This window comes from uncultured Phocaeicola sp. (genome assembly GCF_948499155.1).
GTDB classification, from domain to species: Bacteria; Bacteroidota; Bacteroidia; order Bacteroidales; family Bacteroidaceae; genus Phocaeicola; species Phocaeicola faecalis.
On the sequence record NZ_CAOOSE010000008.1, the window covers coordinates 57672 to 115342 of the forward strand.

40 protein-coding genes (2 of these 40 cut by a window edge) are annotated in these 57671 nt (G+C 43.2%); 21 read left to right on the forward strand and 19 right to left on the reverse strand.

Going from position 1 to position 57671, the window contains the following annotated elements; all coding sequences use genetic code 11:
- On the reverse strand, positions 1-3019 hold the 5' portion of the coding sequence (gene purL / locus QYT14_RS08095; protein ID WP_288324926.1) for a phosphoribosylformylglycinamidine synthase. The gene continues 683 nt to the left of window position 1, outside the view; only the first 3019 of its 3702 coding nucleotides appear in the window; it begins with the start codon at positions 3017-3019; its stop codon lies beyond the left edge, outside the window.
- 151 nt (positions 3020-3170) lie between these two features.
- On the opposite strand from purL, the gene QYT14_RS08100 reads away from it, so the two are divergent.
- The 4 genes from QYT14_RS08100 (at position 3171) to QYT14_RS08115 (ending at position 6946) form a co-directional block, all read left to right on the forward strand.
- Positions 3171-3830 carry a LysE family transporter gene (locus tag QYT14_RS08100; protein ID WP_237039773.1) on the forward strand — a complete coding sequence of 220 codons (660 nt, stop codon included), beginning with the start codon at positions 3171-3173 and terminating at the stop codon, positions 3828-3830.
- A gap of 71 nt (positions 3831-3901) precedes the next feature.
- Positions 3902-4444 (forward strand): DUF4924 family protein, encoded by a 543-nt coding sequence (locus QYT14_RS08105; RefSeq protein WP_288324927.1) that lies wholly within the window; start codon positions 3902-3904, stop codon positions 4442-4444.
- Between the two features lie 69 nt (positions 4445-4513).
- Positions 4514-5371: a dTDP-4-dehydrorhamnose reductase gene (gene rfbD, locus QYT14_RS08110; RefSeq protein WP_237039771.1), complete on the forward strand. Its 858-nt coding sequence runs from the start codon at positions 4514-4516 to the stop codon at positions 5369-5371.
- A 6-nt stretch (positions 5372-5377) separates the two neighbouring features.
- Positions 5378-6946, forward strand: a complete 1569-nt coding sequence (locus QYT14_RS08115) for a peptide chain release factor 3 (protein ID WP_288324929.1) — start codon at positions 5378-5380, stop codon at positions 6944-6946.
- 626 nt (positions 6947-7572) lie between these two features.
- Here QYT14_RS08115 and QYT14_RS08120 read toward each other — a convergent pair.
- Positions 7573-8697: a 6-bladed beta-propeller gene (locus tag QYT14_RS08120; protein WP_288324930.1), complete on the reverse strand. Its 1125-nt coding sequence runs from the start codon at positions 8695-8697 to the stop codon at positions 7573-7575.
- 464 nt (positions 8698-9161) lie between these two features.
- Here QYT14_RS08120 and QYT14_RS08125 point away from each other — a divergent pair, with 464 nt between their 5' ends.
- From QYT14_RS08125 to QYT14_RS08150, 6 genes are all read left to right on the forward strand, one after another.
- A complete protein-coding gene (locus tag QYT14_RS08125) occupies positions 9162-10976 on the forward strand; it encodes a glycosyl hydrolase (protein ID WP_288324931.1) in 1815 nt (604 codons plus the stop codon).
- A gap of 3 nt (positions 10977-10979) precedes the next feature.
- Positions 10980-11240 (forward strand): glycosylhydrolase-like jelly roll fold domain-containing protein, encoded by a 261-nt coding sequence (locus tag QYT14_RS08130; RefSeq protein ID WP_347280227.1) that lies wholly within the window; start codon positions 10980-10982, stop codon positions 11238-11240.
- Between the two features lie 87 nt (positions 11241-11327).
- Positions 11328-11690, forward strand: a complete 363-nt coding sequence (locus QYT14_RS08135; protein ID WP_288324934.1) for a BlaI/MecI/CopY family transcriptional regulator — start codon at positions 11328-11330, stop codon at positions 11688-11690.
- Between the two features lie 17 nt (positions 11691-11707).
- Entirely contained in the window at positions 11708-13300 is a 1593-nt protein-coding gene (locus tag QYT14_RS08140) for a M56 family metallopeptidase (protein ID WP_288324935.1), read from the forward strand.
- 43 nt (positions 13301-13343) lie between these two features.
- The gene (locus QYT14_RS08145; protein WP_288324936.1) at positions 13344-14693 is read left to right on the forward strand and encodes a tetratricopeptide repeat protein; all 1350 of its coding nucleotides are present in this window, start codon (positions 13344-13346) and stop codon (positions 14691-14693) included.
- Between the two features lie 11 nt (positions 14694-14704).
- Positions 14705-15478 carry a hypothetical protein gene (locus tag QYT14_RS08150; protein WP_288324937.1) on the forward strand — a complete coding sequence of 258 codons (774 nt, stop codon included), beginning with the start codon at positions 14705-14707 and terminating at the stop codon, positions 15476-15478.
- 203 nt (positions 15479-15681) lie between these two features.
- Here QYT14_RS08150 and QYT14_RS08155 read toward each other — a convergent pair whose 3' ends face one another.
- The 17 genes from QYT14_RS08155 to QYT14_RS08235 all read right to left on the reverse strand — a co-directional run bounded on the left by QYT14_RS08155 (position 15682) and on the right by QYT14_RS08235 (position 38355).
- Positions 15682-17733 (reverse strand): alpha-L-fucosidase, encoded by a 2052-nt coding sequence (locus QYT14_RS08155; RefSeq protein ID WP_288324938.1) that lies wholly within the window; start codon positions 17731-17733, stop codon positions 15682-15684.
- Entirely contained in the window at positions 17730-18635 is a 906-nt protein-coding gene (miaA, locus tag QYT14_RS08160; RefSeq protein WP_288324984.1) for a tRNA (adenosine(37)-N6)-dimethylallyltransferase MiaA, read from the reverse strand. Before miaA ends, QYT14_RS08155 begins: the two co-directional genes overlap by 4 nt.
- 48 nt (positions 18636-18683) lie before the next feature.
- Positions 18684-19247, reverse strand: coding sequence for a plasmid pRiA4b ORF-3 family protein (locus QYT14_RS08165; RefSeq protein WP_237039762.1), 564 nt, complete (start codon positions 19245-19247; stop codon positions 18684-18686).
- 47 nt (positions 19248-19294) lie between these two features.
- Positions 19295-20062, reverse strand: a complete 768-nt coding sequence (gene lpxA / locus QYT14_RS08170; protein WP_237039761.1) for an acyl-ACP--UDP-N-acetylglucosamine O-acyltransferase — start codon at positions 20060-20062, stop codon at positions 19295-19297.
- An 8-nt stretch (positions 20063-20070) separates the two neighbouring features.
- Complete coding sequence (locus tag QYT14_RS08175; protein ID WP_288324939.1) at positions 20071-21456, reverse strand: bifunctional UDP-3-O-[3-hydroxymyristoyl] N-acetylglucosamine deacetylase/3-hydroxyacyl-ACP dehydratase; 1386 nt, start codon at positions 21454-21456, stop codon at positions 20071-20073.
- Between the two features lie 4 nt (positions 21457-21460).
- The gene (gene lpxD, locus QYT14_RS08180) at positions 21461-22501 is read right to left on the reverse strand and encodes a UDP-3-O-(3-hydroxymyristoyl)glucosamine N-acyltransferase (protein ID WP_288324940.1); all 1041 of its coding nucleotides are present in this window, start codon (positions 22499-22501) and stop codon (positions 21461-21463) included.
- A gap of 133 nt (positions 22502-22634) precedes the next feature.
- Positions 22635-23870: an HD domain-containing protein gene (locus QYT14_RS08185; protein ID WP_288324941.1), complete on the reverse strand. Its 1236-nt coding sequence runs from the start codon at positions 23868-23870 to the stop codon at positions 22635-22637.
- Entirely contained in the window at positions 23870-24694 is an 825-nt protein-coding gene (gene pyrF, locus QYT14_RS08190; RefSeq protein ID WP_288324942.1) for an orotidine-5'-phosphate decarboxylase, read from the reverse strand. The genes QYT14_RS08185 and pyrF overlap by 1 nt, the downstream gene beginning before the upstream one ends.
- A gap of 25 nt (positions 24695-24719) precedes the next feature.
- Positions 24720-25829, reverse strand: coding sequence for a peptide chain release factor 1 (prfA, locus tag QYT14_RS08195; protein ID WP_237039756.1), 1110 nt, complete (start codon positions 25827-25829; stop codon positions 24720-24722).
- 187 nt (positions 25830-26016) lie between these two features.
- Positions 26017-27183, reverse strand: coding sequence for an AIR synthase-related protein (locus tag QYT14_RS08200; RefSeq protein ID WP_237039754.1), 1167 nt, complete (start codon positions 27181-27183; stop codon positions 26017-26019).
- A 454-nt stretch (positions 27184-27637) separates the two neighbouring features.
- Positions 27638-28639: an AI-2E family transporter gene (locus QYT14_RS08205; protein WP_288324943.1), complete on the reverse strand. Its 1002-nt coding sequence runs from the start codon at positions 28637-28639 to the stop codon at positions 27638-27640.
- A gap of 57 nt (positions 28640-28696) precedes the next feature.
- Positions 28697-29647, reverse strand: a complete 951-nt coding sequence (locus tag QYT14_RS08210) for a tetratricopeptide repeat protein (RefSeq protein ID WP_288324944.1) — start codon at positions 29645-29647, stop codon at positions 28697-28699.
- A 14-nt stretch (positions 29648-29661) separates the two neighbouring features.
- Complete coding sequence (locus QYT14_RS08215) at positions 29662-31875, reverse strand: beta-N-acetylglucosaminidase (RefSeq protein ID WP_288324945.1); 2214 nt, start codon at positions 31873-31875, stop codon at positions 29662-29664.
- 46 nt (positions 31876-31921) lie between these two features.
- Entirely contained in the window at positions 31922-33817 is a 1896-nt protein-coding gene (locus QYT14_RS08220; RefSeq protein WP_288324946.1) for an ATP-dependent DNA helicase RecQ, read from the reverse strand.
- 6 nt (positions 33818-33823) lie between these two features.
- Positions 33824-35545, reverse strand: coding sequence for a single-stranded-DNA-specific exonuclease RecJ (recJ, locus tag QYT14_RS08225; protein WP_288324947.1), 1722 nt, complete (start codon positions 35543-35545; stop codon positions 33824-33826).
- 176 nt (positions 35546-35721) lie between these two features.
- The gene (locus QYT14_RS08230) at positions 35722-36930 is read right to left on the reverse strand and encodes a C1 family peptidase (protein ID WP_237039748.1); all 1209 of its coding nucleotides are present in this window, start codon (positions 36928-36930) and stop codon (positions 35722-35724) included.
- 33 nt (positions 36931-36963) lie between these two features.
- Positions 36964-38355: an aminopeptidase P family protein gene (locus QYT14_RS08235; protein WP_288324948.1), complete on the reverse strand. Its 1392-nt coding sequence runs from the start codon at positions 38353-38355 to the stop codon at positions 36964-36966.
- 295 nt (positions 38356-38650) lie between these two features.
- Between QYT14_RS08235 and QYT14_RS08240 the strand changes: the two genes are divergently transcribed.
- The 11 genes from QYT14_RS08240 to QYT14_RS08290 all read left to right on the forward strand — a co-directional run.
- Positions 38651-40117, forward strand: coding sequence for a sulfatase (locus QYT14_RS08240; protein ID WP_288324985.1), 1467 nt, complete (start codon positions 38651-38653; stop codon positions 40115-40117).
- 90 nt (positions 40118-40207) lie between these two features.
- Positions 40208-41062 carry a patatin family protein gene (locus QYT14_RS08245; protein WP_237039746.1) on the forward strand — a complete coding sequence of 285 codons (855 nt, stop codon included), beginning with the start codon at positions 40208-40210 and terminating at the stop codon, positions 41060-41062.
- A gap of 71 nt (positions 41063-41133) precedes the next feature.
- Entirely contained in the window at positions 41134-42816 is a 1683-nt protein-coding gene (locus tag QYT14_RS08250; RefSeq protein WP_288324950.1) for a DUF6377 domain-containing protein, read from the forward strand.
- 254 nt (positions 42817-43070) lie between these two features.
- Positions 43071-45686 (forward strand): glycoside hydrolase family 2 TIM barrel-domain containing protein, encoded by a 2616-nt coding sequence (locus QYT14_RS08255; protein WP_288324986.1) that lies wholly within the window; start codon positions 43071-43073, stop codon positions 45684-45686.
- Positions 45687-45709: 23 nt separating this feature from the next.
- Positions 45710-47110 (forward strand): alginate lyase family protein, encoded by a 1401-nt coding sequence (locus tag QYT14_RS08260; RefSeq protein ID WP_288324951.1) that lies wholly within the window; start codon positions 45710-45712, stop codon positions 47108-47110.
- Positions 47103-48560: a ThuA domain-containing protein gene (locus QYT14_RS08265; protein WP_288324953.1), complete on the forward strand. Its 1458-nt coding sequence runs from the start codon at positions 47103-47105 to the stop codon at positions 48558-48560. Before QYT14_RS08260 ends, QYT14_RS08265 begins: the two co-directional genes overlap by 8 nt.
- 242 nt (positions 48561-48802) lie before the next feature.
- A complete protein-coding gene (locus tag QYT14_RS08270) occupies positions 48803-51982 on the forward strand; it encodes a TonB-dependent receptor (protein WP_288324954.1) in 3180 nt (1059 codons plus the stop codon).
- 20 nt (positions 51983-52002) lie between these two features.
- Positions 52003-53805 carry a RagB/SusD family nutrient uptake outer membrane protein gene (locus QYT14_RS08275; RefSeq protein WP_288324955.1) on the forward strand — a complete coding sequence of 601 codons (1803 nt, stop codon included), beginning with the start codon at positions 52003-52005 and terminating at the stop codon, positions 53803-53805.
- A gap of 117 nt (positions 53806-53922) precedes the next feature.
- Entirely contained in the window at positions 53923-56166 is a 2244-nt protein-coding gene (gene bglX, locus QYT14_RS08280) for a beta-glucosidase BglX (RefSeq protein ID WP_288324956.1), read from the forward strand.
- Between the two features lie 49 nt (positions 56167-56215).
- Positions 56216-57436: a glycoside hydrolase family 5 protein gene (locus QYT14_RS08285; protein WP_288324987.1), complete on the forward strand. Its 1221-nt coding sequence runs from the start codon at positions 56216-56218 to the stop codon at positions 57434-57436.
- A gap of 122 nt (positions 57437-57558) precedes the next feature.
- Positions 57559-57671 carry the 5' end (the start) of a glycoside hydrolase family 3 C-terminal domain-containing protein gene (locus QYT14_RS08290; RefSeq protein ID WP_288324957.1) on the forward strand. It continues 2122 nt past the right edge of the window, so 113 of the gene's 2235 nt are visible here — the first part of the coding sequence; it begins with the start codon at positions 57559-57561; the stop codon falls past the right edge of the window.

The following is a 57671-nucleotide window of genomic DNA, read 5'->3' on the forward strand; positions in this document are numbered from 1 at the left end:
CCAAGTAGAGCATATATGCCATTTCGCGTTCGCCATTGGTACCTTTTTCACGAATGATGGCGGCCTTGATGCCGGTCGGAGTACGACGCTCTGGAGTGATTCCGTATTGTGAAAGCTTTCCAGTGAATGATTTATCGAATACAAATTCCAACGGTTGTTCTTTGTAATTCTCAAAGCGCTTTTTGGCACAACCATTCATACTTTGTTTGCGGTCAAGTAAATAAGAAGTAGAATACCAAACATCACGCAGATAGTCAATGCCGAATTGGTAGGTAGCATCTCCTTTTGTTACGAGAATATGGCGTTCGTCTGTCGGTGTACCCAACTTCACGTAGCCAATACCGGCATCTTCCAATATCTTCTTAACTTCAGCTTTGTCTTTATCTTTCACTTGAATGACAATACCCGGATTTTCGGCAAACAGAATCTTAATAATATCGTCTTCCTTTATTTTGTCAAGGCTGATTTCCATACCGCCTTCCATGTTTGAGAAGCACATTTCGAGCAGTGTTGTGATGAGACCACCGGCTGAGATATCATGACCTGCCATAATCAAGCCCTTGTTGATAAGTTCTTGTATCGCAAGGAAAGCGTCGCGGAAATATTCGGGATTTTGAACTGTCGGAACATCATCTCCTACTTTATTTAAAGACTGTGCGAAAGCAGAACCGCCCAAACGCAACTTGTCAAAACTGAAGTCGATATGATAAATGGTGCTCTTGGCATCATTTATCAATACAGGAGAAACAACTTTCTTCACATCGGAAACTTCACCGCCGGCTGAAACGATAACAGTTCCCGGGCTGATGATTTTTTCTCCGTTTGGATACTTCTGAGTCATAGACAGGGAGTCCTTGCCGGTCGGTACATTGATTTGCAGTGCGCAGCAGAAATCAGATAATGCCTTGACAGCCGTATAAAGACGCGCGTCTTCACCTTCCTGTGCACGGCACGGCCACATCCAGTTGGCAGACAGCGAAATGCTATCCATCCCTTCTGCCATCGGAGCCCAAACAAGATTGGTTAATGCTTCGGCGACTGATAATACAGAGCCTGCTGCCGGATTAGCCAAAGCTGCTTGCGGAGCATGTCCTAAAGAGGTGGCAATACCTTTTTCTCCTCGATAATCAAGAGCAACGACACCACAGTCGCTCAACGGCAGCTGGATTTCGCCCTGACACTGCTGGCGGGCAATCTTACCTGTTACCGAACGGTCTACTTTGTTGGTTAACCAATCTTTGCAGGCAACTGCTTCCAGCTGAAGTACACGGCGGATATATTCGTTTAATTTTGAAGTTTCGTAAGTTACATTTTCATAATGACGTTCTACGGTCTTGTCAATCATATAAGTTTTCGGAGAAGAACCGAACATTTGATCTACTGCCAAATCAAATGGACGAACACCATCGGCTTGTTCAAAGGCAAAACGGGCATCACCGGTAGTTTCACCTACCGTATACATCGGAGCGCGTTCGCGGTCGGCTATCTTTTGCACGTGTTCGATAGCCGATTCATCAATCAGCAATCCCATACGTTCCTGAGATTCATTGGCTATGATTTCTTTGGCAGATAAGGTCTTGTCACCGATAGGCAGTTTATCCATGTGGATTAGGCCACCGTTTTCTTCTACTAACTCAGACAAACAGTTTACGTGACCTGCCGAACCATGGTCGTGGATAGAAACAATTGGGTTATTTTCTTCTTCACACAATGCACGAACGACGTTATAAGCACGTTTCTGCATTTCTGCATTGGCACGTTGAACTGCATTGAGTTCGATTCCCGATGAGTATCGACCTGTTTCAACAGAGGAAACAGAACCGCCACCCAAACCTATTCGATAGTTGTCACCACCCATAACAACTATTTTGTTTCCTGTCTCGGGATGACCTTTCAGACAGTCGCGTTGAGTACCGTAACCCACACCGCCGGCCAGCATGATAACTTTGTCGTATGCGTACTTTTCACCGTTTTCCTGATGTTCGAAAGTTAATACAGAACCGCAAATCAGCGGTTGACCGAACTTGTTGCCAAAATCGGAAGCACCGTTGGAAGCCTTGATTAAAATCTGTTCGGGGGTTTGATACAACCATTGGCGTACAGGCAGGATGTCTTCCCATTCACGACCTTCTTCTGTACGAGGATAAGAAGTCATATAGACAGCTGTACCTGCAATGGGCCATGAACCTTTACCACCACCCATACGGTCACGGATTTCACCTCCGGTACCGGTTGATGCACCGTTGAATGGTTCTACGGTAGTAGGGAAGTTATGTGTTTCAGCCTTCAGTGAGATAACTGTCTTGATGTCTTTGATAATGAAATAGTCGGAGGTAGAATGGTCGGCCGGAGAGAATTGTTCCACAACCGGACCTTCTGCAAAAGCCACATTATCTTTATAGGCAGAGATAATTTTGTTGGGATTTTCGGCAGTGGTCTTTTTAATCATCTGGAATAAAGACGATTCCATCTCTTCGCCATCAATGACAAATGTTCCGCCGAAGATTTTATGACGGCAATGCTCTGAATTAATCTGTGCAAAACCGAATACTTCAGAGTCGGTCAACTTGCGTTCCAAGTCTTTTTCGACTTTCAGCAAATAGTCCATTTCTTCACGAGACAGTGCAAGGCCTTCTTTCTCATTGTATTCTTCCAGATTCTCGATGTAAACAATCGGCTGGGGGGTGATGTTAACAGTGAAAATGTCCTGGCTCAATCCTTTATACATGCGTTGTAGCATGGGGTCGTATTCAGCATTTTCATCTTTCACAGGGAAATATTCCTCAATGCGTTGTACACCTGTCAAACCCATGTTTTGAGTAATTTCGACAGCATTTGTACTCCAAGGAGTTATCATTTCCCGACGTGGTCCGATGAAGCAACCTTTCAGGTTCTCTTCGCTTTCTACAGTGGCTTCTCCATAAAGCCAACTCAGTTTTTGAATATCTTCAGAAGCCAGTTCATGATTGACTTCTGTTGCTATTACACTTTTAGTGGGTGTTCTGAAAAATAGAATCATAGCACTTTTATAGTTGTTTTGTTAATTGAAAACTAGGTTGTAATATCAAGAGTCTATTAATAAGGTGCAAAGTTACATAAAAGAGCCGGGCTATGAAAGAATTTTGTGTGTAAATATAGGTATTTTCGCAAAAAAATACCATCTTTGCAGCATGAATTGGATAGAACAAGTAACCATACTCGATTTGCTGGTGAAAGGACTTATAGTTGGCGTAGTGGTTTCTGCGCCCTTGGGTCCTGTTGGGGTACTTTGTATTCAGCGCACACTGAACAAAGGACGATGGTATGGATTTGTTACCGGACTGGGGGCAGCCTTGAGTGATATAGGCTATGCTCTGATAACAGGATATGGAATGAGTTTCATGGATGAATTCCTGGCAAAGAACCAAGTGCTTTTACAGATTGTCGGTAGCGTTATGTTATTAATATTCGGTGTTTATACTTTCCGTAGCAATCCTGTCCATTCTATCCGTCCTGTATCTTCTACACCAGGTAGTTATCTGCATAATTTTGTCACGGCATTCTTTGTGACATTCTCTAATCCTTTGATTATTTTCTTATTTATCGGTTTGTTTGCCCGCTTCTCTTTTGTGATGCCCGGTAGTCCGTTGGGACTTCAGTTGGTCGGTTATCTGGCCATTGTGTTAGGGGCACTTTTGTGGTGGTTCGGTATTACGTATTTTGTCAATAAAGTACGTACTCGTTTCAATCTGCGTGGCATTTGGATTTTGAACCGTGTAATCGGTGTTATAGTAATGTTGATGTCTGTGGTCGGCTTCATTTATACTATATTAGGAAAAACGATGTACTGACAGGAAAACATATCTTGCGTGAAGCACGTTGAACCTTATAATTTTCAATTTGTAACTTAAAAAATAAAGAAATGTTTATCTCCAAACAGTTAAAAGAAAATAATATAGCCGAATACCTTATATATATGTGGCAAGTGGAAGATATGATACGTGCCAACGGCTGTGATATAGAGAAGATAAAGAAAAACATTGTGGAAGCTTATCCTCTGACGGAAGAGCAGAAAGTAGAATTGACACAATGGTATATAGACCTGATTGAAATGATGCGTCGTGAAAATGTGATGGAGAAAGATCATTTACAGATAAACAAGAATATTATTACTTGGTTGACTGATTTGCATCTACAGTTGCTTCGTTCTTCCAAGTTCCCTTATTATAGTGCGGCATATTATAAGGCGTTGCCCTATATAGTGGAACTCCGTGCCAAAGGTGCCAATAAGGAGGAACCCGAACTGGAAACCTGTTTTGAGGCACTTTATGGGATATTATTGTTGAAGTTGCAAAAGAAAGAAATCAGTGAAGAAACCAAGAAGGCACAACAGGCTATTTCCGGTTTGCTTGCTATGTTGTCCAACTATTATATAGAGGATAAAAAAGGAGAATTGGAATTCTAGCGCAACTGCTCCTGCTTGTCAGTAGGGTGTTTCCCTTATTAAAGATGTGACAGATTAATTTAAACGAAAATGAAGAATATATTGGTGACCGGTGCTAACGGCCAATTAGGAAACGAAATGCGTGTGCTTTCGCTTGAAAACAAAGAATATAACTACTTTTTTACGGATGTAGCCGAACTGGATATTTGTAATGAAGAAGCTGTAATGGCTTTCGTTAAGGAGAATGCTATCAATGTCATTGTGAATTGTGCTGCTTATACGGCCGTGGACAAGGCGGAAGATAATCAGGAGTTATGTGCCAAACTAAATAGTGAGGCAGTCGGTTATTTAGCAAAGGCAGCAGAGGAGAATCAGGCGGAATTCATTCAAATTTCTACAGATTATGTGTTTGACGGAACCAATCATGTGCCCTATAGAGAAACCGAACCGACTTGCCCTAATTCTGTATATGGCATTACTAAATTGGCCGGTGAAAAGAAGGCTTTGGAATATTGCAGTAGGGCGATGGTTATTCGGACGGCATGGCTATACTCTACATTTGGCAATAATTTTGTGAAAACCATGATTCGTTTAGGTAAGGAAAGGGAGTCATTGGGAGTCATTTTCGACCAAATAGGCACACCGACTTATGCTCGCGACCTGGCGTCTGCTATTTTTGCAGCTATCCGTAAGGGCATCGTTTCCGGCATCTATCATTTCAGTAATGAAGGAGTCTGTTCCTGGTATGATTTTACCAAGTCCATTCACCGTATAGCCGGTATTGGCAATTGCAGGGTAAATCCTTTGCACACAGATGAATACCCGGCAAAAGCTCCCCGGCCTCACTACTCTGTATTGGATAAGACAAAGATAAAACACACGTATGGCATCGAGATACCTCATTGGGAAGAGAGCCTGGAACAGTGTATCAAGGAATTAAATGCATAATGATATATGAACAACGAAATAGAAAGAAGACGAACGTTTGCGATTATCGCACATCCGGATGCCGGTAAAACATCATTAACAGAGAAGTTGTTGCTTTTCGGTGGACAGATTCAAGTGGCCGGAGCCGTAAAGAGCAATAAGATTAAGAAAACTGCAACATCCGACTGGATGGATATTGAAAAACAGCGTGGTATCTCTGTTACCACTTCTGTGATGGAGTTTGATTATCATGATTATAAAATCAATATTCTCGATACTCCGGGACACCAGGATTTTGCCGAAGATACTTATCGTACTCTGACGGCTGTGGATAGTGTAATTATCGTGGTGGACGGTGCGAAAGGTGTGGAAACGCAGACGCGTAAACTGATGGAAGTGTGCCGTATGCGTAATACTCCTGTTATTATATTTGTCAATAAGATGGACCGTGAAGCTAAAGACCCGTTCGATTTGTTGGATGAGTTGGAAGAAGAACTTGCCATTAGTGTTCGTCCTTTGACATGGCCTATTGAAAGCGGTCCTCGTTTTAAAGGCGTATATAATATTTATGAACAAAAACTGAATCTTTTCCAGCCTTCCAAACAAGTTGTTACGGAAAAGGTGGAAGTAGATATTAATACCGAAGAGCTTGACAATCAGATAGGATCCCCTCTGGCAGAGAAACTCCGCAATGAGCTTGAGCTTATCGATGGTGTTTATCCCGAGTTTAAGGTAGAGAGCTATCTAAAAGGAGAGTTGGCTCCGGTGTTCTTTGGTTCGGCATTGAATAACTTTGGTGTGCAGGAGTTGCTTGACTGTTTTGTGGAGATTGCTCCAAGTCCGCGCCCTACCAAAACGGAAGAACGTGAAGTGGAGCCGGATGAATCTAAGTTTTCCGGATTTGTATTCAAAATCACGGCCAATATTGACCCTAATCATCGTTCTTGTATTGCTTTCTGTAAAGTGTGTTCGGGAAAGTTCTCTCGTAATACACCTTATTATCATGTGCGGCATGACAAGACGATGCGCTTTTCTTCGCCGACACAGTTCATGGCACAGCGCAAGACTACTGTCGATGAGGCATGGGCAGGCGATATCATTGGTTTGCCAGACAATGGTACCTTTAAGATTGGCGATACATTGACCGAAGGCGAGAAATTACATTTCCGGGGTATTCCCAGTTTCTCTCCTGAAATGTTCAAATATATCGAGAATGCTGATCCGATGAAACAAAAGCAGTTGGCAAAAGGTATTGATCAATTAATGGACGAAGGTGTGGCTCAGCTGTTTGTCAATCAGTTCAACGGACGTAAGATTATCGGTACGGTAGGGCAGTTGCAGTTTGAAGTAATTCAGTATCGTCTGGAAAATGAATACAATGCAAAATGCCGTTGGGAGCCCATCAGTCTTTATAAAGCATGCTGGATAGAAAGCGATGACGCCGAAGAGTTGGAGGCTTTCAAAAAACGTAAGTATCAGTATATGGCCAAAGATCGTGACGGACGTGATGTCTTTCTTGCCGACAGTAATTATGTTCTTCAGATGGCTCAAATGGATTTTAAGCATATTAAATTCCACTTTTCGAGCGAATTCTAAAAAGAAGAAATATCTTCTATCTTCCATCTTCCATGAGGCAGGCAAACCCCCTTCATGGAAGATTTTTTATTCGGAAGCTCGGTCTATAGAACACTCCAAATATGATGTGCTCCCAAGGGTTCAGTTGTAATTCTTGGGAGTTTAACATTTTCTAATTCCCTTTTACATATACACATTCGGGGCCAGTCATTATTCTTGGGGGGGCTTAAATATCATATCACAAAGGGAAGAGTAAGCCGTTTCATAGGGTCAGCCAAGGCTTTTTGAACGGAAGATTACTACAGACTCCGGCAGTGGACTGTACGGTCCACTGTAGCAGACTGTACGGTCCACTGCAACGGACTATACAGTCCATTGCCGAAGACTGTAGTAATTCGACTGACAGACAGGCATAATCGAAAGGACGAAAACGCTTAGGCTGCCTAATGAAACGACTTAGTGAGTTTAAAACGTATGTAGAGGTTAAATTTCCAAGAACTACAACTGAGCCCTCCCAAGTCTAATGGGGATGTATGAATCTCCTGTCGACCATACTCCCGCTTTGGGGAGTATGGTCGACAAGATGTAAATAACAGTTCAGACGCAGGTGCTCATGTTTTGTTTTTTGCCCGGATATTGAAATTCAGTTATCTGAGCAGATATTTCACAATAACGGGATTGTCGTCTTCTGTGATGCCGTATCGGTTAAGAAACGTTTCGTCCAAACTTTCGGGTGAAATGACACGGAAAATGGATTCCCGATTGTAGCCGTTAGTAAATGGGGCTGCGTCTTTAATGGAGAGAAAGCGATTGCTTACTAAATTGACATGAGGGTATATCCCTTCTTTTTCGGGGTTATACATCGCCATAAAGTCTTTTCTTGATTTTCCGTCATATCGGATGACTGTATAGAACAGGCATATTTTGTCTTTGATATTCTTCAAATCATTCAGTTGGATTTTCAGCACCTGGGGCTTGGGGTTTGTCAATGCGCTTGCGCCGACGTCTTCCCAAGGGATACATCTGTCTCCCAACACAAGTAAATGGTTTGGTACCAGTTGGTTGTCTTTTAATAGGAAAACCATGTCATTGTAATAATGATACATAAACAGACCTGCGTCGGTTTCCGTAAAATAGGTAGAACCTAAAAATGCTTCTCCTATCTCCATCTCTCTGTCATGCTTGGACAACACTTGGCTAGTCCCGCTTTTTATGTCATATTTCAATAAATCCGGAGTGACAGCGTTATTGCTTGATACATAATACACGGCTTGTTCTGTAGGAGACAGGTGGAAATTGGTAAAACTATAGTCTTCCGGGAGGGGAAAGTCGCGGAGAAAATTGCCGTCAAAATCGAATATTTTCATTTTGCGTCCCATATAGTCCATGATATACAGTTCTTGCCGGTCGTTGTCCAGCTCCATCTGCTTTATGTCAATAAACTCTTTCGGCCCTTGGCCGTAACTGCTTATTTTACTGATAAACTTGCCTTTCTTGTCAAATTTCAGCAGGGATTCCTTTTTAGGCGAAAAAATGAAATAATAGTCTTTGGATTCTTGGACGATTCCTACTCCATCAATCAGGCAATCATCCGTTGTTTCTAAAGGAATTACTTCCATATCCGTCACAAGCGAGTCTAACGGATATTCAGCGTCGGGCTTAATGGCAGATATATCTTCCAGACTAAACGAAGGGTAGTCTTTGGGCTGGCCGGTGGTACATGCGGTGAAACATATACCGAGCAGAAAAGCGGATAAGATGTATGTTTTCATTTATTTATACTTTTGATGGGTGTTATTATCTTGGTTTGTCCATGCAAAGATACTGGAATGTTTTTGATTCACAAATTAATCCGTCAGAAAAAGAAGAAAATATAAATGGCTGATAATCATTTGATAATAAATAGCGATTTATTCTTTATGCGACAAATGAGCCTTTAAAATTTAATGATGGAGAGGGAAAATGGCACTCGGCTCTGTTAAGAACATCATGCCTGATGCCTAATAGGGGAGTTACCCCTAAACGATGCCCATTGTTTGGGAAAGTTGTTACCATTGTTTTCATAAACTGTTACTACTGTTTGGGGAAAACCTCTTCTGGCTTTTTGTGCCTTGAAAGTTCACTTTAGTTAAAGTTTATTTCATCTGCCGCCAATCTTTGGCGGGTCGTCTTTATTTTTATATCTTGGATATATATTACTTTTTAAATTGTAATCAAGGATACAATTCACATGGTTATGAAGATAAAATATTTGCTTTTGTTTTCTTTATTGATGCTGGAGTATTCATTAGCTGCCGTTCCCAATGACCGGCAGAGAAGTTTTCTTTCTCCATCTGTGGCAGATTGTCCGTGGGCTGTTTGGAGTTGGGATAATAAAGATATCACTTTTCAGTCGGTGAGAGATAAGTTGGACACGATGCGCAAAGTTGGTTTTGGCGGGTGTTGTATTTTGGCTGTCGACGCTTATCGGGAACCGGGATATTGGCGTGTGCTTAATTTTGCAATGAAGGAGGCCGACCGGCTTGGGTTGGACTTGGGAATGCAGATGAGTGACCATGGTTTGCTGCCGGATGATATACGGATTACTCCTTCGGAAGCTATGCAGAGGTTGGTGTGGAGTGATACAATTGTAGACGGAGGAACTTTGCGCAATCTTTCCTTGCCTCAACCCGATACTTATAAAGGATATTATGAAGATATATCAGCTTATGCATTTCCTGCGGGCTCCGATAATGTCGGCCTCTTATCAGCTTCCGGGGAGGCCATTTCACAAAAAGAAAACTTTGTAGGGCTGGAGCAATCCATACAGTTGCCTGTGTATCAGGGACGTATTACCGCCCGGTTGCCTGAAGGGAAATGGCGTATATTGCGCATGGGGCATACAGCTGTTGCTCCTGCTGATAGTGTTGCCGGACAAGTGCAAGGACTGAAATGTGATAAGCTGAGTGCCGAAACGGTATACAAACTATGGACGGATTGGTTTGCTCACGTATATAGAAAGGCAGATACTGAACTGGCTCGGCGTATATTGAAGTATGTTTATATGAATCATTGGACTGCGGAGAATCAAAACTGGACAAAGAATTTTCCTGCTGAGTTTGAAAAACGGCGTGGCTATGATTTGATTCCCTATCTTCCTGTATTGGCAGGAGTTCCGATGGAAAGTACCGGTCGGGTGGAAAGCATCGTTCGGGATGTGCAATTGACTGTCAATGAATTATTGACTGATGTATTCAGTACGGTTTCCGCTGATTGTTTTCGTCAGTACGATTGTCGGATAATAGGAGAGGGTGTACCTCGTAACAATGGGCTGGTTAAGATTGACGGAACTTGGAAAGAAAGTCCGGCTATGTTGAAACCTTTACTTGACCGCAACTTTGTTGCCGGTGATGATAGGCTTTTCTTTTGTATAGATAATGGTGTGTGTGAAGTAGCTGCGGAAACTTCGTTAAACGCTGAAGCAGAAGGACAGAGTCTTTCTGATACAATTGCAAATGAGAGAATAAATGACGCTTGGATGGACAGTCTCCGTATTGTGTCCAATTATAATCGGAATTGGTGGGAAGAAAGCAAACCATTCCTTGCTTATGCTTCCCGGTGTCGAAGTTTGTTGCAGTATGGACGTCAGGTGAATGGTTCTCTATTATTTATTGACGACACTATTTCCTCTGATATACTTTGGACACATCGTAAGGATGAAGAAACGGACGTTTATTTTTTGGCTAGTCAGGCAGACAGTATGCGTGCGGTTACGGTGTCTTTTCCCATTAGTCACCGTATGCCTGAATTATGGAATGCGGTTACAGGAACGATATTTCGTTCTGCTAATTGGAAAGAGGTGGAAGGTCATACGGAAGTGACTTTGTCTTTACCTGCTTATGGTTCCGTCTTTGTGGTGTTTCCGAAAGAAGATTCCGGGGTTGAGGCTGTGGAGCCAACTTTGACAATGTCGATTGCACTGAAAATAAACGAATGGACGGTCAATCTCTCAGAAATATATAAACGTATTACTCGTCCTGTTCTTTTTGACAGGAATCGGGAGGAGAATTAACAGATAAAGAATTATTTTGGCCGTTCTTTCTATAAAGGACTTTTCATGTGGAGGACTCCTCGGGAAGGACGTATCATGGTCAGATTGGGAAAAGTGAATGATATGGCAACTGTCCGTATCAATAGCATCAATTGTGGTACGGTGTGGACTGCTCCTTATGAAGTGGATATCACTGATGCACTTCGTAATGGAAGCAATGTGATAGAAGTGGAAGTACTTCCTTCGGACTGGGAGGGCCCGATAGAATTTGTACGGGAAGAATAAAAACTACGGCTTTTAGTTTACTTTAACTATGAGTATTAGTTTAGTAACTAAAATTTTTAGTTTATTTGTGGTAAACAAAAGAAGCTTATGAAAACGTTGACTGCAAAAGAAGAGGAAATCATGGGGTATTTCTGGGAGAAAGGCCCTTTGTTTGTAAAGCAATTGCTTGAGTTTTATGATGAACCGCGTCCTCATTTCAATACACTTTCTACGATAGTACGCGGATTGGAGGAAAAAGGTTTTCTGCATCATGAAGTGTTTGGAAATACTTATCAATATTATGCAGTGGTGAGTCGGGATGATTTTAAAAAGAAAACATTGAAAGGAGTAATCAGTAAGTACTTTAACAATTCATATCTGGGAGCCGTATCGTCACTTGTAAAGGAAGAAGACATTTCGGTGGAGGAATTGAAACTGTTGATTCGTGAGGTTGAGAATGTCAATAAATAAATCAACGGACAGTAACTATGGGAGCATTTTTCGTTTATATACTTAAATCATCAGTCTGCCTGGCGGTATTTTATTTATTTTATCGCCTGTTGCTTAGCAAGGAAACGTTCCATCGTTTCAACAGATTTGCATTGCTTGGCATCTTGCTTTTGTCCTGCATGGTGCCGTTCATGAAGATGACAGTGAAGGAGCCGACTGAGATGCATCAACAATTTCTTACCTTGGAAGAATTCTTGTCGACGGTAAGTCCGGTAGAAGAAGTTGGAAATGCAATGTTGGTGCCTGATTTTACATGGAGGGAAATGCTTTTATTGGTTTATTTGTCGGGCATGGTTTTCTTTTTTATCCGTACTCTTTGGGCATTGTTCCGTATGTTGCATTTGATTAGGGACAGCCGGATAGTCAGTCGGGAAAATGGGATTACTATCATTGCCCATCAAAAGAACATAGCTCCTTTTAGTTGGATGAAGTTTGTGGTGCTTTCCGAGACGGATTTATTGGAAAATGGTGCGGAGATTTTAACTCATGAAGTGGCTCATATCCGCAAACATCATTCCGTTGATTTATTGGTGGCGGATATATGTATCTTTTTCCAATGGTTTAATCCGGCTTCTTGGCTATTGAAACAGGAATTACAGAATATTCATGAATATGAAGCAGACGCATGCGTAATCAATCAAGGTATTGATGCGAAAAGATACCAGTTATTATTAATTAAAAAAGCCGTTGGCACAAGGCTCTACTCTATGGCCAACAGCTTTAATCACAGTTCACTTAAAAAACGTATTACTATGATGTTAAAAGAAAAATCAAGTCCATGGGCACGTTTGAAGTATCTTTATGTACTTCCGTTGGCAGCTATTGCAATAACTGCTTTTGCCCGCCCCGAAGTCTCAACAGAATTAGATGAGATTTCTGCCGTCAAAGTTAATGATTTGACTGCAATTGTGAAAGCCGAAGAGGTTAAAAGTGCAGAAATTCTGTCGGAAGACGGAATAAAAGTGAAAGGACGTGTGCTTGAAGGAGTTCATAACCGTGGGATAGCAGGTGCTAATGTGTATATCAAAGGTTCTGCTACCAGCGTTGTTACCGATGGAGACGGTCGTTTTGCCATGACAGTGAAAGCGGGTGATATCTTGCAGGTTTCTTATACCGGCTATAAAACGGTGGAGGTTAAAGTTGCTGCAGATGCCACAGAACAGAATCTTGTATTTGTAATGTCTGAAGGACAATCGTCTACGGGAAAGCAAGTGCTTCAGATTGCAGAAGAGATGCCTTCATTTCCCGGTGGCATAGACGAGTGTATGCGTTACATAGTCCGGCACGTGAAGTATCCGGCAATATCCATAGAGCATGGTGTTCAGGGGATAGTATCTGTGCGGTTCATTATTGAGAAAGACGGAAGTATTTCTAATCCGAAGATTGCCAAAGGGGTAGACGAGTATTTGGATAAAGAAGCTATAAGAGTCATCATGAGCATGCCTAAATGGAAACCGGGTAAACAAGGAGGTGTTCCTGTACGTACCCAGTTCACACTGCCCGTTAAGTTTAGGCTGGTCGTTGATGAAGCTAAGAAGGACAGTACGCCTTTGCAGAATGGGAAAAAGTAAGAATGATATGGGGTGAATAACTATAAAATTAAAGTATAATGCTATGAAAACATTTGTAACACTCATGCTATGTCTATTGCCGGTGACAGTTTTTGCTCAGGCACACGATGAAATTAGTTTGGCTATGGAAGAGTTTGATTATGATAAGGTAATCCATCTGATAGCCCCCGACACAAAGGATTCATTATTGTTATCGACTAGGATACAGGCGTTGAAGGCCATGAATCGTTATCCGGAAGCCATTGTCGGTTTGACTTCTCTTATTGTGAAGGATAGCGCGGATACAAAAGTATTAATAGACCTGGCTGAGTGTTACAAATTAATGGGTAGTCCGCGTCAGGCGGCTAATTATTATCAGAAGGCGGTGAGTTTGCGCCCGGAGAATAAGTTCTTCCGTTTGCAATATATACGTTCCTTATTGAATGCGGAGGATTTTAAAGAGGCGCGTGAGGCTTGTCATGGCTGGCTGGAACAAGATACGGTTTCTGCCACCGGATATAAGTACTTGGGGCAGGCTTATGAGGGAATGCAGGATATATCCAATGCTTTTTTCAGTTATAATATTGCCTATCGTCGAGATTCTCTGGATGCCCAGACCGTTGCTCGCATAGCCAATATATTTAATAATAACCAGCAATTTGCAGATGCCGTTGACGTGACGGAGCGTTATCGGCTGACCGATACGACAAGTGTGGATGTTAACCGCCAGAACGCCAAAGCTTATTGTATGTTGAAAGATTATAAGACGGCTATCGAGCGTTATGAAAGTTTGAAGCGAATGGGCGACCGCAGCTTTCTTACCTCTTATTATTTAGGTATATCTTATTATGGGGACAATTGGTTTTATGGTTCATACGATAATTTGAAGGAAGCGTATGCGAAAAACCCTACTGATATTAATGTATTATATTATTATGCAAAATCCTGTTCGCGCACTTCATGGAAGAAAGAAGGTGTTGAGTTTATGGAAAAGGCTGTAGAGATAGCTTCTCCCAATGACAGCATACTCGAACGTCTCTATAAAGGTTTGGCAGAATGTTATGGTTATGCCGGTGAGATTTATAAGAAGATAGAAGCCATGAATCATTTGTATAAATTGAATAAAGACTATAAGCTGTTCTATAGCATAGCCAGAGCTTATGATTTGAACAAAGATTATGAGAACGCTGTGCATTTTTATGAAAAGTTTATGTCTTTGACTCCTAAGAATCAACGTTTCCCTTATGATGAAGAAGGAAAACTCATTGAATCTGCTACCACTACGTATCAAGTGGCCGAGAAAAGAGTGCAGAAGATAAAGGAAGAAGATTTCTTTAAGAATGGAGCGCCTGATGATTTCTTTTTTGCTCCCAAGAAAATAGATATAAAGAAAGATACGATTGTCGCTAAGTAATAAAAGACTTTATGATGAGACACAACCGGATAGCAAAGTTATTGTTGATACTGATTATTCCTTCCTTGTTGGGATTAATCTTTACTTATATCTTTCGTGGATATACCACCAATTGGATGCAGATACTCTGTTACTCTTTTGCTCCGTTGGTATCTTTTATTGTTGTCGCTGTTCGTTTCAGGGGAAACCGGATGGGGCTATTGCTTTTGTGGACGGTTGTGGCTTCTGTCGCATTCAATGTGCCTTTGCAAAACTGGCTGTTCCATTCTGCCGATGATATAGTCCGTTATGTTTCAATAACAGATTTATATAAGGAAAAGAATAAGCCTCTATATTTTACTTTCGATCGTTTGGAAGTGGATTATAAGAGGAGAAGCACTGTCAGCATTTGGCGTGAACATACCAGACGTATATCACGGCATTCCTATCGGACAGAGAAGAAGCAGTATTGGTATTCGGTATCACCGGCTTTTGAGGATTCATTGCCTACACATAAATATACAGAAAGAGAAGTAAAGGCATGGGTTGCTTCTGTAAAGCATGATAAGCAGGATTCTTTGGTATGCTATGAATGGTGCACTTTCGATGTGGAGGATTATAAAAAGGCAATTGATAAATCGCGTTGTAAAGTGCAGCATTCGGATGCGCCTGTCATTAAACCGCTTTACAAGCAATTTATAACGAAGAGCGAGTGGCGGAATATTTTTTTTAATGTAGGTTTGCTCGTACTCTCCATCCAGGTGTTGATTGGAGTAATTATGAATTATAGGACCGGAAAGTCCTGACAGCTTCGTTTTTCACATGCCATTCAACTTGGTAATGATTTCCTTTCACACGTAACGAGTACTGAAATCTCCTGTTCATGGGGATTCTATGTGAAAGCTGCTTTCTTTGCAATGGGGGGATTTAAGTCGAGCTATAATATAAAGTATCCTTAAATCGGGCTGTTGTATGCCGGATTTAAGGATACTGTTGTCTTAGTATATACCTACTGTTTTATTCTGATAGTGAGATTATGCAATTCCGTATCGGTATGTTGGGTTGGCAGATTATTTTGTTTAACCTGTAACTTGATAGCAGATTGCTTTTTGTCTTTATCGGGCACAGTATATATATAGCGTTGTTTGTAAACGACTTGCTCTTCCGAAGGACGGAGCAGGTATCCTGTTTCCTTTTCAAATCTGTTGTATAAGCGTAAGACAATTTGATTCACCCCTTTTTGTAGATGCAATAATACCTTTTCTTCACGGAATTTGCAACGGTACGGGTTTAAATGCTTCATAACAGAACGGCCGTTTAGATAAACCTCGATGCCGTTTCCGGCGCCTACATCCACTAATACATCTTGTGCAACCGGCGATTCGACTTCTTGCAATACAAAATAAGTCTCAAGGATATTGGCAGGGAACATCATCTTTTCTTCGCTCATTTCTTTCCACTGTCCGTTCCTTATAGGAGCTTTATCGAGACTGACATGGATATTGGAAGGGGCATCGAACAGACTGCTGCCCGGTCCGCAGAGATAGCGCTTTCCCCATTTGGTTTTAGGGTTTACTTTCAGAGGGCTGGCCTTTGCTCCGTTTAGTATTACTCTTTGTTCATTTCCGGTCGGGTTTGTAATGACAAGTTCTTTGCCGACTTCCTGCGGTGTATAAGTCAACTCCAGTTGGGTATTGCGATTGGGGATTTCCCATTCATAGCTTACAGTGCTGCGATAGTTGCTGTAATAATCGAAACAAGAGTAACTGTAATTAGGTACATATTCATGTGTGCTGGCAATAGGTGCTGTCACGTCCATGTCTAAAGAAAGAACTTCTATATCAGTATTGTTATACGCCGTTTGGGGCACAGTGATATGCAGATTCCCTTTCTTTTGGCTGATATGGGTGAAGTTGCCTTTTGCCTCTTTCAGCTTGAAGCCCGGAGTATTCAGGATAATTTCGCCGTGTAGAGGATATTTTCCTGACAAAATCAGATAGAGTTTATTTTCTTTTCGAGTGATAGCTCCCCATTCATACTGTTCACGGAATGGAGAAGCATCTGTGCCATAAATGGCTTCTCCGTGTTTTTCCAGCCAAGCACCGATTCTCTCCAACACTTCTTTTTCGAAAGGAACAACGGAGCCGTCGCCTTTAGGTCCGATATTGAGCAGGAAGTTACCTCCGTGCGAAACGACATTGATAAGGCTGCGTAATTTCTCCATTGCTTTAGTATGCACATCTCCTCTTTCCTGCCATGAACGGTAGCTCCATGTTTCATTGAACATGGAAGCAGCCGACTGCCATGCAGTCTGTAGAGCTCCTTCGGGATAGGCATTGTCAGCCATGACTGCAAAGTCATAACGGTCATTTCCAAGACGTCCGCTTACCATACAGTCTGGTTGCAGTTTGTGAACCAGTTCATAAAGTTCCTGACTTTGTTGGGGGGTATTGGAACCCATATCAAACCAAAGTTCGGAGATAGGTCCATAATTGGTGAGCAGTTCCGTAACCTGTTGTTTCGTAAACTCATGGTGTTGCGGGGTAATAAAGTCACAGTTATGGCTGGAAATGGGATAGGCTTGTGGAAAATGCCAATCAATCAAAGAGAAATACATGCCGAAATTGATGCCTCCGCGTTTGCAGGCTTCTGCCAGTTCTTTTACGAAATCGCGTTTGCCGGGAGTGGCATCGTAAGAGTTATAGTCGGTAGTTGCCGTCTTAAACATACAGAAGCCGTCATGATGTTTGGTTGTGAAGACGATGGAACGCATTCCGGCTTTTTTAGCCAAGGCAACGATGGAGTCAGCATGAAAAAGGGTAGGGTTGAAACGGAGTGCCGTATCTCCATACCAGTCACTGAAGATGCCGGCAAAAGACTGTATCTGTTCACTGTATCCGCGAGTGACAGGCTTGCCTTCCCATACACCGCCCAGTTCGGAATAAAGTCCGAAATGGATAAACATGGAGTATTTATTCTGATGCCAGCATTTTTGCGATTCTTTTCCCGATGCCGGGATGAGCATCATGCACATTAATAATAAGGTAAGCAGTTTTTTCATGATAGTTGTTTTTTAATATGTTCCATTATCTCTTCTTGTTGGTCGGGATGAAACCAGGTGATATCCGTATCCCGTTTAAACCAGGTCATTTGTTTGCGGGAATAGATGCGTGAGTTTTGCTTTATTTTCTCAATGGCAAAGTCGAGCGTCCATTCACCATCCAGATATTTGAATATTTCTTTGTATCCCACTGTATTCAGCGAGTTCAACTCTTTGTAGGGATAGACACTGCGTGCTTCTTCCAGTAATCCCTCTTGCATCATAATATCTACACGATGGTTTATGCGGCTGTATAGCTCTTCACGGTCGCGTGTCAGTCCTATTTTCACAATGTGGAAAGGGCGTTCTTTGCAGTTGCGGGTGCGGAATGAAGTGTAAGTCTTGCCGGTCATGTAGCAGATTTCCAGTGCATGGATTACCCGTTTGGGATTCTTTAAATCTACTATTTTGTAATATTCAGGGTCAAGCAACTTCAGTTCGGCACAGAGCTTGTCCAATCCGTCTTCTTCATAGCGTCGGAGCATCAACTCTCTGGTTTCCTTGTCAACGGTGGGAATATCGTCGATACCTTTGCAAATGGCATCCACATACATCATGGAACCTCCGGTGAGTACAACAGTATCGTGTGTTTGGAATAAGTGTTCCAACTGGTTCAATACATCAGCCTCATATTGTGCGGCACTGTAATAATCAGTCAGTCCCAGAGTGCCGACAAATAAATGAGGCACGCGTGACAATTGCTCGGGAGTAGGGGCGGCAGTGCCTATTTTCAAATCTTTATAGAGTTGGCGGGAATCTGCCGAAATAATAGAGGTTTGGAAATGTTCGGCAATGGAAAGACTTAGTTCTGTCTTTCCTACACCGGTAGGGCCAATGAGGACGATAAGGGTGTGAGACATCAGGCTTAAAAATAAAAGGGGCAACTGCATCAGTCGCCCCTACAATTCAGATTAATAGTTATCTTGCTCGTAAGGGTCGGCAGCAGCACTGCCGCTTCCCATATCAAATCCTTCGGGGTCGAAGTCTTCCATGTCAAAATCCTGGTCGCCATAAAAGTTCTCGTCCAGGTCAAGGTTCCCGCCATTGTTTGCCATCATTTCGTCAAAATCAAGAGTCTGTTTAGGAGCATCTCCCGCTTTGCGTGAGCAAACGGCTTTGTCAAGGTCTTTACCGGTTATGATTTCAGACAACTCAATAAAGAATACGCGTTCAGCCAAGGGATCGAATACATAAAGCAATTTCTGCTTTTCGTCTTCCAACAGGTCGCTTAACTTGGTTTCCTTCATGATGTAACTGTCTTCATCCGAGCTGGTACCCATATCTTCCAGTGTGATTTCCTGTTCTTTTTCCCAGTCGTCATCACAGATGAAGAATGAGGTTAATTGGTCATTCTTATATCCTGCCGCTTTCAGGATGGCTTCGTGGAAGTCATGGAAAGTAGCTTCGGAATCTATCTTTATTTCTCTTATAAAATCATCGACTTCATCAGAGATGAGTGTAAATCTATATACCATATACTATATAACTTGTTTTTCGTGCAGTAAAGTTATAAAAAACTTTGTTATCTGATGATACCTCTTTGAGAATTTTCTATGAAAGAAATAATATATTCTATTTCCGGGCTCATAGGAACTTCTTTTCGCACTTCTGCCAATGCGTCTGTCACGTTCATACCACTTTGATAGATAATGCGATAGGCATTGTGTATGTTCTCAATCAGTTCATTTGAGAATCCGCGGCGGCGTAGCCCTACAATATTAATTCCTGCATAAGCAATCGGTTCGCGTCCGGCAATGATATAAGGAGGAATGTCTTTGCTGAATCGCGATCCTCCCTGAATCATTACATATCCGCCCACACGACAGAACTGGTGCATCAACACGGCAGCGCTGATAATGGCGTTGTCGTCAATGATAATCTCACCTGCCATCTTAGTGGAATTTCCGATGATACAACCGTTTCCCACCCATGCATCGTGTGCCACATGTACACCTTCCATCAGCAGGTTATTGCTGCCCACCACTGTTCTGCCTTTGGCTGCGGTGCCACGGTTGATGGTTACGTTCTCGCGGATAGTGTTGTTGTCACCAATCTCTGCAGTCGTATCTTCACCGCGGAATTTCAAATCTTGGGGTATAGCGCCTATGACTGCTCCCGGAAAGATGGTGTTTCCATTGCCGATGCGTGAACCATACAAGATAGTGGCATTGGGCATGATGGTGTTGTTGTCACCGATTTCCACATTCTTATCGATAAATACGAAGGGACCGATTTCTACGTTTTCACCAATCTTTGCTTCGGGATGTATATATGCTAGTGGACTGATCATTTCTTATCTTATTTGTTTTTTACTATTTGTGCCATGAATTCTGCTTCGCACACTACTTTCTCACCTACGAATACATATCCTTTCATTGTAGAAACGCCGCGGCGGATAGGTGCCAACAGTTCTACACGGAATATCAGGGTATCTCCCGGCACTACTTTCTGACGGAACTTCACACCGTCTATTTTCAGGAAGTAGGTGGAGTATCTTTCCGGTTCGTCTACCGAGTTCAGTACAAGCAGTCCGCCACATTGTGCCATTGCTTCAATCTGAAGTACACCCGGCATAACGGGTTCTTGAGGGAAATGTCCTTGGAAGAACGGTTCGTTGGCAGTGACGTTTTTCACACCTACAATATAGTTGGCACCAATGGCAATCACTTTGTCTACCAGTTGGAACGGATAGCGGTGTGGAAGTAATTCGCGGATGCGGTTGACATCCATGATAGGGGCTTCGTTACAATTATAGCCGGGAGCCTGAATTTCGTGCAATTTAATTTCTTTGCGTATTTGGCGTGCAAACTTATTATTGATGGTGTGTCCCGGACGTGTTGCGATGATGCGTCCCTTGATGGGTTTGCCTATGAGGGCAAGGTCGCCAATGATATCCAGCAATTTATGACGTGCCGGTTCGTTGTCCCATACCAAAGGAATGTGGTTGATATAACCTAATTGAGTGGCATCCATGTGGGGAATACCCATTACGTCAGCCAGTTTGTCATAATTGTCCTGGCTCATTTCTTTTTCGTAGATGACAATGGCATTGTCCAAATCGCCACCTTTAATCAGGCCTGCTCCCAATAGTGGTTCAATCTCGCGCACAAAAACGAATGTACGTGCAGAAGCGACTTCTGTGGGGAATTTGGACATATCCTCCAAAGTGGCAAACTGATTGGACAGGATTTTGGAATCATAAGAAATCAGGGCGTTGACACTGAAGTTTTCATCCGGTAAAACAATGATGGAAGAACCGGAAGTCTCGTCTCTGAATTCTATTTTCGATTTAATGATATAATAATCCTTAACGGCGTTTTGCTCTTCGATGCCCACACGTTGGATGCACTTCACATATTGTTTGGCGCTACCGTCCAATATCGGGAACTCAGGTCCGTTCACCTGGATGAGGCAGTTGTCAATGCCTGCCGCATAAAGTGCCGCCAATGCATGTTCGACAGTACTTACTTTTATGCCGTTCTTTATCAGTACAGTTCCGCGGGTGGTATCACCTACATTTTCTGCCACTGCATCAATTATTGGTTGTCCTTCAAGGTCAATACGTTGAATTTTATACCCGTGGTTGTCCGGTGCAGGATTAAATGTCACCGTCAAGTTTACTCCGGTATGCAGGCCTTTTCCGTTTAGTGAGAAACTGCCTCTTAATGTCTTCTGTTTCAACATGGGGTTATTTATTTAGTTGTTTTTTTAATTCTTCTATTTCTTTCTGCATGCTGTTCTGTGCTGCATACATTTCGGGAAGCTTCTTATAGACGGCCGATGACTTCATAAAGTTCTTGGCATCGATGGCCGGAGTACCCATTACCTTTTCATTGGATTTGATATTACCGGGAACGCCTGCCTGTGCACCGATTCCTACTTTATCACCCACTTTGATATGGCCGGCCAAACCTACTTGTCCGCCGAACATACACCATTCGCCCACTTTGGTAGAGCCGGCGATTCCCACTTGCGAAGCCATCACTGTGTGACTTCCTACTTCTACATTGTGGGCTATTTGGATAAGGTTATCAAGCTTCACGCCTTTGTGTATCACTGTTGCTCCCATTGTAGCACGGTCTACACACGTATTGGCACCGATTTCCACATCATCTTCTATAATTGCTATTCCGATTTGAGGAATCTTTTCATATCCTTCGGATGAAGGGGCAAAGCCGAAACCGTCAGCACCAATCACACAACCGGCGTGCAATGTACAGTTATTGCCGACACGACAGTCATGGTATACAGTTGCATGAGGATATAATGTACAGTTACTGCCCACTTTCGCATGGCTGCCTACAGTAGCATGCGGGTGGAGTGAAGTATTGTCACCAATCTCAGCACCATCGGCTACACAAGCGAATGGGGCGATATATACATCTTTTCCTATTTTGGCGGTAGGGGCAATGTATGCCAGCGGGTCAATGCCGGTTTTTTTAGGTTTGCTCATTTCATAAAGTGTCAGCAGCTTTGCCAGACTCTCGTATGCATTGTCCACTTTGATAAGGGTTGCTTTAACTTCCTGCTCGGGGACGAAGTCTTTGTTAACCAACACAATGGTAGACTGCGTATCATAAATGTAATGAGTATACTTCGGATTTGAAAGAAATGAAAGTGCACCCGGCATTCCTTCTTCTATTTTAGCAAAAGTATGCACAGTTGCGTTTTCGTCACCAACAATAATTCCCTGGATGTATTCCGCAATTTGTTTAGCTGAGAACTCCATAATACTGTTTTAATTCTTTATGTTCTAAATGTTTCTGTTTTATTACTTGCGCGTTACATATCTGTGTAACTGCACTATTAATTATGCAAATTACGCATTTTTTTTTGATATATCCGTACAATTCACTAATTATTTAATGCCCGCCTTCTTCCGGACGCAGGTAACATGCATAATATTTCTTGACTTTCCGAGAGAGTAGAGAGATATTCAGCATATCCGAAGCTTCGGCAATGTCCTTGGTGCTTCCATCGTTGTAGATGATTTCAATGCTGTCATCTTCCTTTTTGTACATGTCATTCTCTATACTGGATATTGATAGAAAATAATTTGCTTCTTTCTTGTTGATACCTAGTTGGTTACATATCATTGAAAGCAGTTCTTCCTTTCTCTCTTTCGAGATGGGGGAAGAGGTGACTTCTACTTTAAAGAGACGGCGGTTGATGAGTCCGCGGCTCAAAGTAGAGAGTATGATATCGCTGTGGCTGCTCCATACTTTCAGTGCAGTCCATATATCATTGTCATCCAATTGAATAAAATATTCTAGACAATTAGAATCATTATAAAATTCTTCTTTGCCAATGGAATGGTATAAAAAGAACTTCAATGCCGGAGAAGCAAAGAGATTAATGCCTTTTGAAGCTAATTCTTTGGCGCGGAGCAAGGTGCTGATGAGCATCTTTTCACTGGCTACAGATGTTTTATGCAGGTAGACTTGCCAATACATCAGGCGGCGGGATGTCAGAAAGTTCTCTATGGAGTAGATTCCTTTCGATTCGACCACCAGATGATCGTCTTTTACGTCCAGCATCTTGATGATACGTGCCGAACCGATATTGCCTTCCGTTACGCCGGTGTAAAAACTGTCACGGCGCAGATAGTCCAACCGGTCCATATCCAGTTGTCCGCTGACTAATTGGTGAAGAAACTTTTTGGGATACTCATCTTTAAAGATTTGGATAGCAAGATTGAGCTGCCCTTTCAGGTCTTTGTTGATGCGCTCCATCAGCATCAGTGAAATTTCTTCATGAGAGACGCCTGTGACCAATGTGTTCTCCAGAACATGCGAGAAAGGCCCGTGTCCGATATCATGAAGCAAAATAGCTGCCTGAACAGCTTCCGCTTCACTGTCAAAAATGAAATTACCTTTGGCTGTCAGGTGATTGATGGCTTCACTCATCAAATAAAAGGCTCCCAGCGAGTGCTGAAACCGGGTATGTTGCGCTCCCGGATACACAGCAGAAGATAAGCCCAGTTGCTTGATGCGTGTGAGGCGTTGCAGCAACGGGTGGCATACAATATTATATAACAACCCCTTCGGGATATTGATAAACCCGAAGACGGGGTCGTTTATGATTTTTCTTTCACTCATTAAAGAATGGCTTTCAACTGTTCTTCCATTTGTGCCTGAACTTTCTTGGCTTCTTGTCCGGCTACGTTTGCGAAGTTTTCAGTTTTATCGGCATAGATAATGGCGCGGCTGGAGTTGACAATCAGTCCGCAAGTATGGTTCATGCCATATTTGCAAACTTCCTCCAATGAACCGCCTTGTGCACCTATGCCCGGTACCAGCAGGAAGTGGTTGGGAACAATCTTACGAATATCTTCGAATGCACGTCCTTGGGTTGCACCTACTACATACATCATGTTTTCATCGTTTGCCCAATTCTGTGAGGTGCGCAAAACCTTTTCAAACAGACGCTCGCCGTCGGCATCAGCCGTCAGTTGGAAGTCGTGCGAACCTTTATTGCTGGTCAAGGCCAGTAAAATAACCCATTTGCCTTCGTAAGTGAGGAACGGAGTAACGCTGTCCTCACCCATATATGGAGCTACAGTGACAGAATCGATGTTCAATTCTTCAAAGAAAGTGCGGGCATACATGGCCGAGGTATTGCCAATGTCGCCACGTTTGGCATCGGCAATGATGAATTGGTCAGGATAGTTTTCCTTGATGTAGTTCACTGTTTTTTCAAAAGCAATCCATCCCTTCACGCCCATGCTCTCATAGAAAGCCAGGTTGGGCTTGTATGCAATACAATAAGGAGCTGTTGCATCGATAATAGCCTTGTTGAAAGCAAAGATAGGGTCTTCTTCCTTCAACAGATGTTCGGGGATTTTCTTTATGTCTGTATCCAATCCTACACAGAGGAATGATTTCTTCTTTTTGATGTTCTCAAATAATTGTTGTTTGTTCATAGTTATGCTATTTAGCTTGATATTATTATAATTCACTCTCTTTCAATCGCTCTGCATTTTCAGCCACTATCAGATGGTCGATGCAGTCCTGAATGTCGCCGTCCATGAAAGCAGCCAGATTGTAGATGGTGTAATTGATACGGTGGTCGGTGATGCGTCCCTGCGGATAGTTGTAGGTACGGATCTTTGCCGAACGGTCTCCGGTGGATACCATCGTCTTACGCTTGCTGGCAATATCATCGATATACTTTTGGTGTTCCTTGTCATATATAAAGGTACGCAGGCGCGAAAGGGCGCGTTCTTTATTTTTCGGCTGGTCGCGGGTCTCGGTACATTCGATAAGGATTTCCTCCACTACGCCCGTGTTCGGGTTCTTCCAATTGTAGCGAAGACGTACTCCCGATTCCACCTTGTTGACGTTCTGTCCGCCGGCACCACCGCTTCGGAAGGTATCCCATTTGATTTCACCTTCGTTGATTTCCACATCAAACGGTTCGGCTTCCGGCAATACGGCAACAGAAGCGGCCGATGTATGCACACGCCCTTGGGTTTCGGTAGCCGGAACGCGTTGCACACGGTGAACTCCTGATTCGTATTTCAACGTACCATATACTTTATCACCGGTCACATAACAGATAATTTCCTTGAATCCTCCGGCAGCACCTTCGTTGGCACTGGAAACTTCCAGTTTCCAGCCTTTCGTTTCGCAATATTTGGAATACATACGAAACAGGTCACCGGCAAAGATGGCGGCTTCATCGCCTCCGGTACCGCCACGTATTTCGAGGATGGCATTACGGTCGTCCTGCGGGTCGGCGGGGACGAGCAGCAGCTTTATTTCTTCTTCCAATTCGGGAATACGCGCTTCGCAGGCATTTGCCTCTTCGCGTGCCATTTCCTTCATTTCGGGGTCAGATTCGGTTGTCATTATCTGCTTTGCCTCTTCCAGTCCGTTCAGGCATTGTATATATTCTTTGCGGGCCTTCATAATGTCGCTCATATCCTTGTATTCCTTGGTGAGTTTGACATAACGCTTTTGGTCCGCAATCACATTCGGGTCGGTGATGAGGGTGGAAACTTCTTCAAACCGGGCTACCAGCCCTTCTAACTTATCTAATAATGTATTTTCTGCCATTCACTGAGTTACTACTACTTCTTCTTGTTCTTATTATTAATCACAGCAACGACGCTTCCACCTACTAAGTAACCGATAACTGTTCCAATTATACTACCTGAAGGCATTTTGAATATAAGACAAAGCCCGATGAGTAGAATAAGAGATAACAATATCTGTATGAGGAAAACTCGTCTGTTCATATTGGTTAGTATTTGAATTCTCCAAATTCACTCTTGATAATCAGTTCCTTCTTGTCACTTTCTTCGATGTGTCCTACAATTTGTGCATCGATATTGAACGACTTGCTGATAGCGATCACTTCTTCAGCGTGCTCCGGTGACAAGTAGACTTCCAGACGGTGACCCATATTGAATACCTTGTACATTTCTTCCCAATCCGTACCGCTTTGTTCTTTGATGGTCTTGAACAACGGAGGAACAGGGAACAGGTTGTCTTTCACCACTCGGACGTTGTCTACAAAGTGCAGAATCTTGGTCTGTGCACCTCCTGAACAGTGAACCATACCGTGAATTTCGGGACGAAGCGCATCCAGCAACTTCTTCACTACCGGAGCGTATGTACGCGTAGCCGATAATACCAGTTTGCCTGCATCCAGCGGGCTGCCTTCCACTTTGTCTGTCAGTTTCAGGTTTCCGCTATAAACTAACTCTTCGGGAACGGCCTTATCATAACTTTCGGGGTATTTCTCTGCCAGATATTTAGAGAATACATCATGACGGGCGCTGGTCAAACCGTTGCTTCCCATACCGCCGTTATATTCTTTTTCGTAAGTTGCCTGTCCGTAAGAAGCCAGGCCGACAATGACGTCACCCGGACGGATATTGGCATTATTGATAACGTCTGCGCGCTTCATGCGGCAAGTTACGGTAGAATCTACGATGATGGTGCGGACCAAGTCACCTACGTCGGCTGTTTCGCCACCGGTGGCATATACGCCTACTCCCATTTCACGAAGTTCGGCAAGCAGTTCGTCTGTTCCGTTGATGATAGCAGAAATGACTTCTCCGGGAACGAGCAGTTTGTTGCGTCCGATGGTGGATGAAACCAAAATGTTGTCGACAGCACCCACACAAAGCAGGTCGTCGATATTCATAATCAGTGCATCTTGCGCAATGCCTTTCCACACACTCAGGTCGCCGGTCTCTTTCCAATAGAGATAGGCTAATGATGATTTTGTCCCTGCACCGTCGGCGTGCATAATGTTACAATATTCGGGGTCACCACCCAGAATATCAGGGATAATCTTACAGAAAGCTTGTGGAAAAATACCTTTGTCAATGTTCTTAATGGCGTTGTGTACATCTTCCTTGGATGCGGACACGCCGCGCTGCATGTATCGTTGATTACTCATGAGTTAAATGTTTTGTTCAATTGAATGCGCAAAAATAGTTATTATTTTGCTTATAGCCTTGAGTTTTACAAAAATAAAAAGAAATCCGGCTATGTTTTACGTCCTGTTTGTATTTGTTCCGGAGGTTAGTCCCGATGTGCGTCGGATTAAGCCTTTCCGTCCTGTTGGTTAAGTGTTTTTGTAGGTCAGACTATTACAGACTTCGGCAATGGACCGTACGGTCTGCTGCAGTGGACTGTACGGTCTGCTGTAATGGACTGTACGGTCCGCTGCCGAAGTCTGTACTAATCTTCCGCTTAAAAGACCTTAGCTGACGGCATGGAATGCCTTAGTCTTCCCTTTGTCTGCGGTAAGTAGGGGGAAGGGACAGTTTATCGGAAAAGAAGCCCGTAGCCCTCCATGAATATTGTTTATGATGGCAGGGAGATAAAATGACTGTTTTTCCGATAGTTGTCTATTTTAAGTATTGCTCTTTAAAGATATTGACGCATAGAATGAAGATGGAAATCAGTAGCGGACCGAATATCACTCCCATGAATCCAAATAATGACAGCCCGATGACAACTCCGAAGATAGTGATGAGAGGATGGGTGTCTGCCATCTTTTTTTGGAGGATAAAGCGGATAAGGTTGTCGATGTTGGTCACTATTAATCCGCAGTAAAGAAGTAATCCGACGGCATGAGGCCAATCACCCGATATGGCCATGTAAGCAGCTAAAGGAAACCATACCAGGGCTGTTCCCACAATAGGAATAACGGTGGCAAAGCAGGTAAGGAAACCGAAAAGCAATGCACTGGGGGCATCAAACAGATAGTAGCCCAACGTAGCGATTGCTCCTTGAATGATTGCCAATAATGGAATGCCTATCGCATTTGCCCGAACAATCATATTGATTTCGTTCATTACATGCTTCTTGTTGCTGTCACTGAAGGGGAGAAGCTCATAAATATATTGTTCCATTTTTGTTCCTCCAATCAGCATGAAGTAGAGTACAAAAACCAATACGAAGAGATTGACGGCAAAACTGCTGATACCGCCCATCAGGAATTGGCCGATGCCGGGAAGTATGGAGGCTATCGAGCTGATGTTTTCTTTGCTCAGTAAGTCATATTCTGTTTTCTGGCGAATCCAGTCGGCAAGGTTGGTGACTGTGTTGACAAAAGCGGTGGTGTCTACATTGACGGTCTGCAATTTGTTGATAAGGAGCCACACAGCCAATGAGAGAGGAACCAGGAAGCAGAGTATTGCTTCTATCAACAGGATAATGGCAGTGATGCTTTTCCTTATTTTTTTCTTTTGAGTAAAATAGAGCATCTGTCCTCTGACCATGATGTAGATGGTACATGCTCCTAATATTCCTCCCATAAAAGGAGTCATTTTCAGAAAGAGCAAAAGCCCTAAGCCCAGTATGATGGTGATAAGGGAATATTTCCAGTATTGTTCTTTTATGCTCATGTTTTATTGTATATCTCTCGTAGATAAACAATAAAACAGAGCATAATGTTTATCTCATCAGAAGGGGACGTTCTTTGTCATGTTCTCGTAATTGTTATATTGTCCGCTGATGTTTTCTTCGGTTTCGGGAGCCAGTTCCATGGCTTTTTTCATATCTTCCACAGAACCGTCCTTGTCGCCTTTCAACAACTTGATGCGGCCTCTCTCATGATAGGCTTGTGCAAAGTTGGGATTGATTTCGATGGCTTCATCATACACTCCGATGGCTTTGTCGAAGTCTTTCTTTGTCAGGAAAAGCTCTCCCGACAGCAGATATGCCTTTTCATTAAAAGGATTGAGCGACAATACTTGATTGAAACATTCCTTTGCCTGCTCCTCTTCACCGGTTGCTGCCAGTATTTCGCCTTTCAACAACAGGGCCTGTTCGTCTTCGGGGTTGAGGCTCAGTAATTTTTGAATGTCCTCTGCCGCATCTTTTGCTTGTTTCATGCCCCATAATATTTCAGCGCGCAATTGGTATGCTTCCGTATAGTCTTCTTTTAGGATAATCGCTTTGGTCAGCATGGCAATGGCATTGATTTCTTCTTTCATTCCCACCGCTGCTTTGGCAGTGAGATAATAGGTGAGAGGATTCTTGTCGTCTAAGGCGAGTGCCTTTTGGCAGGCATCGTTCATGGTTTCATAGTCTTCTTGCATGAAGCAGATACCGGCCAGCGACAGAAAGGTGCTGACTTGCTCAGGGGCTTTTTCTGCCATGCGGTCGAAGGTGATGCGTGCATCATCCAGGCGGTTGGCCTGGATGTATGCATTGGCAAGGAAGGTGAGCGTTTCCATCTCGTCATTGATGGCAACTGCTTCTTCAAAACATTTGATGGCGTAGGGCAATTTGCCCATGCGCTGAGCGCGGATGCCGTCGTATTTTAAAATCTCAAAATTCTTTTTATCGTTTTTCTCTTTTTCCGTTTCAGGGGTATTGTTCCCACCGAATAAAGATTTAAAAAAGCCCATAATTTACAGTTGTTTTATTTGTCTACAGTAATAATGAATCGTCTGAGATAGATTTCTTGTTCCTTGTCTTGACTGTTGCTGAATCTCACGGCTTTGACGGGAGCTTTCTTCAGGTCTGCTGTCAGGCGATTCTTTTCCTGTTTATAATCTATTTTCTTCCATTCTTTGCCGTCGGTCGAAACTTCAAGTACTCCCCAGGTTGCCACTTCGGGTTTGCCGAAGTCAATATCAATGCTTAATCCCGGATAAACGTTATCAAGCTCGATAGTGATAAAGCCTTTGGCTTGCCATTTGATGACTTCCAGTGCCGGAGACACTTGGATGCGGTTGGTCTTTAGTTGCAATGGCAGGTTTTTGATTTGTTCCACATCACTGATAAGTTTATGCGGCATATAATCGGTAGTTGCATCCAGTAGGGTGCTGTATTTCTTGTTATAGCGTTCTGTCACTGCTGCAAAGGTTTGGTCAATCAATGGTTTAATCACTTTTGTGGCCGTTTTTACACCCGGTTGATATGGATTCTGATTGTATGTCTGGTCTATTTGGAACATCTGTTGCTGTAAAGCTTTTACGTGTTTGTATTTGCGCATAAACAGTTCTTGGTTGCCGCTTTCGTAGGCTTTTGCCATAGCCAGAACTTCTCCTCCCGTTTCGCCCAGCAGTTTGAATTGTGCCAGCCACGGTTTCATTTCTTCCACCAATGGAGTGTTTTCGGCATCGGTCAGTAGGATGTCGCCGGATTCTGTCATTCTGCCGAAAGTCTCTTGCAGGGCGGTGTAATCGCTTTCATTATATTTCCCACCTTTTATATAGCTGTCGGTGAAACTTTGGGCGACCGGTTGCAAAGCGACAGATTCGTCACGACGATATCTGTGTCCGTTCGCTCCCAAGTCGGAATTATGTGCCGCAAAGAATTCCAATTCTTCGGCAGATGTCGGCATGATGTTCTTGATGGCATCCTTCCAAGTCTTTTCACTGTCATACTTTTCAGGATTCCATGAGTAGGATGCTACTCCGTATATGGCAATCTTCGATGCTTCGGCATGTTCCATCGGATTGGTCACGAAGCCAGACATTTGGTCGGCTATCTGAGTGTCATTGCCGTATACAGGGCCGAGCAGCAAATGGTCGCGTACATAGTCTGATACAGGGAAGTTCCACCAGATATAGGCCGGACGTTTGATTCGTTCGTTAATCCATTGGATACCGTCTTTGGTGATGTCGGAAATCACGCGGTCACCTGTCCACATGATTTGGATACTCGGGTTCAGCTTGTCGCCCAGTGTGGTGAGGTATCCGCCTTTGGGGTCGGACCAGCTTTTGTTATACTCTGTGGGGCACATGACGAGCGGGGTTACATCCTTTTTCACTTTTACAAAGTTCTCGTCGATGTAGTTCAATAGCTCTGCCTGTTTGACAGGGTTGGTTCCTTCGCCTGAAATGTCGTCAAAGAAGACAGCGAAAGAACGTACGCCTAAGTCATACATCTTTTCGAATTTGGCCAGCAGGTTATCACGGTCTTCCTGATTCCATTTGATGTCTTGTCCCGGATGGATGGCCCATACGAAATCGACTTCATTTTCTTTGGCTACTTTCACCAGTTCTTGCAACTGCTTGGCTTCTTTTTCGGGATAGGGCAGACGCCAGTTGGGAGAACTGTGGTAAGGGTCGTCTTTAGGACCATAAATATAGGTGTTCATCTTGTTCTCGCCATAGAATTTGAGTTGGCGCAGACGGGCGGCATGGCTCCACGGAGTGCCATAGAATCCTTCCACTACACCGCGGAAACGGATAGAGGGGTAGTCTTTTATCTCGACAGCCGGAAGTTGGTTGTCTTTCAGCAGGCGGCTGAGGGTCTGCAAGGCATAGAATGTTCCTCGTTCGTCATTTCCTGCCAATACAATTTCTTTATCGTTGATGCAAAGATAGTAGCCTTCCTTCCGGTTGGGAATCTGACGGGCAAACTTGCGGACGGATTTGTCTCCTTTTTCCCCGATATAGATGCGTAAACCTTCTTTGGCTGAGTGTTTTCCTGCCAATAACTGTTTTAATTGTTGTACTGCATAGGGGTTAGCTTCCGTGTCTCCAGTGAATTGATAGATTCCGGGTAAAGTGATTCGCTGGCCGGATTCGGACATCTGTTGAGGTACAGGCTGGACGTCTGCATGTTGTGCAAATGCATTGAGTCCTGCAAACAGACAAATAATTGCTAAATACGCTTTTCTCATGTTTTATTGGGGTAAAAGGTTAATAAATCAGTGGCAAAGATAATACTTATAAAGAAAGTATTCCATCATTTGATTGTATTATTTCTTCAGATAGGAGGTACGAAAGCACCTTTTCCGCCTTTTTGCGCTCTCCGTTTATGCTGTTTAACAAATCGGCGGCAGAGAGGGGGGATGTTCCGAGCAGTTCACGGATTTGATTTTCCATCTCTTGAAATTCACCCAGCTTCATACCCGAATGGTGTGTGCTGAGGCATACGTCACATAAACCGCAGTTGTGCTCGTTTTTCTCGCCGAAATAGCGGAGCAGCATGCGACTGCGACATTTGTCTTTGGCAGTGGCGTACTCTATTATGGCCTTAATTCGGGTCATATAGCTCTCCTTACGGTCTTCATATATATCATGGGTGATGGCAAGGCGATGGCTTTCCTGCCGTTCACGGGTATATATTATATAAGGTGTCTTTTTGCGTGGGATATAGTGCAGTATATGCCGGCGGGTCAGCATCAGCAGGATTTCGTAAATGCGTTGGCGTGTCAGACCGGAACGGATGGCTAGGGAATCTTCGTTTATATAGGCGTAGTCGGTGAACAGGCCGGTGTAAGAACGAAGGATGATGTTGATAAGTTTCTCTGTTTCGGAGTCGGTCTCGCGGAGTTTGTACAACTCGTCTCTGTGGACGGTGAACAGAATGCGGGAAGCGTTGTCTTGCTCGTCTGTATATTCCAGATATCCGGCCCGGGTCAGTATTTTCAGCGCACTGTCTGCCTGCACGGGGAAGTGCTTGAAGTTGTGGCAAAACTCATCCAGATTGAAGGCAAATGTACAGCCCAGACCGTCTCCCATTGCCATTTGGAAATAGTAGTTGACGTCTTCATACACTTTTCGGATATACTCTTTATCGGGAAACGTGTCGGTTATTCGTTTGTTGAGCGTTGTCTTGTCACTCTTGGCATAAAGTAAGACAGCGTAAGCTTTTTGTCCGTCTCGTCCCGCACGTCCGGCTTCTTGGAAATAAGCTTCGGGCGAATCTGGTAAATCAATATGGATAACCAGACGGACATCCGGTTTGTCAATGCCCATTCCGAATGCATTAGTGGCAACCATGACACGGCTTTCGCCTGAGAGCCAGCTTTTCTGCCGCTGATCTTTCACGTCATTGTTCAGTCCTGCGTGGTAAAAGGTGGCTGTGATATCATTGTTTGTCAGTAACTCCGCCACTTCCCGGGTACGCTTTCGGTTTCGGGTATATACGATAGCGCTCCCTGACACACGGTTCAAAATGTGCAGCAACTTTTCCTGTTTGCTCTCTGTATTGCGGACAATATAGGCCAGATTCTTTCGCTCAAAACTCATGCGAAAGACATGGCTGTCTGCTCTGAAGCCTAATTTTATCTGAATGTCTTTGACTACTTCGGGAGTGGCTGTAGCGGTAAGTGCCAATATCGGGATGTCAGGAAGCAACTCCCGTATTTCGGAAATCTTTAAATAGGCAGGACGGAAGTCATATCCCCATTGAGAGATACAATGAGACTCGTCGACTGTAATCATGCTGATTTTCATATTCCGCAGCTTGGTGCGGAATATATCAGTGTCTAGTCGTTCGGGAGAGATATAAAGGAATTTATAATCGCCGAATATGCAGTTCTCCAGCGCTACAACAATTTCTTCACGCGTCATGCCCGAATAAACCGCCAGTGCCTTGATTCCCCGGTCACGGAGATTGCGCACCTGGTCTTTCATGAGAGCAATAAGGGGGGTAATGACCAGACATAATCCCGGTTGCGCCAATGCCGGTACCTGGAAGGTAATGGATTTACCTCCGCCGGTAGGCATCAGCCCTAACGTATCATGTCCTTTTCCGATACTCTCTATGATTTCTTCTTGAATGCCACGGAAGTTATCATAGTTCCAGTATTGTTTTAGAATCTCTTTGTAGGTCACCCTTGTCTATTCCTCACTAGGTTTGATATCTTCAATCTGCAACTGTACCTCTCCGCGCTTATGCGTGTTTTCTTCGATGGTATAACAGATGTCGAACGAGCGTTTTGTCTTGATGTAACGGGCTTGTGAGCTTTGTCCGAAAGCTATTCCGTTCATGACATTGTTTGATTTGTTGTCGACCAGTTCCAGTTTGATATGCTCCTGATCGCGACCTACCACTTTGCTGGTTCCGTAGTCATATACATTATGTGTACAGAATACCGGTTTGTGATTGTCGGGTCCGAACGGATTGAACTTCTTCAGGTCGGCATGAAATTTCGGAGTGATGTCGCGAAAATCTATTTCAGCATCGATATCTATTACCGCACTGGTCTGTTCGGGTAAAATATGCTCGGATACATACATTTCAAAACGCCGGGTGAACTCTTCCACATTCTCTACCTTCATCGAGAGTCCTGCCGCATACGTGTGACCACCGAAGTTCTCCAGCAAATCACGGCAGTTTTCAATAGCCTTATATACATCAAAACCGGAAACGGAACGGGCCGAACCGGTTGCTAGATTATCAGTGCGTGTCAGCACCACTGCCGGACGGTAATAAATCTCGGTCAGGCGTGAAGCTACAATCCCGATTACCCCTTTATGCCATGCTTCATTATAAATGACGATGGTACGACGTTCTGCCAATCCTTCCAAACTGTCCACAATGTGATTGGCTTCTTCGGTCATGGTCTTGTCAAGGTCTTTTCGGGTCTCGTTGTACTGGTTTATCTGATTGGCTTTTTCCAAAGCGGAGGAGAAGTCTTTTTCTATCAATAATTCGACAGCTTCTTTTCCATTCTGTATACGGCCGGAAGCATTGATGCGCGGTCCAATCTTGAATACAATATCTCCGACAGTGATTTCTTTTTCGGACAATCCGCAAATGTCAATAATTGCTTTAAGTCCTACACTTGGATTGGAATTCAACTGTTTCAGTCCATGGTAAGTCAGAACACGGTTTTCTCCCATGATGGGAACAATGTCAGAGGCTACACTGACAGCGACCAAATCCAAGAGGGGAGTCAGCTGATGGAACTCAATGCCGTTGTTCAAGGCAAAAGCCTGCATAAATTTGAAGCCTACGCCACACCCCGACAGATGTTCGTAAGGGTAAGTTGCATCCGGGCGTTTCGCGTTCAGAATGGCTACGGCAGGAGGGAGCACGTCATCGGGTACATGGTGGTCACAGATGATGAAATCAATTCCTTTATCTTTTGCATAAGCAATTTCTTCCACCGCCTTAATGCCACAATCCAATACAATAATTAGTTTTACACCCGTTTCATAGGCATAATCCACCCCTTTCACTGATACTCCATAACCTTCGTTGTAGCGGTCGGGAATATAGTAATCGATGTTCGAATAGAACTGTTGGAGAAACTTGTATACCAATGCTACGGCTGTCGTGCCGTCCACATCATAGTCTCCATAAACCAATATACGTTCTTTCTTTCCCATAGCTTGGTTTAAGCGTTCTACGGCAATACTCATATCCTTCATCAGGAAAGGGTCGTGTAGTTCGCTAAGCTGTGGGCGGAAGAATCTTTTAGCCTCTGCTGCTGAGGTTATACCTCTCTCTAGCAATAGCTTACAGAGGACGGGACTGATTCCTGTCTCTTTAGCTAATGCTTTAGCTGCTTCTGTCTGTTCTTGGCTTGGAGGTTGGTAATTCCATTTGTGATTCATTTTATATATTATTTTTTTCTTTTTTCTTCTCACATGAGGAGACCTCACTTTTATCTGTTTCAGGTGGTCTCCAATCAATCCGTAAAGTTAGGAAAAAACAAATAAAAAAACCGTTAATTCCGTATATATTTTTACGGAATTAACGGTAGTGCTTTAAATACTAGTATATTACAGTATTATTTAATACCTAACTTTTTAGCGATTTCTTTAGGAAGTGCTTTCTTGTTGACAACGATATTCATGGTTTTGTAGCGCACGAATGCTTTTGATGCATACCACACACCGTTATATTTGCCGGCTTTGCCCCAAGAGTTCTTTACCATATAGTATTCGTTTCCATCTTGGTCTTTGGCGATACCGTAAATCTGCATTCCGTGGTCATCGGTCGTTTCCCAGTTGTCGTATGCTTCTTGGCGTTCTTCTTGAGTACACCATTTCTGAGGCTGCGGTTTGCTGTTCAGTTTCTTTTCTTCCGGTTTCATTTTCAGCCAGTGTGCCATGTCCGAGCCACTCAACTCTTGTACTTTTTCAGCATCGGGCATCACTGCGATACCATCGCGGGTAAATCCTTGTTCGCTGACGTCGGAACCCCATGCAATAGTATAGCCGGTATTGATGGCATTGTCAAATACTTCCATCAGTTCGTCGATAGGCAAGTTATAAGATTGTCCCCAACGCCAGTTGTCTTGAATTTCAAGAACAAACGGTTCGTAGAACGGATGGTGAGTATAAGAAGTCAATGAAATGTAATCGTCAGGATTCAGTCCGGTTGATTCGTAGAATGACTGAGGAGTATATTCTTTCCCTTTGTAAGTGAACTTTTCGGGGCATTCACCCAAATAAATGTCATGAATGGCAGCGATGGCTTTCTTCCACAACGGTTTGCGGTTTTCGTCTGTTTGGAGCGAGCGGTGCTTTCCTTTTGCGATAGCAGCGACAACAGCGTCAGATACGGCTGTCAGTTCTGTATGGTTGCTTAATGTATCTCCATACATCACACCCGGACGCATTTCTTCTTCAGGTACCAAGCCGAATTTCTTCATGCCATACAGTACGTCATAAAAAGAACCTCCTTGTGAGAAAGATACATCTCCGTGAGTACGCACGGCTGCATCGGCACGGTCGAGATAAGTTTGATGTACGATATACATTTCAGACAGGTCGTATTCGCCTTTTCCCATGCGGAGTAATTCTGATTCCAAAAAGGCCATACTTGAGTAACACCAGCAAGTTCCTGCACGACTTTGGTTCTTAATAGAAGTAATAGGAAGTTCCTTTACGGTAGTAAATACGAATCCTTCTTCTTTGGGTTCTTCTTTTGCTTCTTGAGCCGACAGACTCATGCTGACGAGTCCAATAGCGGCGAGTAATGTAAATCTTTTCATTCAGTGATAATAGTTTTGTTTGATATTAAATTATTATTCATTCATAATTGCTTCTACCTCATCGATAGTAATAGGGATACGTTTCTCTCCGGTAAAGCGGGAGCCTTCGGGAGTAATCAGAATATCATCTTCCAAACGGATACCGCCGAAGTCTTTGAATTTGTCAATCGCATCATAGTTCAGGAAGTCGGTATGCATTTTCTCGGCTCTCCATTTGTCGATGAGAGCGGGAATAAAGTAACAGCCCGGTTCGTCTGTGATAACGAAACCTTCTTGCAGACGGCGTCCCATGCGCAAAGAAGCAAGTCCGAATTGTAACGAAGGACGCACTTCATCGTCATAGCCGACATAAATCTGTCCCAAGTCTTCCATATCATGTACATCTAGTCCCATCATGTGTCCCAGGCCGTGAGGGAGGAACAAGGCATGCGCACCGGCTGCAACAGCTTCGTCTATATTGCCTTTCATCAGTCCTAAGTCTTTCAGTCCTTGTGCCAGAACTTTACATACTTCTTGATGCACGGACATATAAGTGATGCCCGGTCGGGCAATTTCCAATGCTCTGTCATGGCAAGCCAATACTATATTATATACGTCTTTTTGGCGTCCTTCAAATTTTCCGCCGACAGGAACAGTACGGGTATGGTCGGAGCAATAATTGCTCAGTCGTTCTGCCCCCGCATCGGTCAGCATCATGCGTCCCACCTCTAAAATGTGGCTATGGTCGTGGTTGTGCAATGTTTCACCGTGCTGAGTCAGGATAGTGGCAAAAGAAGTCATGCTTCCGTAAGAAGAAGCGATGCCGTCCAATACTCCGGCAATATATTGTTCTTTTACTCCCGGTTTGCATAAACGCATGGCAGCGGTATGCATTTCATAGCCGATATTGCAAGCTAAGTCAATTTCTTCTATTTCACAGGCTTCTTTGACAGAACGCAAAGCAACGACAGCTTTGATTAGTTCCAGTGAAGCATATTTTTTAACGATGGAAGCACGGATACCGGTCAATTCTTCCAGCAGCATCATATTGTCGTAACGATAGGGAGGGAGGAAATGAATTTTTCGGCCTTGTGCAACGGCTTTTCCCACCATTTCTTTCAGTTGCGCAAAAGGATAACTCTGCTGGACACCTACCTGTGCAGCCAAATCCTTGACGCTCGGTTGAGGCCCCATCCAGATAATGTCATCCATATCTACATCATTGCCAAAGAAATAATCTTCTCCTGCTTCAACGTCCATGATTCCTGCATATCCCGGATGAGAGTGACCGAAGAAATAGAGGAAAGAACTGTCCTGACGAAATTTATATGTATTGTCCGGGTAGTTTGCCGGGGCTTCGTTATTGCCTAATATAAGGATAAGGCCGTTTTGCACTTTGTTTCTCAGTGCTTGCCGACGGTTTTTATAAATAGCAGAATCAAACATGGTTAACTCGATTTTAATTGAATATTTATGAACTGTTTGCAAATGTAACAATTATAATTTTAAATTCACGTGCTGATGTTTAAAAAATAATCATACCGCGCGACTTTGTGCTTGTTTATCCTTCATATTTTTCGATTCTTTCTTGTATAAACGAGAATTTCTTAATAACTTGCCGCGTCTTTTCGATGAAATCTTTATTAAGTCCGCTTCTATTAACCTCTTAATAACTAACAAAATGAATAGAATTGTAAGCCGAAGTCTATCGGGAGCCTTTTGTGGTGTTTGTTTTTCGATGATGAATGCACAAGACCGTCCCAATATCGTAGTATTTATTGTGGATGATATGGGGTTGATGGATACCTCTGTTCCTTTTGTGACAGACCATCATGGAAATGCGGTGAAGCAGCCGTTAAATGAATGGTATCGCACTCCTAATATGGAACGCCTTGCCCAACAGGGAATTCGTTTTTCCACTTTTTATGCTCAGAGTGTGAGTTCTCCTTCAAGAGCTTCTATCATGACGGGGCAGAATGCAGCCCGACACCGTACTACAAATTGGATTAAGCCGGAGGATAACAATCGTACCCCTTATGGACCATTGGACTGGAATTGGAAAGGACTGACACGTAACAGTATTATTTATCCTTATGTGCTGGAACAGGCCGGTTATAAGACTATTCATGTCGGTAAAGCACATTTCGGTTGTATCGGCAGTGAAGGAGCCAATCCGAAGAATTTGGGCTTTGAGGTTAATATAGCCGGTTCTGCCATCGGCAGTCCGGGCAGTTATCATGGAGAAAACGGTTATGGGGCGATAAAAGGAGCAAAGTCTCGGGCTGTTCCCGATTTGGAACAATATTTCCATACCAAGACTTTCTTGAGCGATGCGCTGACATTGGAGGCGGATAAAGAAATAGAGAAAGCGGTTGCCGAAAAGCGGCCTTTTTACCTGAATATGGCTCATTATGCTGTTCATTCTCCTTTTGAGACGGACGAGCGGTTTATAGGACATTACACAGACCCGGAGAAGGACCAACAGGCATGTGCCTTTGCCACTTTAATCGAAGGAATGGATAAATCATTGGGTGATTTAATGGATAAATTGGAAGAATTAGGTATTGCTGAGAATACATTGATTATCTTTTTGGGTGATAATGGAGGGGATGCACCTTTGGGAGGAGCGGCGGATTATGGCTCGTCAGCACCCTTTAAAGGCAAGAAAGGCTCGGAGTATGAAGGCGGAGTGAGAGTGCCTTTCATTGTTGCCTGGGCGCATCCCGATGCAGGCAATAAGTTTCAGAAAGCTTTTCCCGTCGCACAAAATGCCATACAGACACAGATGGGGACAGTGATGGATATTTATCCTACCGTATTATCTGTTGCCGGAGTAAAAGCACCGGAAAATCATATATTGGATGGTTCCACCCTTGGAAAAATGATAGCAGGTAAGAAGGATAAAGCACATCGAGATGATTTCCTGATGCATTTCCCTCACGAACACCGTGGCAGTTATTTCACTTCCTACCGCAAAGGCGATTGGAAACTGATTTATTATTATAACCCGGAACATCCCGAGGCTCCTTATTATAAACTGTTTAATCTGTCGGTAGATCCCTATGAGAAGAATGATGTGGCAAAATCGGAGCTGAAAAAGGCGAAGGAATTGTTTGGACTGATGGTAAAAAGACTGGAGATGGAAAAGGCTCTCTATCCTATAGATAAGAATGAAAATGAGTTGAGACCTTTCTTTATAGCGAAATAATTTTTGAAGAAAAGATGTTTGGATGTTCGCCGAAAAAGATAACTTTGTGTCGAACTTTAATGGGAAGCTGTTTGTTCCTTGACTTTGATTATGAAAATAGACGATAAAACAGGACTGGTATTAGAAGGAGGAGGTATGCGCGGAGTATTTACCTGTGGCGTACTGGATTATTTGATGGACAACGAAATCTGGTTTTCTTACGGAGTAGGAGTATCGGCAGGCGCGTGCAACGGGCTTTCGTATATGTCCCGTCAGCGGGGACGTGCAAAATTCAGCAATATCGATTTACTGGATAAGTATCATTACATCGGTATCAAGCATCTGTGGAGCAAACATAGCATTCTTGACCAAGAATTGCTTTACGAGCATTTTCCTAAAGAGATTCTTCCATACGATTATGAAACCTACGAAAAGAATCCGGCACGTTTCGAAATGGTGACTACTAACTGCCATACAGGGCGTGCCTGTTACTTGGAAGAGAAGCATGACCGGAAACGTATTATAGACATAGCCAAGGCATCCAGCAGTTTGCCGTATGTATGTCCTATTGCTTATGTGGACAGTGTACCTATGCTCGATGGCGGAATTATTGATTCCATTCCCGTGATGCGGGCTTTTGAACAGGGATATGAAAAGAATGTAGTAGTGCTCACCCGTAATCGCGGTTACCGTAAAAAGGGAAGGGATATCAAGATACCTCATTTCATTTATAAGAAATATCCTCGTCTGAGAGTGGTGCTCAGCAAGCGTTGCCGCGTTTATAATGAACAGCTGGAACTGGTTGAGAAGTTGGAGGATGAAGGTCGGATTATAGTGATACGTCCTCACAGACCCATGGAAGTCGACCGGATTGAAACGGATATCAAAAAGCTGACCGATTTGTATAACGAAGGGTATAGCTGTGCGAAAAAGATATTCGAGGAAAAGCTGTTGCTGGAGAAGTAAATTTTAGATAAAAGATAAGATATATTTCAAATGAATGGCTTATCTTTGCACATCTTAACAAAAGAAATACTATGAAATATTTGTTTGTTTTTTTGTTTGTGTGCATTTCTATTTCATCTTCGGCAGTATCTTATAAAACAGAAATCAACAGGCTTTTATTGAGGTTGGATTCTTTGATTGCACAGAAGGATGTTTTTATTGCAGTTAAAGAAGATAAAATAGAACAATTTCGTAAACAGAGTAAGGTTATTCGTACATTGGAAGAGCGTTATTGGCTGAACAAAATGTTTTATGATGAATATTTTGTCTATAATGCAGATTCTGCCATGGTCTATGTAGAACAGAATTTGGATATAGCTGGCAAACTAAATAAAAAGGAATGGTTGGCCGAATGGAAAATCAAGAAATCTTTTTTGTTGGCTGCTACCGGATTATTGAAAGAGGCATTAGATGAACTTCAAGGCGTATCGGGAGATTTGCTTTCTCCTGAACTGAAAGTGGAATACTATGGGCAGATGATGTATTTGTATTCTCATTTCGGACAATATTTGGGAGGTGACAATACGAAGCTGCGTGAAGGATATTACCAAAAAGAAGGAATTTATAAAGACTCAATTTATGCGACTATCACTCCTCAAGATCCTTTTTATTTATGGTATAAAGGTTGGAAATTCCGGGGAACTTCCGATACAGAAACAGTAAAAGAGGAACTTCTTGAAGAAGTATCTGCTTCTTCGTTGGAAACTCGTCGGGATGCAATGAATGCTTATATATTGGCATGTTTGTACCTTGATAGCGAGCAAAAGGATGAGTTTCTGAAATTTATGATTTGCTCGGGTATAGCCGATGTGCGGACAGCCAACAAAGATATAGCTTCTTTGGAAGAACTTTCAAAGGTTTTATTTGAATTGGGGGATATTGATCGTGCTTATACTTACATAAATTATTGTCTGCAGAATGCACAAATCTACCGTAATAGAGTGCGTGTCGTGGGGATTGCAAAGGTACAAGATGCTATTCATCAGGCTTATCAGGAACGCAATCAAAAACAAGAGGCTCGTTTACATTTTTTCTTAATAATAGTAAGTGTGCTTTCTGCTGTATTATTGGTAGCTATATTCTATATTCTAAGACAAATGAAACATTTATCTCTTTCACGTATTAAATTGAATGAGGTCAATGTATTGCTAAACAAACATGTGGATGAACTTTCATTGGCGCATACCAAATTAGCCGAAGTGAACGAGCAACTGAAAGAAGCGAATGCTCAGCTCCGGGAGTCCAACTATGTAAAGGAGGAATATATTGGTTATGTATTTGCTATTTGCTCTAATTATATCAGTAAACTGGATGAATTCCGTAAAAATATTAACCGAAAGATAAAAGCAAAGCAGTTTGATGAGGTTAAAGTGTTGACAGACACTCCAACTATGGCACAAAATGAGTTGAAAGAGTTTTATCATAATTTTGATGCTATCTTTTTGCATGTCTATCCTGATTTTGTGGATGATTTCAATGCGTTATTGCAGCCAGAAGAGAGGATTGTATTGAAAGAAGGGGAGTTGTTGAATACAGAATTGCGTATTTATGCATTGGTTCGTCTGGGGATTGGCGATAGTGTGAAGATTGCCGAATTTTTGCATTGTTCTCCACAAACAGTTTATAATAATCGATTGAAGACACGTAACAAGGCAATTATTCCGAAAGAGGAGTTTGCCAGTACAGTGATGGGGTTGGGAAAAATGCAGAAATGAAATTACCGGGAGTCTTTAGATTTCTTACCTTGAAGGAGAATAAATAGTATATAATTGATTGATAGTCAAGTGATATGCGAATTGGTATACTTACTTCTCCTATTTACTGGATCTTACAAATTTTATATTTAATCTCTACTTTTGTATTAAGGGAGTTATAGTCCTCATTGTAACTATATTCTAGCTAATTTATAAAAGATGGAGAAGATATGAGTAATCTATACAGGGTATTGAAAGTTCGGATTATATTGTGGATGCTTCTAATGGTTGTATCTATGGGAAGTGTGGTGTCTGCCTATGCGCAACGTGAGAGTAAGACAATTAATGATGGTTGGAAGTTTTTGAGGAAAGACTGTCCGGCAGCTGCCGATAGTGCTTTCAATGACAATGACTGGATTTCCGTCCATGTGCCTCATACTTGGAATTTGGAAGCATATACAGAGAAAAATTATTATCGTGGCATAAGCTGGTATCGTAAGTGCTTGGTTGTTCCTTCTACATGGACAGGTAAACAGATATTTTTGAAATTGGATGCAGTCAGTAAGGCAGCCGTGATTTTCGTGAATGGTAAAAAGATTGGTGAGCATATAGGTGGATATACTGCCTGTACATTTAATGTTACCCCTTATTTTTCCGAAAGTTCGGTAAACACTTTGGCCATTCGTGTGGATAATGCCCGTCAGGATATTCCACCTATATCGGGTGACTTTACCTTCTTCGGGGGAATTTATCGGGATGTTTGGTTGACAGCGGTTCCTGCCCAGCATTTTAACTTGACCAATCAGGCATCAGCAGGGATTTTTATCACCACTCCTGTGGTGTCTGCCGAACAAGGAACGATTGCCATTAAAAGTGAAATAAAGAATGATGCTTTGGAGAAAGTAACGATGGAATTGATTTATTCCATATATAGACCGGACGGGGCGTTCTTGCAAAAAGGAAAAAAGAAAGTTCAATTGAAGGGGGGAGAAACCCGTGTGGTTCAGCAAGAGAGTGAACCCATTTTACAACCTCAGCTTTGGACTCCGGAAACACCTTATTTATATAAGGTAAAAATGGAATTGACAAATCCCGTAACCGGAGAAGTAGTAGATTATAGTGAGCATTACACCGCTTTCCGCTGGTATCGTTTCGATGGTAAGGAAGGTTTCTTCTTGAATGGAAAGCCTTATAAACTACGCGGGGTCTGTCGGCATCAAGACCAGAAACCCATAGGAGTGGCGCTGACGGACGAGATGCACCGGCGTGACTTTCTGCTAATGAAAGAAATGGGAGCCAACTTTATTCGTATTTCCCATTATCCGCAAGACGATGCTTTGCTGGAGATGTGTGACAAGTTGGGTATGTTAGCCTGGGAAGAAATTCCGGTTATTGACATTGTACCCGATACACCGGGATATGGGGACCATTGTGAACGGAACTTGCGTGAAATGATTCGGCAACATTATAATCATCCATCCATTATTATGTGGGGATATATGAATGAAATCCTGCTTGTCACTCAGCGCCGTTATAAGACGGAGGAAGAACAGAAGCCTGTATTGGAACGCACTTTGGCATTAGCCGAAAGACTGGAAAAGGCGTTGAAGGAAGAGGATGACACCCGGCTTAGCACCATGGCATTTCATGGCAGTAATTCATATAATGAGGTAGGATTGAGCCGGATTACCGATATTGTAGGTTGGAACTTATATTCGGGTTGGTATGGTGGAGATTTGACGGGATTTGAGCATTATTTGGCAGAGCAACAGCGAGACTATCCGGACCATCCGCTTATTGTCAGCGAATATGGAGCGGGTTCCGATAAAAGGCTGCATTCCTTGCAACCCCGCGCTTTTGATTTCAGCAGTGAATACCAGCAAATTTATCTGGAACATTACCTGCCTGTGTTGGAGGAAACTCCCTACGTTTGCGGAGGTACTCATTGGAATTTCATTGATTTCTCGTCCGCTTTGCGTGACGAATCTATGCCGCGCATCAACAATAAGGGACTGGTCTATGCAGACCGTACTCCCAAAGATGTCTATTTTTACTATCAGGCTGCCTGGCGGAAAGATATTCCGGTATTGCATATCGCCAGTCGTGACTGGAAATACCGGAGTGGGGTACAGCAAGGAGATGTCCCCGTGGCATTGCCCGTCAAGGTATATACCAATCTGCCCGAAGTGGAACTCTTTATGGACGGGAAATTGATGGGGAAGAAACCGGTAGAAAATCATCAGGTTGTGTTTGATGTTCCCTTTGTGGGAAAAACTCCTTATCTCTCGGCCCGGGGAAACTATCAGGACACACCGGTATATGACGGATTGCGTGTTCATTTTACTTCTGTTCCGATGAATTTGAACAGGCATAACCTGGGCGGTGCATTGGAACTGGCTGTGAATGTGGGTAGTAATTGTTTCTTTACTTCGGATGAAAGCCAACTGACCTGGGTGCCCGACCAGCCTTATGTGAAAGGAAGCTGGGGATATCTCGGCGGAAAGGAACAAAATACACAGACTGAAATTATGCTGACGCCTGACGGACCGCTTTATCAAACTTTGCGCGAAGGATTGGATGGATATCGTTTCGATGTCCCTGAGGGCAACTATGAGGTGGAGTTGCTTTTTGCGGACATTTATCGTTCCATTACCTCGGCCGCCTATTTGCTGGGCAAAGGAAATGGAGAATCTTCCGAATGCAGTAACTCTTTTGATATTTGTATCAATGGCAGAGTGGTGGAGCCGGCTTTTACTCCCGGTCGGGACGGATATTTTCAGGCTGTGAAGAAGCGTTATGTAGTACAGCATACACAGGATGGTCTGGAAATAAAATTGAACCCTCTGCAAGGAAAGTGTTTTCTTTCGGGCATCAAACTGAGAAAATTATAATCGAAATAAAATAGAAAAATACCATGAGAAGAATAACCTGTTCATTACTAGCCGCGCTTCTTTGCTTTTTCGGCGGAGCATATGCACAGTCTATTTGGGATGCGTCCCATTTGGCGAAAGTAAAACAATCGTTGGATGAACCTTTTTACGCAACCGCTTATCAGAAACTGAAAGCGGATGCCGATGGTTTGCTGCATGTCGAACCGCTTTCTGTCATGATGAAGGAAAAAATGCCTGCCAGTGGTGATAAGCATGATTATATGAGCCAGGCACGCTATTTTTGGCCAGACCCGACAAAGCCCGACGGATTACCTTATATAAATAAGGATGGAAAGTCAAACCCTGAACTGGAGAAGTTGGACCGCAACCGTTTGGGCGAAACGGCAGAAAGGGTCACTACCCTGGCATTGGCCTGGTATTTCAGCGGAGAGGAAAAATATGCCCGGAAAGCTACGGAACTGATTCGTGTATGGTTTCTTGATAAAGACACACGCATGAATCCTCATTTGGAATACGCACAAATAATTCCGGGCATGAACCATGACAAAGGGCGTTGCTATGGAGTGCTGGACGGTTACTCGTTTGTTGAAATGCTGGATGCGGTGGCTTTGTTGGAACAATCCCATTCCTTTACCCCGAAGGATGCCAGACAACTGAAGACATGGTTCGGAAAATTGTTGCATTGGATACTGATCAGTCCGCAGGGGCAGGAGGAATCTCGTCAAGCCAATAATCACAGTACGGCATACGATGCGCAGGTCATAGCCTTTGCACTCTATACGGGAAATGTCAAAGTAGCCACAGAAGTAATCAACGCCCTTCCCGCGAAACGCCTCTTCACCCAGATAGAACCGGACGGCAGTCAGCCGCATGAATTGCGCCGTACACTTGCTTTCGGATATTCAGAATATAATTTGAGCCATCTGATTGACATCTTCCGGATGGCACAGAAAATCAATATCAAAATAGATGATACCACATCGGCCGACGGACGCAATTTTTATAAAGCAATTGATTTTTTGACACCTTATGTGGGGAAGAATGTGAAGTCATGGCCTTATCAGCAAATCAGCGGTTGGGAAGGCAAGCAACAGGAATTTTGCAAAACTCTTTATCGTGCTTGGTTGCTGAATCCTGAACGAAAGGATTATTTAAGACTCTGCAAGGCCAACAGGGTGATTGATTTCAGCGACCGTTTTAATTTGTTGTATGTACGTGCTACTGATGTGGACAACGCTTATGCCTTTACCGCCGGTCAGTTGGAACTGGCCATGAAATGTACCGATAAGGCAAAGAAAGAAGAACTGAATGCAGCCAAGCGACGTGTCAGCCTGTGTGGAAGTAAGATTGACGTACCGTTGTGTTATGCGGATTATTATTATCTGGAGGCGTTGGTGCGGAAAGGAGCATTGGACAATGAATAAACGCTTTATATTCTGCTTTATCCTACTCCTCCTCTCCCTGTCGGTCAAGCCCGCTGCCTCCGACTTCAAAGTGTTGGTACTGACCGAAAGAGGAGGCCAGCATGGAGGATTCACTGATGCTGCTTTAGCCTGGCTGGAGGATTTTGGAAAGGCCAGCGGTTTTACTTTTACGGAGGTGAACAATACAGAGTTGATAGATAAGGATTTTCTTTCTGCTTACAAAGTTTTTATCCAATTAGATTATCCGCCATACAACTGGACGGACAAGGCGAAAGCCGCTTTCGAGCAGGTTGTTTTTGATGGCACTATCGGTTGGGTCGGACTGCATCACGCCACTCTGTTAGGTGATTTTGATGGCTTTCCGATGTGGAACTGGTTTTCTGATTATATGGGTGGCATACGGTTTCAGAACTATATAGCACAAACAGCTTCCGGAAAGGTAGTGGTGGAACAACCGGAACATCCTGTGATGAAAGGAGTTTCCCCTTCATTCAGGGTGACACATGATGAATGGTACACATTTGATAGAAGTCCCAGGCCCGACGTACAGGTACTGGCCCATGTGGACGAGTCAACTTATGAACCTGCCTCAACGATAAAGATGGGAGACCATCCGGCGGTTTGGATCAATCCCAGAATGAAGGCTCGGAATGTGTATTTCTTGATGGGGCATCACAAGGACTTGTTGAAGAACAAGGATTTTACAACCATGTTTGGCAATGCCATCCGTTGGGCGGCCGGACCTGCCAATTGGTTTCCGCGTTTTCGTGTTCTGGTGCATTTCAACAAGGAAGTGGAAGAGGCGCACCGCCAGTTTGCTTATGATGGGATAAAGTTCTTTAAAGATATGACTATCGGTGATGGGCTGGTAGTGGATACCACCAGTAATATAGCAGATTTCAATTCCGAGAAGTTACGTTCCTATCATCTGGTCATCTCCTTGAATGATAACCCCGGACATACCGTAGAACAGCGTGAGGCTTTCCGGCAATATATGGAGAACGGAGGAGCATGGCTGGGATTCCATGCGGCAGCCTATAATGATGCCGGTACACAGTGGCAGTGGTTTGTCGATTTTTTGGGAGGAGCGGTTTTTTATCGGAACAACTGGCCGCCCCAATCGGCAAAGTTGGTGGTTGATGATACTTCTCATCCGGTAACTAAGGGAATGCCTGCCTCATTCATCTCTCCGATGAATGAATGGTATCAGTGGAAGCCGAGTCCGCGCGAATGCAAGAATGTAAAGGTATTGCTTTCCTTGTCTGCGGAGAATTATCCCATTGGATTTAAAGATACGGTGACTGATGGTGATTTCCCTGTAGTATGGACTCGTACCGATTATAATATGCTTTATATGAATATGGGGCATGGCGGGCGTATCTTTGTAGACCCGACCCAGAATTATTTAATTTATAATGCGCTCCGGTGGCTGATGCGTGACAGGTTCTGATGCGCTATCCGGAGACGGTGTTTCCCCTCATGAGTGCTTCATTTTTCTTTTCCTCTTCTGACTATTGATACTTACTTTCTTTGTGAAAAACGGATCTTTAATTCGTTGAAAATCAACTATGTCATAAAAGAAGGAGTTTACTTTCTCTGTTTACTTGTCTATACATGATTAAAGTTCAGCCTTTACCTTTGCATCGACGAAAGTCAAGAACAAAAAGAGTGTTAACTTTAATAATTTAGTTTATGAAAAAAGAATCTGATTCAAGTCAGGCACTTAAAAAAATGTCATTGATAGGGTGCTTGCTTTTTTTCTTTTCAATCGGAGTGTTTGCCCAGCAACTAACCGTGAAAGGAATCGTGAAAGATGAAACCGGTGAACCAATTATCGGTGCAAGTGTATTGGTCAAGGGAACAACAAATGGAGTGATAACCAATCTCGATGGTAACTTTGTCTTGCAGAACGTAGCTGGAAATGCGACTATTGAAGTTACTTTCGTAGGATTTCTTCCACAAACAGTGAAACCGTCCTCTTCTCCGCTTAATATTATTTTAAAAGAAGATACCCAGACATTGGATGAAGTAGTCGTAGTGGGCTATGGCGTTCAGAAAAAGAGTGTCGTAACAGCTTCAATCGCCAAAGTAAACTCTGAAACATTGGAACAGACATCCCCGGTGCGTATGGATAATGCTTTAAGAGGTTTGGCTTCAGGTGTACAGGTTATTGCCGGTGATGGTCAGCCGGGGGCAGGTACTCGTGTTCGTGTTCGCGGTATCGGTACTATTAACACTGCTGATCCGTTATACATTGTAGATGGTATGCCTCTTGGTGGCGGACTGGACAACATCAACCCCTCTGATATTGAATCTATTGAGGTATTGAAAGATGCCGCTTCCGGTGCTGTTTATGGCGCTCGTGCTGCCAATGGTGTGGTATTGGTAACAACTAAACAAGGAAAACAGGGCAAGGTGCAGGTATCTTACAATATGTCGTTCGGATGGCAGTCTGCTTGGAGAAAGCGTGATATGCTGAATGCAACAGAGTATGCTACATTGATGAACCGGGCGAATGCGGATGCAGGATTACCTGATCGTTATTCGGTAGACCAGATTAAATCTTTCGGTGCCGGAACCGATTGGCAGGATGTCCTTTTCAATGATAATGCTCCGGTTCAGAATCATCAGGTTAGTTTGAGTGGTGCTTCGGAACGTGTGAAGTATTATTTCTCCATGGGCTTCTATGATCAGGAAGGTATTGTGGGTGGTGATTATGGACGTTCCAATTACAAACGTTGGTCATTTCGTTCAAATACAGAGTATACAGTGTTTGATGAAAGTAAAACTCGCAATTGGCTTAAGAGTTTGAAGTTTAATGTCAATGCTTCTTATTCCCGTGTGGAAAGTAAAGGAGGAATCAATGGTTCTTTAACCGGTTCTGTACTGGGTAATGCTCTTTTTATGGATCCTACTATGGCGGTGTATGCCGATGATGAAAGTGAATTGTCACAGTCTTGGGATTATAGTGTGTTCGGTAAGCCTATCCGTGACAAGAAGACCGGCCGTTTATTGCAACTACCTCCGACAGATTTCAATGAATTGGGTAATCCGTTGGCTCTTCTTTCTGGAGATGAAGGAACAAAAAACAATTCGGATAAGATTATAGCTAATCTTTCTATGGATTTCAATATCTGGGATAATTTGCATTATAAGTTTTCTTGGGGTTCTGATTTGGCCTTTTGGGGAAATGACGGATGGAGTCAGCCGACTTACTACAATCAGAAGTCTACTAATAAAGACTCTAATGTATGGTCTCAGATGAATCGCGGTTATACATGGCAGGTTGAAAATGTTCTTTCTTATGATAAAACATTTAATCAGCACTCATTCAATATTGTACTCGGTCAGTCAGCCTCTCGTTATACCAGCCGTCAGTTAGGAGGTAACCGTTATGATTTACCTGAATATATGGGTAATAAGGCAAATATAGACTTTGCTACTGGCTTGCAGTCGGATGGTCGTATGGCTATTTATGGCGGTGCCGGTGACCCCAATTCTTTAGCTTCTTACTTCGGACGTTTGAGTTATAACTTTGCCGAACGTTATATGTTGCAGGTTACTGTACGTCGTGACGGGTCTTCTCGTTTCGGTTCAAATAATAAGTGGGGGACTTTCCCATCAGTTTCTTTAGGCTGGAATCTGACCAACGAACCCTTTATGGAAAAACGTCCCGAGTGGCTGACCAATACAAAAGTGCGTTTGAGTTGGGGTAAGAATGGTAATGAAGCTATCGGTAATTTCCGTTATACAGCTAATGTATCTACCGGTAATAATTATGCTTTCGGTGCAAATGGTGGTGAGAAGATTATTTTGGGAACAAAACCGACCGGTACCCCGAATGCGGATTTGAGATGGGAAGAATCAGAACAATACGATGCTGGTTTGGACTTTGGCTTTTTGAATAACTCTTTCACTTTCACGGTTGATTACTTTGTCAAGAAAACCAATGGAATGTTGAAGGAAATGGCTGTTCCGTCTTATTTGGGTGAATCTAAACCTTGGGGTAATGTCGGTTCTATGAAGAATTCGGGTATCGAAGTTGAAGCAGGCTATAAATTGAGCAGAAAAAACTTTAACTTCTCTACGTCTCTGAATGTAAGTTACTTGAAGAATGAGCTGACTAACTTGGGTAATGCCGATGGTTTTGAGGCTATGGGTAATGTACACCAACTTGGAGATGTGGGTCGTGCAGAAAACGGACAGCCTTATCCTTTCTTTTATGGCTGGAGCACAGATGGTATTTTCCAGAGCGATGCAGAGGCTGCCGAATACAACCAAAAGTACGGCAAAAATGCTGCGGCAGGCGATGTACGTTTTGTGGACTGGGATAAGAATGGCAAGATTGATGATTCAGACCGTCATAATATAGGTAATGGTTATCCGAAGTGGACTTTTGGCTGGAATATCAATGCTTCTTATAAAGGATTTGATCTTAATATGTTGATTTCGGGTGCACTGGGTAGCAAAATCGCTGATGTAACTCGTCGTTTGGATTGTAATTATGTAAACTTGCCTGCTGAGTTTGCCAATAGTTGGACAGAAGAAAATCACAGTACTACGATGCCTCGTTTTAGATTTGACGATAAGGATACCAATAGAAACTGGGGATGGTTCTCTGACCTCTATATTCATAATGGGAATTATGCTCGTATTAAGAATATTCAAGTTGGTTATACATTACCTTCTTCTTTGACAAGTAAGGTCTTTATTTCAAGATTGCGCTTTTATGTGGCAGCTGAAAACCTCCTGACGCTTACAAGTTACAAAGGACTTGATCCCGAGTTGGCTAATGATGCTTTGCCGGGTATCGACCGTGGTTATTATCCGCAGGCTCGTACTTTTACAGTGGGTCTAAATGTTAATTTCTAATATTTTAATGATTGAAGAATATGAAAAAGAATAAATTATATACTTTTGTTGCCTTAGCTCTGATGTTGGGAACAACTTCTTGCGGTGATAGCTTTTTAACGGAAGAACCTTCAAGCAAACTTCCGTTGGATGGATACTATAATAGTGAGGCACGTTGTCTTGAGTCTGCAGTTGCTGCTTACCATCCTATGCAATGGTTCGATTATTTTGGCGGTTGGGCTCCGCTGAATATTGTTTGGGATTCTATGGGAGATGATCTTTATGTAGGTGGTAGTGGAACTTCCGATCAAGGGCAAATACATTTGATTTCCCAGTTTCGTTCAGACCCTCGGAATACAATCGGTGGTGCATGGACGACAGCTTATTCCGGAATCAACCGTTCCATCCGTTTGATTGATAATGCCAATGGTTGCGAAGTTTTGGATGAAACTACACGCAAGGCTTTTGTAGCTGAAGGCAGTACACTTCGTGCTTGGTATTATTTGGTCTTATGGAAATTGTGGGGTAATATACCTCTTTATATGGAGAATCTTACGTTGCCTTATATTGCAGAGCAGAAGTCGGCAACGGAAGTATATAATACAATTATTGAAAATCTTGAACAGGTAATTGATTCTAAGGTTCTTCCCATGAAGCGTGAATCCGGTCAGGAAGGGCGTATGACACAGGCTGCTGCCGAGATGATTTTCGCTGATTATGTGATGTATCAGAAAGATGAGTCTCGCTATGCTAAAGCTTTGTCTTATATGAAAGACATTATTGATTCTCAAAAATATGATTTGGTGGTCGGTGCCGACTACGATTTTTTGTTTGACAATACACATGAGTGGAGCAGTGAAATTATTCTTGATGTGAATTATGTGTCTCAAGGAGGAAAGCGTGACTGGGGAAGCGCAAATGCTACAGGAGGTACGGTTATGCCGACTTTGATTGCTATTCCCGATTTGAATTATAATACGACGGGCGATAATACCAATACAGGAAAGAATGCAGAGTTCTTTGACGGAGGATGGGGTTTTGCTCCTATATCTATAGAATGTTATGAGTCGTTTGAGGAGGGTGATCTCCGTCGTGATATTGCGTTGATTAATTTGGAACAATATACGATGGATATGCTGAAAGTAGGTAAGGTCGTTACTTACGGATCACGTTATCAGCAGACTGGTATCAATCTTCGTAAATATCAGGCTCGTCCTGGTTATAATGAAGGATATGTCGGAGCAAATAACATGAACTGGACCAATAATCTTCACCTCTATCGTTTTGCCGGGACTTTATTGAATGCGGCAGAGTTGGCTTTGGCTACAGGGGATAACAGTGCTGCACAAAATTATTTCGATAGAGTGCGTACACGTGCCGGTTTGGGACAAAAGCCTGTAAGTGTTGATAATATCTTGGAAGAACGCCGTCATGAATTTGTCGGTGAAGGTAAGCGTTATTTTGATCTTGTCCGCACTGATAGAGCTGCTTCTGTATTGGCTAAAGGTGCCGGTAGAATACCTGAGGCTAATAAACTTAGAAAATTACAGTGGGTGAAGAATAGTGATATGCAGGAAAATAAGGGTGGTCAGTATGATAAGTTTATCCTTGTTCCGAAGTCTGAACTTCCGGCAAAACTCTTTGAAGGAGAAGGAAATAAGAACAATTATGCTGAAGGTAAGGATGGTCGTAAACTGTATTGGACTTGTGCGAAAACAGAGTGGAAAACTACTGGTACGGCTGTGCCGGAACGCGAAGCTTGGACAGCGACTAAGAAGTACATTCCTATTCCACAGAGTGAAATAGAAGCGGCTAAAGGCACTATTATACAAAATGAATATTGATTTTTGTTATGACTGGTTAGGTTAATAGGTAATATATAGTTAGGATGCGGGATATTCCACTGTTGATAATTTGATAGATTTGATTGCTGGAATATCCCCTTTTTTTAAGAGAATACCATGAAACATTTGAAATTATTTTCGGCTTGTTTGCTTATGTTGCCTTTCTTTGCTTGTACACAGCAAGGAGGGAAAGAAAACGTCATAGAGCAGAAAGTGGATGAACTGTTGGGCAAGATGACCCTACAGGAGAAAGTCGGTCAGATGAATCAGTTGAGTCCGAATGGGGATGTTGAGGAAATGGCCGCATTGATAAGAGAGGGAAAAGTTGGTTCGTTTTTAAATCTGACCAATCCCGAGTTAGTAAATAAAGTACAGGAAATTGCTGTGAAAGAATCACGCTTGGGTATCCCTGTTTTGATGTCCCGTGATGTGATTCACGGATATAAGACTATTTTTCCTATTCCGCTAGGACAAGCGGCGACTTTCAATCCGCAGATTGTGGAGGACGGTGCACGTGTGGCCGCTGTTGAGGCTTCGGCAGATGGCATCCGTTGGACCTTTGCTCCTATGATTGATGTGTCTCGTGATGCCCGTTGGGGGCGTATGGCGGAAAGTTGCGGTGAAGATCCTTATTTGAATGCTGTCATGGGAGTGGCCATGGTAAAAGGTTTTCAAGGAGATTCGTTGAAGGCTCCGACTTCCATAGCAGCTTGTGCCAAGCACTTTGTAGGTTATGGGGCTTCGGAAGCTGGAAAGGACTATAATTCGACATTTATACCCGAGCGTCTGCTCCGTAATGTGTATCTGCCACCTTTCGAGGCAGTTGCCAAGGCGGGATGCGCCACTTTTATGACTTCTTTTAATGATAATGACGGAGTGCCTTCTACCGGGAATAGCTTTATATTGAAAGAGGTGCTACGTAATGAATGGGACTATGACGGTATGGTGGTGACCGACTGGGCCTCGGCCACTGAAATGATTCCTCATGGGTTCTGCAAAGATCGTAAGGAAGTAGCGGAAAAGGCGGTGAATGCCGGGGTGGACATGGAGATGGTAAGCGGTGCTTTCATTGAAAATCTGGAAGCGTTGGTTAAAGAAGGGAAAGTATCTGAGGCTGCCATTGATGATGCAGTCCGCAATATTTTGCGCTTGAAGTTTCGTTTGGGATTGTTTGATCATCCATACGTGGTGACAGAACAGACTGTGAAATATGCACCGGAGCATTTGGCGAAGGCGAAAGAGGCTGCAGAACAGTCTGTCATTTTGTTGAAGAACGATAATGCAATATTGCCATTGAACGAGAAAGTCCACACGGTAGCTGTTGTCGGTCCGATGGCGGATGCACCGCACGACCAGTTGGGAACATGGGTGTTCGATGGTGAAAAGGAGTACACACAGACTCCGTTGAAGGCATTGCAGGAAATATATGGGGAGAAAGTACAAATAATATATGAGCCGGGATTGGCGTATAGCCGCGACAAACGTACGGAAGGCATTGCCAGAGCAGTCGCTGCCGCCCGTCGTGCTGATGTGGTTCTGGCTTTTGTAGGTGAGGAAGCCATTCTTTCGGGAGAGGCGCATTCCTTGGCCGATTTGAATTTGCGTGGAGCGCAGCAGGAACTGATAGAGGCTTTGTCTAAAACAGCCAAGCCACTGGTAACAATTGTAATGGCGGGACGCCCGCTGACCATTGGCAAGGAAGTGAATGAATCCAGCGCTGTTCTTTATTCGTTTCATCCGGGCACAATGGGCGGTCCTGCTTTGGCGGATATTTTGTTTGGTAAAGTGGTTCCAAGTGGAAAGACTCCGGTTACTTTCCCGAAGATGGTGGGACAGTCACCTATCTATTATGCTCATAATCATACCGGACGTGCGCCGAGTGGCAAAGAAACATTGATTGACGACATTCCGGTGGAAGCAGGACAAACATCTTTGGGGTGTAGCTCTTTTTATATGGATGCAGGTTTTGGTCCTTTGTTTCCCTTCGGATATGGATTGTCCTATACTACTTTCGGTTACGATAAGCTAAACTTGTCTGCTGATAAGCTGAGAACCGGTGAGACATTAACTGCCTCTGTCAATATAACCAATACAGGAGAATATGCAGGTACGGAAGTCGTCCAATTGTATATTCGCGACAAAGTAGGTTCAGTCACCCGGCCCGTAAAAGAACTGAAAGGTTTCCAGCGTGTGACATTGCAGCCGGGTGAGACAAAAACGGTGACTTTTAATTTGCCTGTGAGTGATTTGGCATATTGGAACATAGATATGAAGAAAGTCGTAGAACCGGGTGAGTTCACTTTGTGGTTGGGAACAAACAGTGATGAGGGACTTTCTGCTGATTTAGAAGTGATTGATTAATAATTTGATAGGTATGAAAAATATATTTTATGCATTTTTGCTGACAGGAATGTTTGCTTCATGTCAACAAAAACAGGCACAGACAGATGAACTTGTGCCAGCTCCTGAATCATTTGTACGTGTGTCAGGACAGGATTTGATTCAGCCGGATGGAAGCAAACTTTTTATTAAAGGTACTAATTTAGGCAACTGGCTGAATCCCGAAGGCTATATGTTTGGTTTCAACAAAACCAATTCGGGGCGTTTCATCGATGAGATGTTCTGCCAGATGGTAGGACCGGACTTTGTGGATGAGTTTTGGAAGCAGTTCAAGGACAACTACATTACTCGCAAGGATGTGGAGTTCATCGCTTCAACCGGCGCCAATACCATCCGTCTTCCTTTCCATTACAAACTCTTTACAGAAGAAGACTATATGGGACTAAAAGCCAATCAGGACGGATTTGCCCGTGTGGACAGTGTGGTCAACTGGTGCCGTGACAATCAGCTGTATCTCATTCTTGATATGCACGATGCTCCCGGTGGACAGACCGGAGATAATATTGATGACAGCTACGGATATCCTTGGCTGTTCGAAAGTGAGTCCAGTCAGCAGTTGTTCTGTAATATTTGGCGCAAGATAGCCGATTATTATAAAAATGAGCCGGTGATACTGGGCTATGAACTGATAAATGAGCCTATTGCACCTTATTTTGCAGATATGGAGGAACTGAATGCCAAACTCGAACCTCTGCACAAACGGGCGGTAAAGGCAATCCGTGAAGTGGATAATAACCATATTATCCTGATAGGTGGTTCGCAGTGGAATGGTAACTTTAAACCGTTTAAGGATGCCAGATATGATGATAAATTGATGTACACTTGTCACCGTTATGGTGGAGAACCTACCAAGGCTGCAATTCAGGAAATCATTAATTTCCGTGATAGCGTGAACCTGCCGATGTATATGGGTGAAATAGGACATAATACTGATGAATGGCAGGCTGCCTTTTGCAAGGTGATGGAGGAAAACAACATTGGTTATACTTTCTGGCCTTACAAGAAAAAGGATGGTTCCTGCTTCATGGGCATCAAAGCTCCCGAAAATTGGGAACAGATAATTGCCTTCTCGGAAGCACCGCGCAGCACCTATAAGGAGATACGGGATGCACGTCCCGACCAGGAATTGATGAAGAAGGCGATGATTGATTTTATAGAAAACAGTAAATGTGAAAATTGTGTGCCGCAAGTGGGCTATATCCGTTCGCTGGGTTTGCAGATTGAAGAGTAAACTTTGAATGTTAGTTGTCTAAAACGGAGTTTATTAACCGGCAGGGGCGGATTCAACCCGCTCTTACGAAGCTAAATTATCATTTAACGGCAAAGACAGTAAAAATTAAATAAAGAAGAATTATGAAGAAAATAATAGTATCGGGTATGCTGACCCTGACACTTATCAGTGGGGTACGGGCGCAGACTACCCCCATTTATTTGGATGAAACAAAACCTGTAGAGGAAAGAATAGA

Excerpts from the sequence above, each read along its gene's own strand:
- QYT14_RS08100 (WP_237039773.1), top strand. The coding sequence starts at position 3,171 with ATGAATTGGATAGAACAAGTAACCATACTCGATTTGCTGGTGAAAGGA.
- QYT14_RS08105 (WP_288324927.1), top strand. The coding sequence starts at position 3,902 with ATGTTTATCTCCAAACAGTTAAAAGAAAATAATATAGCCGAATACCTT.
- rfbD (WP_237039771.1), top strand. The coding sequence starts at position 4,514 with ATGAAGAATATATTGGTGACCGGTGCTAACGGCCAATTAGGAAACGAA.
- QYT14_RS08115 (WP_288324929.1), top strand. The coding sequence starts at position 5,378 with ATGAACAACGAAATAGAAAGAAGACGAACGTTTGCGATTATCGCACAT.
- QYT14_RS08120 (WP_288324930.1), bottom strand. The coding sequence starts at position 8,697 with ATGAAAACATACATCTTATCCGCTTTTCTGCTCGGTATATGTTTCACC.
- QYT14_RS08125 (WP_288324931.1), top strand. The coding sequence starts at position 9,162 with ATGAAGATAAAATATTTGCTTTTGTTTTCTTTATTGATGCTGGAGTAT.
- QYT14_RS08135 (WP_288324934.1), top strand. The coding sequence starts at position 11,328 with ATGAAAACGTTGACTGCAAAAGAAGAGGAAATCATGGGGTATTTCTGG.
- QYT14_RS08140 (WP_288324935.1), top strand. The coding sequence starts at position 11,708 with ATGGGAGCATTTTTCGTTTATATACTTAAATCATCAGTCTGCCTGGCG.
- QYT14_RS08145 (WP_288324936.1), top strand. The coding sequence starts at position 13,344 with ATGAAAACATTTGTAACACTCATGCTATGTCTATTGCCGGTGACAGTT.
- QYT14_RS08150 (WP_288324937.1), top strand. The coding sequence starts at position 14,705 with ATGATGAGACACAACCGGATAGCAAAGTTATTGTTGATACTGATTATT.
- QYT14_RS08155 (WP_288324938.1), bottom strand. The coding sequence starts at position 17,733 with ATGAAAAAACTGCTTACCTTATTATTAATGTGCATGATGCTCATCCCG.
- QYT14_RS08165 (WP_237039762.1), bottom strand. The coding sequence starts at position 19,247 with ATGGTATATAGATTTACACTCATCTCTGATGAAGTCGATGATTTTATA.
- lpxA (WP_237039761.1), bottom strand. The coding sequence starts at position 20,062 with ATGATCAGTCCACTAGCATATATACATCCCGAAGCAAAGATTGGTGAA.
- QYT14_RS08175 (WP_288324939.1), bottom strand. The coding sequence starts at position 21,456 with ATGTTGAAACAGAAGACATTAAGAGGCAGTTTCTCACTAAACGGAAAA.
- lpxD (WP_288324940.1), bottom strand. The coding sequence starts at position 22,501 with ATGGAGTTCTCAGCTAAACAAATTGCGGAATACATCCAGGGAATTATT.
- QYT14_RS08185 (WP_288324941.1), bottom strand. The coding sequence starts at position 23,870 with ATGAGTGAAAGAAAAATCATAAACGACCCCGTCTTCGGGTTTATCAAT.
- pyrF (WP_288324942.1), bottom strand. The coding sequence starts at position 24,694 with ATGAACAAACAACAATTATTTGAGAACATCAAAAAGAAGAAATCATTC.
- prfA (WP_237039756.1), bottom strand. The coding sequence starts at position 25,829 with ATGGCAGAAAATACATTATTAGATAAGTTAGAAGGGCTGGTAGCCCGG.
- QYT14_RS08200 (WP_237039754.1), bottom strand. The coding sequence starts at position 27,183 with ATGAGTAATCAACGATACATGCAGCGCGGCGTGTCCGCATCCAAGGAA.
- QYT14_RS08205 (WP_288324943.1), bottom strand. The coding sequence starts at position 28,639 with ATGAGCATAAAAGAACAATACTGGAAATATTCCCTTATCACCATCATA.
- QYT14_RS08210 (WP_288324944.1), bottom strand. The coding sequence starts at position 29,647 with ATGGGCTTTTTTAAATCTTTATTCGGTGGGAACAATACCCCTGAAACG.
- QYT14_RS08215 (WP_288324945.1), bottom strand. The coding sequence starts at position 31,875 with ATGAGAAAAGCGTATTTAGCAATTATTTGTCTGTTTGCAGGACTCAAT.
- recJ (WP_288324947.1), bottom strand. The coding sequence starts at position 35,545 with ATGAATCACAAATGGAATTACCAACCTCCAAGCCAAGAACAGACAGAA.
- QYT14_RS08230 (WP_237039748.1), bottom strand. The coding sequence starts at position 36,930 with ATGAAAAGATTTACATTACTCGCCGCTATTGGACTCGTCAGCATGAGT.
- QYT14_RS08235 (WP_288324948.1), bottom strand. The coding sequence starts at position 38,355 with ATGTTTGATTCTGCTATTTATAAAAACCGTCGGCAAGCACTGAGAAAC.
- QYT14_RS08240 (WP_288324985.1), top strand. The coding sequence starts at position 38,651 with ATGAATGCACAAGACCGTCCCAATATCGTAGTATTTATTGTGGATGAT.
- QYT14_RS08245 (WP_237039746.1), top strand. The coding sequence starts at position 40,208 with ATGAAAATAGACGATAAAACAGGACTGGTATTAGAAGGAGGAGGTATG.
- QYT14_RS08250 (WP_288324950.1), top strand. The coding sequence starts at position 41,134 with ATGAAATATTTGTTTGTTTTTTTGTTTGTGTGCATTTCTATTTCATCT.
- QYT14_RS08255 (WP_288324986.1), top strand. The coding sequence starts at position 43,071 with ATGCTTCTAATGGTTGTATCTATGGGAAGTGTGGTGTCTGCCTATGCG.
- QYT14_RS08260 (WP_288324951.1), top strand. The coding sequence starts at position 45,710 with ATGAGAAGAATAACCTGTTCATTACTAGCCGCGCTTCTTTGCTTTTTC.
- QYT14_RS08265 (WP_288324953.1), top strand. The coding sequence starts at position 47,103 with ATGAATAAACGCTTTATATTCTGCTTTATCCTACTCCTCCTCTCCCTG.
- QYT14_RS08270 (WP_288324954.1), top strand. The coding sequence starts at position 48,803 with ATGAAAAAAGAATCTGATTCAAGTCAGGCACTTAAAAAAATGTCATTG.
- QYT14_RS08275 (WP_288324955.1), top strand. The coding sequence starts at position 52,003 with ATGAAAAAGAATAAATTATATACTTTTGTTGCCTTAGCTCTGATGTTG.
- bglX (WP_288324956.1), top strand. The coding sequence starts at position 53,923 with ATGAAACATTTGAAATTATTTTCGGCTTGTTTGCTTATGTTGCCTTTC.
- QYT14_RS08285 (WP_288324987.1), top strand. The coding sequence starts at position 56,216 with ATGTTTGCTTCATGTCAACAAAAACAGGCACAGACAGATGAACTTGTG.